Raw genomic sequence first — 56,778 nt, forward strand, 5'->3', positions numbered from 1 at the left:
ATCACCATGTACTTGAGTTTGGAGAAGGCCTCGGTCACCTTGGCGGCGTCGGGGAAGCTGGCCAGCGGGTTGAAGCCCTGCACGATGAAGCCGTTCATCTTGCCCTGATACATCAGCTCGGTCATGTGCAGCACGTCGTACATCTTGTCCCACTTGGGCAGCCAGTTGTAGCCCCAATCATTGTCCTTGCCGGCGTTGTCGCCCCACATCCATTTCATCAGGCTGACGAAGAACTTCGGCGTATTGCTCCAGTAGTTGAACTGATTGGGCTGCAGCGTTTTGGGCGTGGTCTTGGCCAGATACGTCGCCAGGTCGGGGTGGTCGGCTTCGCTGGGCAGCGTCAGGTAGCCGGGCAGGCTGGTGGACAAGAGGCCCAGGTCGGACAGGCCCTGGATATTGGAGTGGCCGCGCAAGGCGTTGACGCCGCCGCCTGGCATGCCGATATTGCCGAGCAAGAGCTGGATCATCGCCATGGTGCGGATGTTCTGCGCGCCGGTGGTGTGCTGGGTCCAGCCCAGCGCGTACAGAATGGTGCCGGCTTTGTCCGGGCGGGCGGTTTCGCCCAGTTCCTTGCAGACTTGCAGGAAGCCGTCCACCGGCGTGCCGCAGATATTGTTGACCACTTCCGGCGTGTAGCGCGCGTAGTGCTGCTTCATCAGCTGCCAGACGCAGCGCGGGTGTTGCAGCGTGGGGTCGGTCTTGGCGTAGCCGTCGTCGCCCAGCTCGTAGTTCCAGCTGCTCTTGTCGTACTTGCTCTTGGCGGCGTCGAAGCCGGAGAACAGGCCTTCGTCGAAGTGGTAATCCTCGCGCACGATCAGCGACGCGTTGGTGTAGGCCTTGACGTAGTCCCACTGTATCTTGTCGTTCTTGATCAACCAGTTGATGACGCCGCCCAGGAAGGCGATGTCGGTGCCGACGCGGATCGGCAGGTAGAGGTCGGACACCGAGGCGGTGCGGTTGTAGCGCGGATCGACCACGATCAGCCGCGTGCCGCGCGTCTTCTTGGCCTCGATCGCCCACTTGAAGCCCACCGGGTGCGCCTCGGCGGCGTTGCCGCCCATCACCAGGATGAAGTCGGCGTTCTTGATGTCCACCCAGCTGTTGGTCATCGCGCCGCGGCCAAAGGTGGATGCCAGCGCCGACACGGTCGGGCCGTGGCAGACGCGGGCCTGCGCGTCGGTGGCGACAATGCCCAGGCTGCGGATGAATTTCTGCGAGATGATGCCGGTTTCATTGGAGCCGGCCGACGCCGTCAGCATGGCGGTGGACAGCCAGCGGTTGACCGGCACGCCGGCGGCGTTTTTTTCCACGATGTGCGCGTCGCGGTCGTCCTTCATCAGCCGGGCGATGCGCTGGATGGCCTCGTCCCAGCTGATGCGTTTCCATTCATTGCTGCCGGGTTCGCGCACTTCCGGGTATTTCAGCCGCTTGGGGCTGTGGATGAAATCCAGCAGGCCGGCGCCCTTGGGGCAGAGCGAGCCGCGGCTGACCGGATGATCCGGATCGCCTTCGATGTGGTAGATCTCGCCGAAGGCGTTTTTGGCGCCGTCGCCCAGCCCGTACAAGATCAGGCCGCAGCCGACGGAACAGTAGGTACAGGTGTTGCGGGTTTCGCGCGCGCCCAGCAGTTTGAACTGGCGCACTTCCGCCAGCGCCTGCTGCGGCGCGAAACCCATGGCGACCAGGCTGGAGGCGCCCAGCTGCGCCGCGGTCAGCTTGAACAGCTGGCGTCGGGTGACTTCCATCGTCCATCTCCTCCGGGATATTCGTGCCAGCAAATCGCTGGGGAATATCCAAAACTGATAGCTTTGTCGATTGGCTTATTTTTTTATGCTACTCCGCGATGCCGATAATGACCACCTTATTGACAGGGATTTGCGAAGGCGGCGCCGCTGGCCGGTGCCGTACAGATTGGGGCGTTGACTGAAGAGAAGAGAAATGGCCAGGCCGCTACGGCAAACCGGCAGGCCTGGCATGGATGCCCCCAACCGGCCTGTCCAGTTATTTGTAGCAGTTTTATTACGATTTGCAGGGTATGGATTTTGACTATCAGCGGCGGATGTCGGCTTGCCAGCCGCCGCCTAGGGCCTTGAGCAGGCTGACATTGGCCAGCAATTGGCCGCCATGCAATTGCGCCAGGGTTCTGTGCGCCGCCAGTTGGCTTTGCCGGGCGGCGGCCAGCGTCAGCGCGCTGTCCAGGCCCTCGCGATGGCGCAGCTGGCTGATGGCGTAGGCTTGGTCCTGGTTGCGTACCGCCTCGGCCTGGAGCCGGCGCGCTTCATCCAGTCCATGCAACGTGCTCAGGGCATCCTGCGCTTCCTGCGCCGCCTGCAACACAGTTTGGCGGTAGCCAGCCAGGGCGGCGCGGTAGCCTGCCTGGGCATAGTCCACCGTGGCGGCAGTCTTGCCGTTGTCGAACAGCGTCTGCGTCGCCTGCAGGCCTATGCCCCAGATCAGCGCAGGGGTGGAGAACAGATGGGTGAGGCCGGTGGATTCGCTGCCCAGATAGGCCGGCGTCAGCATCAGCTGCGGAAAATAGGCGGCTTTGGCCACGCCGATCTGGGCATTGGCCGCGGCCATCGCCCGCTCGGCGGAGGCGATATCGGGGCGGCGCTGCAGCAGATCGCTGGGCGCGCCGCCTGGGACCGGCGGCAGCGCGGTGGGCAGGGCGCCGGCATCCAGGCGAAAGGCGGGGGCCGGCGTGCCGCTCAGCGTGGCCAGCAAGTCCTCGTTGCCGCGGCGCTGATTCAGCAGCAGTTCCCGCTGGGCGCGGCTGGCGGCCACGGACGCGGCCTGTTGTTCCTCGTCGGCGGCGGAAGCGAGGCCTGCCTGGTGACGGACTCGGGTCAGCTCCAGCACGCGTTGCTGGGCCTCCAGCATGCTGTCCAGCAGCCGGATTTCCTCGTCCTGCTGGCGCAATTGCAGATAGGCGGCGGCGAGTTGGGCGGTCAGCAGCAGTTCCACATTGGCGCGGTCGGCGGCGGCCTGCTCGGCGCTGGCGCGCGCGCTTTCGATGTCGCGGCGCACCCGGCCCAGCCAGTCCACTTCGTAACTGACGCTGAGCATGGGTTTCAGGTCGCTCTGCACCGTGCTGGCGTTGCTGGCCCCGTAGCTCGACAGCGGCCGATCGGCGGATAGGCGGCTGCGCGACGCGGCCACGCCCAGGCTGGCAGACGGCAGCGCGGCAGCGCCGTGGATGCGGCTTTGCGCCTCCGCCTGATCGAGTTTGGCCAGCGCCTGTTGCAGCGTCGGGCTATGGGCCAGCGCGTCCGCTTCCAGCCGGTCGAGGTTGGCATCGTGGAACAGCTTCCACCATTCGCGCTTGGGCAGCGCGTCGGCCGGGGCGGCGGGGCGCCAGTCGCCGTCGGCTTTCCATTGCGCTGGCAGCGCCGTCGCCGGACGCTGGTAGTCCGGGCCGACGGCGGCGCAGCCGGCCAGCGCGGCGGCGATCAGCAGGGGCAGCGCGCGCATGGCCTTATTCCTCCTTCATGGGGGCGACGATGGCCACCGGCTGGCCGTCATTGATCGAATCTGGCGGATTGATGATCACCTTGTCGTCGGGTTTCAGCCCGGCGCGGATTTCCACCTCATGGCCGAAGTCGGTGCCCACCGCCACCGGCTGCAGGTGGACCTTGTTGTCCGGCCCGACCAGCGCCACGCGGCTGCCCTTGGCGTTGAACTGCAGCGTATTGGTGGGCAGCGTCAGCGCGTCGCCCTTGGGCAGGCGGAAGGTGGCATCCACATATTGGCCCGGCAGCAGGCCGTGGTCGGCGTTGGGAATGGACACTTCCACCTGCAGGGTGCGGGTGGCGGGATCGATGGCGCCGGCGGTGCGCGCCACCTTGCCCTTGACCGGCTGGCCCGGCGCTTCCTGACGCGCGATGTCCACGGTCTGGCCGACGCGGATGGCGGCGGCATTGGCCTGCGGCACATAGGCGTACAGGTGCAGCTTGTCGATCTGGGCGACGGCGAACAGCGCCTGCGGCGTGCCGCCGTTGCCGGCATTGACCAGGCTGCCGGTATCGATGTTGCGGCGGGTGACGATGCCGTCGAACGGCGCGACGACGCGGGCGAAGTCCTGCAGATCGCGCAGCCGTTTCAGTTCGGCGTCGGCTTGCTTGTAGGCGCTTTCCTTCTCGTCGAATTCCTGCTGCGACACCGCGTCCTGGGCGCGCAGCGTCTTCCAGCGCAGGTAGGCGGTTTTCGCCAGCACGAAGTTGGCCTGGGCTTGCTGCGCCTGCTTGTCCACGTCCGGGATGTCCAGTTCTGCCAGCAGCTCGCCTTTTTTCACTGGCTGGCCGATGTCTTTGTGCCAGCGCTTGATGTAGCCGCTGGTGCGGGCGTAGATCTGCGCCTCGGCGATGCCTTGCAGCGTGGCGGGCAGCGTCAGCTTGGCATCGCCGCGGCCGCGGGTGGGGGTGACGACGCTGACGGTGAGCACCGCGTGGCGTTCGGCCTCCTTGGCCAGCGCTTCGGCATTGGCGTGGCGCACCAGCAGCGTGCGGCCCAGCCCCGCCAGCAGCAGGCCAATGGCGACGACAGCGGCGATGCGCGCCTTGCGCGCCACCGCGCCGCGGCGGGCGTGGTGCAGATGTAGTTCGGGCAGGCCCTGATGGCCGTGGCGTTGCTCTGTCATGTCATGCGTCCTGTGCGGAAGGGGCGGCGTTGTCGGCCGCGCCAGTCGCGCCTTGTTTGCGTTTTTCCAGATAGCGGTGGAAGGAGGCGAACACCACCGGCACGAACAGCAGCGTGGACACGGTGGCGAACATCAGGCCGCCGATCACGGCGCGGCCGAGCGGGGCGTTCTGCTCGGAGCCTTCGCCGATGCCGATGGCCATCGGAATCATGCCGATGATCATGGCCAGCGCCGTCATCAGCACCGGGCGCAGCCGGGTGGCGCCGGCTTCCAGCGCGGCGGACAGCGGTGGCAGTCCTTCCCGCATGCGCTGGCGCGCGAAGGCCACTACCAGAATACTGTTGGCGGTGGCCACCCCCATGGTCATGATGGCGCCGGTCAGCGCCGGCACGGAGAGGTTGGTGCCGGTGACGATCAGCATCCAGGCGATGCCGGCCAGCGCCGCGGGCAATGCGCTGATGATGATGAACGGGTCCAGCCAGGACTGGAAATTCACCACGATCAGCAGGTAGACCAGCACGATGGCGCCGAGAATGCCGATGCCCAGGCCCAGGTAGGAGGAGCGCATGGTCTCCACCTGGCCGCGCATGCCGACATGGCTGCCTTTGGGCAGCTGGGCCTGTTCTTCGTTGATGGCCTTCTGGATGTCCGCGGCCACCGAGCCCAGGTCGCGGCCGCGCGCGCTGGCGTAGACGTCGATCGACGGCAGGATGTTGTAGCGGGTGACGATGGCGGGGCTACGGCCCGGAGAGGCGCGCACCAGATTGGCCAGGGTCTGGGCGCCCATGCCATGGTTGCCCGGCGCGTTGACCGGCAGCTTGAGCAGCTGGTCTAGCGAGTCGATGCGGTATTGCGGGGTCTGCGCCTGCAGGTTATAGACGATGTGATTGTTCGGATTCAGCCAGAACGCCGGTTGCGTCTGCTGGCTGCCGGACAAGGGCAGCAGCAAGTTCTGGGCGACGTCCAGCGGGGCGATGCCCATGCCCTGCAGCCGCGGCCGGTCCATGGTCAACTGGATGGCTGGCGCGTCCAGCCGCTGGTGGATGTGGACGTCGGCGGCGCCGGGTATCGCCTGGATGCGGCGCAGCAGTCGGCCGGCGTAGGCGGCGTTTTGCTTCAGGTCCTTGCCGAAAATCTGCACATCGATGGGCGCGGGGGCGCCGAAGTTCAGGATCTGCGTGATGATGTCTGCCGGTTGGAAGAAGAACTCTACGCCGGGGAAGCGGCTTTCCAGCCGTTTGGGCAGGGCGGCGATGTAGTCCGCGCTGGGCTTGTGATCGGGCTTCAGCGAGATCAGCACATCGGAGTCCAGCGTGCCTATGGTGCCGGAATTGCTGTACGACAGGTTGATGCCGCTATACGGCAAACCGATGTTGTCGATGATGGAGTCCAGATCCTGCGGCGGGATGACCTTGCGGATTTCAGCGTCCACCTGATCTGCCAGCGCCGCGGTATCCTCGATGCGGATGCCGGTGGGCGCGCGCACGTGCAGCTTGATCTGGCCGGTATCCACTTCCGGGAACAGGTCGCGGCCCAGCAGCAAATACAGTCCGCAGGAGGCCAGGCAGAAGCCCAGGAAGACGGCGATGAAGGCCTTGCGGCGGGTCAGCAGGTGGCTGAGCAGATGCACATAGACTTCGCGCAGCCGCTCGAAGCGCGCGTTGAAGCGCTCATGCACGCGGTGAATGGCCGCCGCGATGCGGCCCTGGCGATGCTGGTGTCCCATCAGCAGCAGCGCCAGCGTCGGCACCAGCGTCCGCGACAGCACGTAGGAGGCCAGCATGGCGAACACCACCGCCTCGGCCATCGGCACGAACAGATAGCGCGCCACGCCTTCCAGGAAGAACATCGGCACGAACACGATGCAGATGCACAGCGTGGAGACGAAGGCCGGGATGGCGATTTCGCCGGCGCCGTCCAGGATGGCGGTGTAAAGCGGCGAGCCCATGTGCAGGTGGCGTTCGATGTTTTCTATCGTCACCGTGGCGTCGTCCACCAGGATGCCCACCGCCAGCGCCAAGCCGCCCAGCGTCATCACATTGATGGTCTCGCCTATCATGTGCAGCGCGACGATGGACGAGAAAATGGACAGCGGAATGGAGATGGCGATGATGGAGGTGGTGCGCCAGTTGCCGAGGAACAGCAGCAGCATCACCGCGGTCAGCAGCGCGGCGACCAGGGCTTCATGGATCACGCCCTGCACGGCTGTTTTCACGAAAATGGACTGGTCGGCCAGCAGGCCGACGTGCAGGTCCTTAGGCAGCAAGGGCAGCAGGCCCGGCAGCTTTTCCTTCAGGTGGTTCACCACGTCCAGGGTGGAGGCGCCGCCGTTCTTGTAGATCGACATCATCAGGCCGCGCTGGCCGTTTTGCTTGACGATATTGGTCTGCGGCGAGAAGCCGTCGCGCACGTGCGCCACCTCGCGCAGGAATACCGTCGCGCCGTCGGCGGTTTTCACCGGGATGTCGTTGAGGCCGGCGAGGGTGTCCGGCGAGCCGTTCAGCTCCACATCGTATTCGGTGCCGCCTATCTTGGCGGTGCCGGAAGGCAGCGCCAGGTTCTGCGCGTTGACCGCGTTGACCACGTCGGTCGGCGTCAGGCCATGGGCGGCGATGGCGCGGCTGTCCAGGTCCACCGACAGCAGGCGTATCTTGCCGCCGTAGGGGTAGGTGATGGCGATGCCTGGTATCGTCACCAGCTGCGGCCGCATGGTGTTGATGGCGGTGTCGAACACATCCTGTTCCGACAGCGTTTTGCTGGACAGGCCTACCTGGATCACCGGCACGCTGGACGCGGTGTACTTGATGATCAAGGGCGGCGTGGCGCCCGGCGGCATCTGCTTCACCACCGCCTGCGAAACCGACACCACCTGGGCGATGGCGGTCTGGATGTTGACGTTGGGCTGGAAGAAGATCTTGATGATGGCAATGCCGGCCAGCGACTGCGACTCGATGTGCTCGATGTCGTTGACCGTGGTGGTCAGCACGCGTTCGTGGGTCTGGGTGATGCGGTCTGCCATCTGTTGCGGCGCCAGGCCGCCATAGCCCCAGATCACGCTGATCACCGGGATGTCGATCTCCGGCAGCACGTCGACGGGCGTGCGCATGATGGCCAGCGGCGTGGCCAGCAGGATGACGATGGCCATCACGATGAAGGTATAGGGCCGTTTCAGGGCCGTTTCGACAATCCACATAGGGTACGGCTTGCCTCGCTAGGTTGGCGCGCGGTCGCGGCGGGCACGCCATGATGCGCGCCGTCTTTGCAGCTTATGCCAGGTTTGGGATGTTCTGTGGCAGGATTGCACGGCGATGCCGTGCGGTTTTTGTTAAGGATTGCTGCCAGCGAGGCCGGCGGAGCCAATCATCCAAACTGCATTAACTGGTCAAGGGGGCGTACCGTTGACGGAGAGTGACGCGAAGCGTGAAAAAAAGTTCTAGCGTGCATAAACGCAATGAAAACAGCCCTCCGGATGGGAGGGCTGTTTGAGGGCGGCGCGGCGCGTCAGGACTTTTTGCGGGCGTAGCGGTTGAGCGAAACGACGCGGGTTTTGCCGATGCGATGGCGGTAGATCTCGCGCAGGTAGCACACCGCTTTCTGCACATGCTCGCGGGTCAGGCGGATGTCGTTGATCGACACGAACTTCTTGTTGTCGCGGATCAGCTCGCGGTACTTCTTCTCGTACATCGGCTTGATGGCGAACCAGTTGGTGTCCAGGATCTTGGCCGGGTTCTCGTAGTCGTTCAGCAGCTTTTCCAGCAGCGTCTCGTCGAAGGTGTCCGAGGTGATCAGATCCAGAATGACATTGTCCAGGCTGTCGTCGAAGCGGTGGTTGCCATGGGCGAAGCAGCGCTTGATGTAGGCGACGATCAGCGTCAGGAAGTCATCGCTCAAGCACGGGCTCTTGGCCACCAGGGTGGTCAAGGACAGGTTGGTGGAGGCGCCGATCACCAGCGCGTAGCGCTTCAGCGTGGTGCTGGGGAACAGGTCGTTCAGGTGGCGCTTCAGCCGGTTCAAGTCCAGGTAGGACAGCTTGTAGCCCTTGGGCAGCGACAGGATGGCCACCACCGACGAGCAGTTCTGGAAGAAGAACAGCTGGTTCAGCTTTTCCGCCGCGTAGCCGGACTGCTTGTACTCTTCCAGCGCCGCTCGATAGCTTTCGCATTCGATCGGCAGCAGGCTGATGCCCTCGATCGCCTGCGTCTGCTGGTTGAAGTGGGGCAGGTCGATGGAGCGGAAGAACAGATCGTCGATGTCCAGCTTGTTGACGAAGCCGTCCGAGCCCAGCGGGTCGCTGACCACCGATTCGGCGTAGGCCACCGCTACCGGGCCGGCCAGGCTCATGAACAGGTCGTTGGCGTCCAGCCGTATCGTCTCGCCCATGTCGATGCCGGCGCGCAGAAAGTAGTTCTCGTCGTAATCGCTGGTGACGGCCTGCGCGGTCAAGATATTGAAGATCTGCTGCGAGATGTACTGGTTGGCGTGGCGCTCCATCGCGTTGACGTCGAGGTGCTCGATATTGCCGCCTTCGCTCTCTTCGGCGTAGCGCATGATGTCGTTGGAGATCAGCATCATCGCGTTCCACGGCCGGATGCGGCGCATCACGCTCTCGGCGCCGGCTTCCTCGTTGACGAAGTTGTAGGAGAAGTCCCACTCCTCAGCTAGGTATTTGCACAGCAGGCGGCCGGCGTTGATGTGCAGCGCCTCGGAGCCTTCGGCATGCTGGCCGGAGATATTCGGCAGAATGCAGATGCCGCTGGTGAAGATGGGCTCGAACACGAAGCCGTAATCGTCGACCTGGCCGGGCTTGTCGTCGTTGCGGGTCTCGAAGGTCTTGCTCATGTAGGCGTACTGCTGAGCCAGGCCGAATTCCGAGGCCATGCCGGAGCCGGTGCCGCCGCCGGCGCTGAAAATGTAGAAGTACAGCCGCGACTGGTTGGCCTTGATGCCGCAGGAGTCCATCAGGTAGGAGTGGATCAGCGCCCATTCCGGGTCGGAAAAGCTGACCGTGTCCTTGTTCAGGATGATCTTGGCCAGGTACTGGCCCAGGATGGGGGCGTTGCCGGCGCCGCCGGCATGGACCTCGGCCAGGTCCATGATCTTCATCTTGTTGTAATTGCTGAAGAAATCGCTCTGTTCGCCGCGGCGCGAGAAGCGGATGCGGCCCTTGATGTCCTTGTCCAGGTCGCCCAGCATCACCATGGGTTCGATCAGGAAGGCCGGCTTGGCGGTCTTGTGCTGCGACAGCAGATTGCGGCGTATCCACTTGCGCGGGCGCTGTTCCTGCTCCGGCGGGGTTTTTTCGTCGCCCGAGAATTCATTCATGTAGAAGCGGCGCGCGTTGTAGACCAGCGTCGCCACGTCCAGCGCGATATTGGAACCGCATCGGCCCAGGCCGATCAGGCAGACCGACGGGAACGGACGCTCCACATGGGCGCCTTCGTCGTCTTCGATCTCACGGGCGAAAGCCATGCCACGCAGCGTGTCCAGATGCTGCAGGATGCGATTGGTGTCGTGCTCGATGAAGTATTGGTACAGCCCCGACTGGACGCGCTCGTTCAGTTGCAGCAGCTGACGGGGGGACGACGGCTGCGGGATGGCGGCGACTTCGTCATCGCTTGCCGGGGGATTCGAGGATTGGTCGTACATTGATTGCATGATCATCCATTCTCATTCAAGGTTTACCCTTGTCCGGGCGGTCTCGCGGGAACAGAACCGCGTTTCCAGTTTGCAGCAGCTGATATTCTGGTCTTATTCACACTCCATTGTCGTGGGCAAACGGCTTTTTGACCACTAAATTCTGCTTGGTATGAGACAGCGGCATGGCTTTTGCGGCGAAGTTGCCGCAAATTTGGCGATAAAGATCGGGTGAAATGCAAAACGCCGCCCCTGGGGGCGGCGTGCAGGACGGATCAATCGGACGGATCAGACGCGGCGCGCCAGTTCCTCGGCCTTGCCCAGATAGTTGCCAGGCGTCAGTTCCAGCAGGCTGGCCTTGACCGCTTCCGGCAGTTCCAGGCTCTTGATGAAGGCATGCAGCGTTTCGCGGGTGATGCCGCCCTTGCCGCGGGTCAGCTCTTTGAGCTGCTCGTACGGATTGGCGATGCCATGGCGGCGCATGACGGTTTGCACCGGCTCGGCCAGCAGCTCCCAGGAAGCGTCCAGTTCGGCGGCGATCTGCGCAGGGTTGATCTCCAGCTTGTTCAGGCCCTTCAGGCAAGACTTCAGGCCGAGCAGGGTGTAGCCGAAGCCCACGCCCATATTGCGCAGCACGGTGGAGTCGGTCAGGTCGCGCTGCCAGCGGGATACCGGCAGCTTTTCCGCCAGATGGCCCATGATGGCGTTGGCCATGCCCAGGTTGCCTTCGGCGTTCTCGAAGTCGATCGGGTTGACCTTGTGCGGCATGGTGGAGCTGCCCACTTCGTCCTTCTTCACCTTCTGCTTGAAGTAGCCCAGCGAGATGTAGCCCCACACGTCGCGGTTCAGGTCGATCAGGATGGTGTTGATGCGGCTCATCACCTGGTACAGCTCGGCCATGTAATCGTGCGGCTCGATCTGGATGGTGTACGGGTTGAACGTCAGGCCCAGGCCCGTGACGAAGCGGCCGCACAGGCTTTCCCAATCGATGTCCGGGTAGGCCGCCAGGTGGGCGTTGTAGTTGCCGACCGCGCCATTGATCTTGCCCAGGACTTCCTGATGCACCAGTTGCTCGCGCTGGCGCTTCAGCCGGTACACCACATTGGCCAGTTCCTTGCCCATGGTGGACGGCGTGGCCGGCTGGCCGTGGGTGCGGCACATCATCGGCACGGCGGCCAGTTCGTGGGCCAGCTTCTGCAGCTTGTGGATGACCTCGTCCAGCGTCGGCAGCAGCACGGTGTTGCGCGCGGCCTTCAGCATCAGGGCGTGGCTGAGGTTGTTGATGTCCTCGGAGGTGCAGGCGAAGTGGATGAACTCGCTGGCGGCCATCACTTCCGGATTGCCTGACAGACGTTCCTTCAGCCAGTACTCGATGGCCTTGACGTCGTGATTGGTGCGGACCTCGATCGCCTTGACCTCTTCGCCGTGCTCGACGCTGAAGTTGGCGATCACGTCGTCGATCTCGCGAATGGTGGCGTCGGAGAACGGTTTGACTTCCTCGATGCCCGGCTCGGCGGCCAGCATCTTCAGCCATTCCAGTTCCACTTTGACGCGGCACTTCATCAAACCGAATTCGGAGAACAGGTTGCGCAGGGCCTCGACCTGGCCGGCGTAGCGGCCATCCAGCGGGCTCAGAGCGGTCAACGTAGTCAGATTCATGCGGGGTATTTCCAAACGTGGTTTGCCAAACAACGGCGGGTTGCGGTACTAACGGCTCCGGCGGCGACGCCGGTTCGATCCCTTGGCGCCGCTAACAAAACTCCCGATCCTGCCTTGCGCCCGCTGGCCGCGCGACGCGTGCTGTCTGCGTCGGCGCGCCTGGGCTGAGGTGGGCGATGAGATTTTGTTATCGGCTCTTAATCACTGTAGCGCTTCGACGCCGCCTTGCCGGCGGCTTGTCTTTATCTCAAAACAAACGGGCGACTGGCGCCCGTTGTTTTTGCTTACATGCCGGGCATCATGCCCTTCATGCCTCGCATTAGCTTCATCATCCCGCCCTTGGACGAGAACTGCTTCATCATCTTCTGCATCTGCTCGAATTGATTCAGCAGGCGGTTCACTTCCTGCACCGTCACGCCGGAACCAGCGGCGATGCGGCGCTTGCGGCTGGCCTTGATCAGCTCCGGCTTGCGGCGTTCGGTCGGCGTCATCGAGTTGATGATGCCCTCGATGCGGCGCATGGATTTCTCCGCCTCCGCACCCTGGATGCCTTGCGCCATCTGGCCCAGCTGGCCAGGCATCTTTTCCAGCAGATTGGCCATGCCGCCCATCTTCTTCATCTGCTGCATCTGGGCCTTGAAGTCCTCCAGGTCGAAACCCTTGCCGGACTTCAGCTTCTTGGCCATCACCTCGGCTTCCTTCTGATCGATGCCCTTCTGGACTTCTTCGATCAGGGACAGCACGTCGCCCATGCCCAAGATGCGGCTGGCGATGCGGTCCGGGTGGAACGGTTCGATGCCGGTGACTTTTTCGCCTACGCCGATGAACTTGATGGGCTTGCCGGTAACGTGGCGCACCGACAGCGCGGCGCCGCCGCGCGAATCGCCGTCCATCTTGGTCAGGATCACGCCGGTCAGCGGCAGCGCTTCATTGAAGGCCTTGGCGGTGTTCACCGCGTCCTGGCCCTGCATCGCGTCCACCACGAACAATGTTTCAATCGGGTTGATCGCGGCGTGCAGCGCCTTGATCTCGTCCATCATCGCTTCGTCGATGGCCAGGCGGCCGGCGGTATCCACCAGCAGCACGTCGAAGAAGTGGCGGCGCGCGTGGTCAATCGCCGCGCGGGCGATGTCCACCGGCTTTTGCGACACATCGGACGGGAACCATTCGACGCCGACTTGCGAGGCCAACAGCTTCAACTGCTCGATGGCGGCGGGACGGTAGACGTCGGCCGATACCACCAGCACCTTCTTCTTCTGGGTTTCCTTCAGCCTTTTGGCCAGTTTGCCGACGGTGGTGGTTTTACCCGCGCCTTGCAGGCCGGCCATCAGCACGATGGCCGGCGGCACGGCGGCCAGGTTCAGCTCGTCGTTCTTCTCGCCCATCAGCTTGATGAGCTCTTCGTTGACCACGCCCACCAGGGCTTGGCCCGGCGTCAGGCTGCCCATCACGTCCTGGCCCAGCGCGCGCTCCTTCACCTGGGCGATGAAGGTTTTGACGACGGGCAAGGCCACGTCGGCTTCCAGCAGCGCCATGCGCACTTCGCGCATCGCGTCCTGGATATTCGATTCGGTCAGCCGCGCGTTGCCGCGCAAGGTTTTCATCACGCCGGACAGGCGGCTGGTCAGGTTGTCTAGCATGGTGCTGTCCTTACTCTCTGCCAACGATTAGGCAGCTTGGTGTAGACTCTCAAACTGTCGATTTTATCACGAGCCGCCGGGTAAGCGCCCGGATTTGATCACACACCTTATATATGACCAGCCTCCTGCTCGTTTTGACCCTGTTTCTGATCCTGTCCTATGGCGCCTTCACCTGGCATTACCTGGCCAACTGGAAGGGCGTGGCCCGCTGGCCGCGCAATCCGCGCATGGAGCACAGCCTGCTGGGCGTGCTGCTGCTGGTGCAGGCCGTGGTGGTGGTGACGCCGCTCAGCGTCAGCGGCGGATTGTCGCTGGGCGTCGGCCACGCCTTGAGCGTGATGGTGTGGATCATGCTGCTGATCTATTGGACCTGCAGCTTCTTCTACAAGGTGGAAGGGCTGCAGCTGTTCATGATGCCGCTGGCGATGGGCGCGCTGGCTTTCGCCGTCGCCTTCCCGGGCCGCCACATGGTCAGCGATCTGTCCAATCCGGCCTTTGTGCTGCATATTCTGGTGTCCATGCTGGCCTACAGCCTGTTCGCCATCGGCGCGCTGATCGCGGTGTTGATGCTGCTGCTGGAGCGCGCGCTGCATCACCGCAGGGTGTCGCTGCTGGCCAAGCAGCTGCCGCCGTTGCTGACGCTGGAAACCATGATGTTCCAGGTCATCGCCGTCGGTTTTCTGCTGTTGACGGTGACCTTGCTGACCGGCGTGGTGTTCTCGGAGGAGGTTTTCGGCAAGGCCGCCGCGTTGACGCACAAGACGGTGTTCGGCGTGCTGTCGTGGCTGATCTTTGCCGGATTGCTGATAGGCCGGCGTCTGAAAGGCTGGCGCGGCCGAGTGGCGATACGCTGGGCCTTGGCCGGCTTCCTGTCCTTGATGCTGGCATACGTGGGCAGCAAAGTGGTCTTAGAATTGATCCTGCAGCGCGCATAGGCTGCATGTCATAAAACCGAGACCCATTTGCAAGACACCTTCCATCAAGGAGTTCGCCATGAAGAAGTGGTTTGCTGTGTTGGCCAGCCTGTTGCTGTCGTGCAATTTCGCCTGGGCGGCCGTCAATCTGAATACCGCCACGCCCCAGCAGCTGGAGGCTTTGAACGGCATCGGCCCGGCCAAAGCCAAGGCCATTGTCGATTACCGCACCAAGAACGGGCCGTTCAAGACGGTGGATGATCTGAAAAAAGTCTCCGGCATCGGCGACAAGACGCTGGACAAGCTGCGCAAGGATTTGGTGGTCGGCGGCGCCGCGCCTGCGGCCAAGCCGGCGGCGAAACCGGCCGCCAAGTAGCGCCAGTTTCCGCGCCTTGGGCGCGGCGGCTTGCATGGGAACCGCCATCCGGCAACGGTTGGCGGTTTTTGCATGTATGGTGCTGCGCCTGCTGGCTGAATTGTGTTGTAAAAAATTCACAACAGAGCAGGGATGTTGTTTCTTAACCGCACAACTTGATGCATTGCGCTTACGTGAATGGCTTTCCTATCAAGAGTTTGCGGATGATGATGTTGTTTTTTTGGTAATTTTGCAGGCCCTGAATCGGTTGATCTTTGTTTTTTCGCAACGCCAGTCTTATATTGGCAACAGCGACCGGCGGAATATACCGTCGGCACATAAATGTCCGGGGCAGCGGCCTAAGCCGATGAGTCAACAGGACAAAATCAACTGACTTGAAAGGATCTGCAATGAACAAGAAGCTCATCGCTTTGGCGCTGGCCGCCCTGCCAGCCGCCGCCATGGCGGATGTGACCATCTACGGTACCATCGCGGCCGGCGTCGAATCCCTGAAAACCTACAATGCCAATACTGCTTCATTTGGTGGCGCTCCTCAGGCTGGTAACCTGCAGTCGCGCACTGAGATCAACGACTGGGTGTCCAAGATCGGTTTCAAGGGCTCCGAAGATTTGGGCAATGGCCTGAAAGCAATCTGGCAGGTGGAAAGCCGCCTGAATATGGACGGCAGCAACAGCAGCAATACTTTGGCTACCCGTGACTCTTTCATTGGTTTTGCCGGAGATGGCTGGGGCAAGGTTCGCGTGGGTAAACTCTCCGACTATGCCAACTCCGACATGGAGCAGGTAGACCCGGGTCACTACAGCAATAACGGCGGTGCCAATTATGGTGGCGCTCCGAGTGTTGGTGGTCTGGCAATGTTCACCCGTATCGATGGCCGCCATAAGAATGCCATTCGTTATGACAGTCCGAACTGGTCCGGCTTCAGTTACACCGCGCTGTATGCCACCGACGAGGCCCGCGTCAAGGCTGCGGATGGCTCCACCACCAATAACCAATTTATCAACATTGGTCTGAGCTATGAGAATTCGGGCTTCTTTGGTAAGTATAACTTCGGCAGCTGGGGCGATCCGAGCAAGATCTCAGGCGGCTCCTTGAAGGATTGGCACCGTTTGGAGGCTGGCTATAACGCCAACAACATTTATGTGGCCTTTGGCTTCCAGCAGGCTCGCGGCTATGTTGGCACCACTGTGGATGGAACTGGCAAGATCAATGGCCTGGTCGATGGCGGCGGTCTGTTTTACAACAGCAATGCCATTGCTGGCAGCTTGACCGGTTTTGCTAGCGATAATCCTGGCGTGACCAGTTCGGGCGTATTGCAACTGGCTCGTACTCGAGAGATCGCCTTGACCGGCGGCTATACCTTCGGCGCATTTACTCCGTATTTGAGCTATGCCAAAGGCTATAACGTCAATCTGTCCGGTTTTGGCGATCTGAACAAAACTGGCTATGACCAGTGGGTGCTGGGCTTGGATTATGCTTTGTCCAAGCGTACTGACATCTACACCTCCTATGGCCATGTCAACTGGAAGCAGACTGGTTCTCAAAACGAAAGCTCCTTCGGCTTGGGCGTGATCCACAACTTCTAAGCCAGACGTTTTACACTCTGGATAAGGACTGCCACGGCAGTCCTTTTTTCATTGCGGGCTGTTTTCCAAGGGCATGGGATTTATGCGGGACGCGCGCCGATTATGCATATAATATCGTCACCACCCGCAGCGGATAGCGGCGCAAAAGTCAGAACTGGATCAATTTCTATATGGAAGCTACGGCAGGGATTTCCGGCCTCGGACGGGCCTTGGTTCAGCATAATATGCTGTTGCAGCAGGATGCGGAGGCGATTCAAAAGCACGCTGCCGCCTCGCATATCAGCTTTGTCGAACAGCTGATACTCAGCAAGAAGATGAGCGCCCGCGATGCGGCCGTTTTTGCTTCCCGCGTTTTTGGTTACCCGCTGCTGGACATGGCGGCGCTGGATACCGAGCAATTGCCCAAGGGGCTGGTGGACGATGAGCTGATAACCAGCCGGCGCCTGCTGCCTTTGCTGAAGCGCGGCAACAAATTGTATATCGGTACCTCCGATCCGACCCAGACCTCCGCCTATCATGCGATCACCTTCAAGACCGGCTTGACGGTGGAAATCGTGGTGGTAGAGGACGACAAGCTGTCCAAGCTGGTGGGGCGTTATCAGGACAGCCCGGCGGCGGCCTTGAAGGAACTGGAAGGCGAGGACTTCGGCGATTTGGAGTTTGGCGATCCGGACGCACCCTCCGAAGCCGGTCCGCAAATGGAGGTGGATGACGCGCCGGTGGTCAAGTTCATCCACAAGATGCTGCTGGACGGCATAGGTGTGGGCGCGTCGGACATCCACTTCGAGCCTTATGAAAAGTACTATCGCATCCGCTACCGGGTGGACGGGGTGCTGAAGGAGGTGGCGCAGCCGCCGCTGATCCTGAAGGAAAAGATCGCCTCGCGCATCAAGGTGATCTCCAAACTCGATATCTCCGAGAAGCGCGTGCCGCAGGACGGCCGGCTGAAACTGGTCATTTCCAAGACGCGCGCCATCGACTTCCGCGTCAGCACGCTGCCCACGCTGTATGGCGAAAAGATCGTGATGCGGATTCTGGATTCCTCGTCGGCATCATTGGACATTGAACAGTTAGGCTTCGAGCCGGAGCAGAAGCAACAACTGCTGGATACCATCGCGCGGCCCTATGGCATGGTGCTGGTGACCGGGCCGACCGGCAGCGGCAAGACCGTGTCGCTGTATACCTGTCTGAATATCCTGAACAAGCCGGATACCAATATTTCCACCGCGGAGGACCCGGTGGAAATCAACCTGCCGGGCATCAACCAGGTCAACGTCAACGAGAAGGCCGGGTTGACCTTCGCTTCCGCCTTGCGCGCCTTCCTGCGGCAGGACCCGGATGTACTGATGGTGGGCGAAATCCGCGATTTCGAAACCGCCGACATCGCCATCAAGGCCGCGCAGACCGGTCATATGGTATTTTCCACGCTGCACACCAATAACGCGCCCGCCACGCTGACCCGCCTGCTGAATATGGGGGTGGCGCCGTTCAATATCGCCAGCTCGGTGTTGCTCATCATGGCGCAGCGGCTGGCGCGTCGGCTATGCGCGCATTGCAAGAAACCGCTGGAAATTCCGGAAGAAGCGCTGCTGCGCGCGGGCTTTGCCAAGGCCGAGCTGGATGGCAGCTGGCAACCCTACGGTCCCGTCGGTTGCGAAGAGTGCCGTAACACCGGCTACAAGGGGCGGGTGGGGATTTATGAAGTGATGCCAATCAGCGATGCGATGACGCGCTTGATCATGAAAAACGGCACTGCGGTCGATATCGCCGATCTGGCGAAGAAAGAGGGCATGCTGAACCTGCGGCAGTCAGGCTTGCTGAAGGTGAAGCGCGGCGTCACTTCGCTGGCGGAAATCGAAGCGGTCACCAACGACTGAGCAGGCGAAAAGCGGCACGGCGCATGGCGTGGTCCCGAAGTGAACAAGGAAGGTTGGAGTGATGGCGACGACGGCAACAAAAAAAGCGAATCCGGGACATATCTGGGAGTGGGAGGGCAAGGACAAGACCGGCCGCGCCATCCGCGGCGAGGTGCGCGCCGAGTCGGAAAACGTCGCCAAGATGCAATTGCGCCGCCAGGGCATCAGCGTGGTGAAAATCCGCAAACGCCGCGCCGGTTTCGGCCGCAAGATCACGGAAAGAGACATTACCCTGTTCACCCGCCAGCTGTGCACCATGATGCGCGCCGGCGTGCCGCTGCTGCAGGCTTTCGACATTGCCGCCAAGGGGCACAGCAACCCTGCGGTGACGCGCATGCTGCTGGAGGTGCGGGCCGACGTGGAGACGGGGATCTCGCTGGCGGAGGCATTCCGCAAGCGGCCGCTGCATTTCGACAAGCTGTTCTGCAATATCATCGCCGCGGGCGAAGCCGGCGGCGTGCTGGATTCGCTGCTGGACAAACTGGCCACCTATAAGGAAAAGGTGATGGCCATCAAGTCCAAGATCAAATCGGCGCTGATTTATCCATCGGCCATCGTCGGCACCGCTTTCGTCATCACGGCGGTGATCATGATCTACGTGATTCCGGCGTTCAAGGACCTGTTTTCCAGTTTCGGCGCCAATCTGCCGGCGCCGACGCTGTTCGTGATCTGGCTGTCTGATTTGTTCGTCCGCTTCTGGTGGCTGATCTTCGGTTCCATTTTTGGCGGGCTGTTTGCTTTCTTCTATGCGTTCAAGCGCACGCCCAAACTGCAGGAGCAGATGGACCGCATCCTGCTGAAATTGCCAGTGATCGGCGACATCATCCGCAAAGCCACCATCGCGCGCTGGGCGCGCACGCTGTCGACGCTGTTCACCGCCGGGGTGCCGCTGGTCGAGGCGCTGGACTCCGTCGGCGGGGCCGCCGGCAACCAGGTATACGCGGAGGCGACGCGTCGCATCCAGGCCGACGTCAACACCGGCTCCAGCCTCAGCTTTTCCATGCAGCGAACCGATCTTTTCCCGAATATGGTGCTGCAGATGACCGCCATCGGCGAGGAGTCCGGCTCGCTGGACCAGATGCTCGATAAAGTGGCCGATTTCTATGAAGAAGAGGTCGACAACGCGGTGGCGGCATTGTCCAGCCTGCTTGAACCCGCCATCATGGTGATTCTGGGGGTATTGATCGGGGGCTTGGTGATCGCGATGTACATGCCGATTTTCAAAATGGGTCAGGTGGTGGGTTGATGTTGCAGGATATGGCGTGGTTGCTGGCGACCCACCCGGCTTATCTGCTGGGTGTGGCCGTAGTGTTTGGGCTGATGGTGGGCAGTTTTCTGAATGTGGTGATTCACCGCATGCCGCGGATGCTGGAGAACGAATTCCTGGCAGACAGCGTGGGCTATCTGGCCGAGTGCGACCGCTTTCCCGCATTGAAATTGGCGGCGCAAGGAACGATGGGGGAGCTGATGGAGGCTCAGGGCTATAATCTGTGGCGGCCCGCTTCGCATTGCCCATCGTGCGGCGCGGCAGTGCGGGCCTGGCAGAACATCCCGCTGTTGAGCTATGCGCTGCTGGGCGGCCGTTGCGCCGCTTGCCGCGCCGGCATCAGTTTGCGTTATCCCCTGGTGGAGTCGCTGTGCGGCGTCTTGTTTGGTTTTCTCGCCTGGAAACTGGGCTGGGGCTGGCCGCTGTTTGGCGCGATGGCGCTGACCGCCGCTTTGCTGGCTTTGACTTTCATCGATCTCGATACCCAGCTGCTGCCTGACAGCCTGACGCTGCCGCTGTTGTGGGCCGGCCTGTTGTTCAATCTGCATGGCGGCATGGCGCCGCTGGCCGACGCCGTGCTGGGTGCGGCTTGCGGCTACCTGGCGCTATGGCTGGTGTATCAGCTGTTCAAGCTGGCTACCGGCCGCGAGGGCATGGGGTATGGCGATTTCAAGCTGTTGGCGGCGCTGGGCGCCTGGCTAGGCTGGGGCATGCTGCCCTTGATTATTCTGTTGTCGTCGCTGGTCGGCGCGGTTTGCGGCCTGGCAATGATGGCTGCCTCGCGCGTCGGCCGCGGCCAGCCGATTCCGTTTGGGCCCTATCTTGCCGCAGCCGGCTGGATCGCGCTGGTGTGGGGGCCGCAGATCGTCGAGGGGTATCTGGCATGGCTATCCCGGTAGTGGGGCTGACTGGCGGCATCGGTTCCGGCAAGAGCGCGGCGGCGGACCGTTTTGCCGAGCTGGGCGTGCCGGTGATCGACACCGACCAGATCGCCCATCAGTTGACCGGCCCGGGCGGCGCGGCGATGGCGGCGATCGCGCAAGCGTTCGGCCCGCAGGCGCTGACAGCCGATGGCGCCTTGGATCGTGCGGCGATGCGACAAAAAGTCTTCTCGAATCCCGATAGCAAGCATCAATTGGAAGCGATTCTGCATCCGGCCATCTATGACGAAAGTGTGCGCAGGCTGCTGGCGGCGCAGGGTGAGTACGCGGTGCTGGTGGTGCCGCTGCTGTTTGAAAATGAGCGCTATCTGCCACTCTTGGCGCGCACGCTGGTGGTGGATTGCGACGAGCATACCCAGATTGAGCGGGTTATGCGGCGCAATGGTTTTGCCGAACCGGCGGTGCGGGCGATCATGGCGGCGCAGTTGCCGCGGGAGGAGAGGCTGCGCCGCGCGGACGATGTCATCGACAATAACAGCGGCTTGGCAGAATTGAGGCTTCAAGTTGATGCCAAACACGGTTATTATCTGGCAAATCTTGTCAATGCAATGTTTTGAGGCTTGATGCAAGCCGTGGAGAAGGGCAGATCTGCCGTGATCAGTTTTGAATTTCCTGTCACCGAGCGCACCCGTATTCTGCTGCGTCTGGAATATCTGTACGGGCGGCTGGCCTACTTCGTCGGCAAGGATCATCCCCATGACCATCATGCCGCACTGCTGGTTCTGTTTGAACTGATGGAAACCGCTTCGCGCGCAGACCTGAAGGCCGATCTCTTGCAGGAGCTGGAGCGGCAGAAGCAGATGCTGGAGGCCTTGCGCGAGAATCCGAATGTGGCCGAAGAGACGCTGGAAGGCGTGCTGGAGGAGATCGAGCGCGCGTCCGGCAAGTTGCTGGCCTTGACCGGCAAGTTTGGCCAGAACTTGCGCGAAAACGAGTGGCTGATGGCGATCAAGCAGCGCGCCGGCATCCCCGGCGGCACCTGCCAGTTCGATCTGCCTTCTTATCATTTGTGGCAGCAGAAGCCGGCCGAGGAGCGTCGCCATGACATGCTGCGCTGGTCCGCGCCGCTGATGCCGACGGCCGACGCGTCCGACATCCTGTTGCGGCTGCTGCGGGACAGCGGCAAGACGCATCATTATGTGGCGCGCCGCGGCGCGTTCCAGCAGATGTCAGGCGGCAAGGTGGTGCAGCTGATCCGCGTCGCCTACGACGACACGCTGGCGCTGCTGCCGGAATTGTCCGCCAATAAATACGCGCTCAACATCCGTTTCGTCGGCGCGGTGACCGGCGAGGCCCGGCCCCGCCAGACCGAGCAGGATGTCGAGTTTTATCTGACCAATTGCAAGTTCTGAGTTTCATGGCTGAATCCATCCGTATTGTCGCCTGCCCCACCTGCCGCGCCGAAGTGCGCTGGGAGGCGCAGAGCCGTTACCGCCCATTTTGCAGCGAGCGCTGCCGTTTGATCGACCTGGGGCAGTGGGCCAGCGAGAATTATCGCGTGCCGGCAGAAGAGGAGACGCCGCCGGGCGAGTTGCCGCCGGCCGCGCACTGAGCGCCGCCAGGCCTTACGCAAAAAAAACCGCCAGGACTCGACCTGGCGGTTTTGCTTTGGGGCAGGCGATCAGGCGCGGGCGGCCAGCGCGGCGCCGGAGGCGAAATAGTTTTTCACGCCGCTGAAGATGGCATTGGCCATCTGTTGCTGGAACTCGGCGGTGATCAGCCGCTGTTCCTCTTCCGGGTTGGAAATGAAAGCCGTTTCCACCAGGATGGACGGGATGTCCGGCGCCTTCAGCACGGCGAAGCCGGCTTGCTCCACCGCGTTCTTGTGCAGCTTGTTCAGGCCGCCGAGCTGGCCGAGCACCGTCTTGCCCAGTTTCAGACTGTCGTTGATGGTGGCGGTTTGGGTCAGGTCCAGCAGGGTATGCGCCAGATATTTGTCCTTGCTGCCGATCTTGACGCCGCCTATCAGGTCAGAGTCGTTCTGCGTCTGCGCCAGCGCCTTGGCGAAGGCGCTGGTGGCGCCTTTTTCCGACAGCGCGAACACCGAGGAGCCGCGTGCGGCGCGGTTGGGCGCGGCGTCGGCGTGGATGGAGACAAACAGGTCGGCATTCAGCTTCCTGGCCTTGGCCACGCGCACGCCCAGCGGGATGAACACGTCGTCGCTGCGCGTCATATAGGCCTTCATATTCGGCTCGGCGTCGATCAATTGCTTCAGCTGATGGCCGATCTTCAGCACCACGTCCTTCTCGCGGTTGCCCTGCAGGCCTATGGCGCCGGGGTCCTCGCCGCCGTGGCCCGGATCCAGCATCACGACGATGGGGCGGTCGCTGTTCTTGGACTTGGGCTTGATCTGCGTCGGCGGCTGCTCCAGTTTGCCCTTGTTGTAATCCTGCAAGAGCGCCAATAGCGGATCATCCTGCACGCCACTGGCCGGATACAGGTCCACCACCAGTCTATGCTTGTATTCCGCTACCGGGGCCAGCGTGAAAGCCTGCGGCTTGACGTCGGTCTTCAGTTCCAGCACCAGCCGCACCGTATCCGGGTCGAACTGGCCGGCGCGGGCGTTGGCGATGAATGGGTCGGCCTTGGTGATCTGGCCGCTGATGTCCTTCAGCACTCCGTTCAACTGCACGCCCTGCAGATCGATGACCAGCCGGCTTGGATTGGCCAGGGTGAACTGCTTGTACTGGATGGCGCTGCCGGATTCCAGCGTGATGCGGGTGTAAGTGCTCGAAGGCCAGATGCGCAGGGCGACGATCTGGTTGTCGGCTGCCAGCCCCGTACGGCTGACGGCAAGCAGAAAGGTAGCGGCCGCGGCGCCTAGCAATGCGCGGCGGTTTGGGTCGAAAGTCGAATCAGGCATGACTGTCCGGTTGGTGTCTGAGCTTGGAATTGGTAAGTGCGACCCTCGCCGGCGACGGCAAGTTCCAGCACGATGTCGGCTGCGGGCAACAGATCGTCGGCTTTGTCTGGCCACTCCACCAGGCATAGGCTATCGGGACCGAAATATTCGCTGAAGCCGGCGTCGTTCCACTCTTCCGGGTCAGCGAAGCGGTAAAGGTCAAAATGATGGACACTATATTCGGACAGCGGATAGCTTTCCACCAGCGTATAGGTGGGACTTTTCACCTTGCCCTGGTGCCCGAGCGCGGCCAGCAGGCCGCGGGTAAACGTGGTCTTGCCGGCGCCAAGGTCGCCCTGCAGGTGGACGGTGAGGCCGGGGCGGGCCGCGGCGGCGAAAGCGGCGCCCAGCATCAGCGTGGCGCGTTCGTCCGGCAGGCTGCCGGCCACAACGCTGGTATCATCCATCGCCATGACTGAGAATCCTCCTCAAAAACCGGATTATCCCGAATTGTCGCGCCAAATCAAAGCCTGGGCGCGCGAAGCCGGCTTTGCCGATGCCCGGATCACCCGCGCGGCGCTGCCGCCAGAGGCCGAGCGCGAACTAGAGGCCTGGCTGGCGGCCGGCTACCACGGCGAGATGGACTACATGGCCCGCCACGGCGCCTTGCGGGTTCGTCCCGCCGAGCTGGTGCCGGGCACCTTGTCCGTCATCTCGCTGCGCATGAACTACTGGCCGGAGGCGAAGCCGGCCGAACAGGTGCTGGCTGATCCATCGCTCGCCTATTTGTCGCGTTACGCGCTGGGCCGCGACTACCACAAGGTGCTGCGCAACCGCTTGCAAAAGCTTGCCGAGCGCATCGAAGGCGCTATCGGCGCCTTCGGCTACCGCGTATTCACCGACAGCGCGCCGCTGGCCGAAGTGGCGCTGGCGGCGCAGGCCGGCTTGGGTTGGCGCGGCAAGCACACATTATTATTGACCAAGAAGCAGGGGTCGCTGTTTTTCCTGGGCGAAATCCTGACCGATCTGCCGCTGCCGCCGGACGAGGCGGAGGATGGGCATTGCGGTCGTTGCACTCGTTGCCTGGATGTCTGTCCCACCGGCGCCATTGTCGAACCGTACAAGGTGGATGCGCGGCGCTGCATTTCCTACCTGACTATAGAACTGAAAGGCGCGATTCCGCATGAATTGCGTCCGCTGATCGGCAACCGGGTGTATGGCTGCGACGATTGCCAGCTGTTCTGTCCGTGGAATCGTTTCGGAGCTTTATCAGAAGAGTCTGATTTTGCGGTGCGTCATGGTTTGGATCGCGCCAGTCTGGTAGAACTGTTCGACTGGAGCGCGGAGGCGTTCCGCGAGCGGATGGCCGGCAGCCCGATCTACCGCATCGGTTATCACAAGTGGCTGTCGAATCTGGCGGTCGGGCTGGGCAATGCGCCCACCAGCCCCGAAATCATCGCCGCCTTGCAGCGGCGTCTGGATTTCCCCGACGAGTTGGTGGCCGAGCCGGTGCGCTGGGCCCTGGCTCGGCATGGTGTCAGTTCTGGCGATTAGCCGCGCGAAGGCGCAATCACCAAGGATTCGCCTTCCAGCACCACATGATCGCCAACGCGGCATTCGGTGGTCAGCCGCACCCGTTTCTTTTCCGGGATCAATTCCGCGACGGTGACGCGGGTGATCACGGTCTGTCCGATGCGGACCGGCGCCTTGAAACGGGTGGACTGCGACAGGTAGATGGTGCCGTAGCCGGGTAGGCGGGTGCCGATCACGCCGGAGATCAGGCTGGCGGTCAGCATGCCGTGGGCGATGCGGGTCTCGAACGGCGTGGACGCCGCGTAAATCTGATCCAGATGCACGGGATTGTTGTCGCCGCTGACGGCGGAGAACAACAGCACGTCGGCCTCGGTGACGGTTTTGCCGGATTCGGCGCTTTGTCCCACGACGAGGTCTTCGAAATAGACGGTCATGACAGCTCCACGGTTTATGACAAGGAAATGCTGCAATGCACAGCCGCATTGTGACAGCTTCGCCTTGAAATGCAAACCCGCGGGAAATGACGTACTATCGACGCCGAGTTGCATTTTCACCACGCTTGGGGTGTCGGCATACAAACCAAACGCTCGTTTGAAATTTGCTTGGGGCATAATCAGACTCAGCTGGCCGTTCGTTGCCTTCCGCGTTTTCGGGCCTGAACCGGTCCTAACCCAACAGATGTTTGCTGGAGGAATATGAAAGTTCTAGTCGCAGTGAAGCGCGTTGTTGATTACAACGTGAAAGTCCGCGTCAAAGCCGACGGCAGCGACGTTGATATCGCCAACGTCAAGATGTCGATGAACCCGTTCGACGAAATCGCCGTCGAAGAAGCCGTGCGTCTGAAAGAAGCCGGCAAGGCGACCGAAATCGTCGTCGTGTCCATGGGCGTGAAGCAGTGCGAGGAAACCCTGCGCACGGCGCTGGCGATGGGCGCCGACCGCGCCATCCTGGTGGAAAGCGAAGCCGAGCTGCAGCCCTTGGCCGTGGCCAAGCTGCTGAAGGCCGTGGTAGAGAAGGAACAGCCGCAGCTGGTGATCCTGGGCAAGCAGGCGATCGACGACGACGCCAATCAGGCTGGCCAGATGACCGCGGCGCTGCTGGGCTGGGCCCAAGGCACCTTCGCTTCCAAGGTTGACCTGTCCGCCGAGACCGCGGACGTGGTGCGCGAGATCGACGGCGGCCTGGAAACCGTCAAGCTGCGTCTGCCGGCCGTAGTGACCGCCGACCTGCGCCTGAACGAGCCGCGCTTCATCAAGCTGCCGAACATCATGGCCGCCAAGAAAAAGCCGCTGGACAAGACGACCCCTGCCGATCTGTCCGTCGACGTGGCTCCGCGCCTGAAGACGCTGAAAGTGGCCGAGCCGGCCAAGCGTTCCGCCGGCGTCAAGGTGGCCAGTGCCGCCGAGCTGGTCGCCAAACTCAAGAACGAAGCAAAGGTGCTGTAAGACATGGCTATTCTCGTTATCGCTGAACACGACAACCAGAGCCTGAAAGCAGGCACCCTGAATACCGTCACCGCCGCCGCCAAGTTGGGCGAAGTGCACGTGCTGGTGGCCGGCCACAACGCCGCCGGCGCCGCCGATGCCGCCAAGAGCCTGGCCGGCGTGTCCAAGGTGCTGTTGGCCGACGCCGCCCAATACGCCCATGGCCTGGCAGAAAACCTGTCCTCGCTGGTGGTGGGCCTGGCCAAGGCTTACAGCCACGTGCTGGCCCCGGCCTCGTCCTTCGGCAAGAACTTGCTGCCGCGCGTCGCCGCCTTGCTGGACGTGGCGCAGATTTCCGAAATCACCGCCATTGAATCGGCCGACACTTTTGTCCGTCCGATCTACGCCGGCAACGTGATGGCGACCGTGCAATCGATAGACCCGATCAAGGTGATCACCGTGCGTACCACCGCTTTCGACGCGGCGGGCCAGGGTGGCGCCGCTGTGGTGGAAAGCATCGCCGCCGGCGCAGAGAGCCAGGTGTCGGTGTTTGTCGGCCAGGAACTGACCAAGTCCGACCGTCCGGAACTGGGTTCGGCCAAGGTCATCGTATCCGGCGGCCGCGCCTTGGGTTCGGAAGAACAGTTCAAAGCGGTGATCGAGCCCTTGGCTGACAAGCTGGCCGCCGCTGTGGGCGCGTCCCGCGCCGCTGTGGACGCCGGCTACGCGCCGAACGACTACCAGGTTGGGCAGACCGGCAAGGTGGTGGCCCCGCAGCTGTACATCGCCGTCGGGATTTCCGGCGCGATCCAGCACCTGGCCGGCATGAAGGACTCCAAGGTCATCGTCGCCATCAACAAGGATGAAGAGGCGCCTATCTTCCAGGTGGCCGATTACGGCATCGTGGGCGATCTGTTCACCGTGGTGCCGGAACTGATGGCCGAACTGTCGAAATAAGCGGCAGCCGGGGGCGGTCGCACGCGCCCCCGACCGAGCAGGCAGCATAGCCGCCGGAACAAACAACAGCAGCCGGCGCCCAAGATTTGAGCGCCGGTTTTTTTACGGTCCGCCTTGGCGGCCCAACGCGAGAGAAACAGAGGAGAAGCGCGATGATTTATCACGCACCAGTCAAGGATATTCGTTTTGTCTTGAATGAACTGGCCGAATTGCCAGCCATCTGCGGCTTGCCCGGTTATGGCGAGTGTTCAGTCGAGTTGGTGGACGCCGTGCTGGAGGAGGGCGCCAAGTTCGCCGAAGGCGTGCTGGCGCCGATCAACAAGCAGGGCGATCAGGGCGCCAAGTGGCAGGATGGCGAAGTGACCGCCGCGCCGGGCTTCAAGGACGCCTGGCAGCAGTATGTCGAATCGGGCTGGGTAGGCCTGCGCGCGCCGGAGGAGTTTGGCGGCCAGGGCATGCCGGCGCTGGTGGCGGCGGCAGTCGAAGAGATGTGGTGCGCGTCCAACCTGGCATTCTCCTTGGCGCCGCTGTTGACGCTGGGCGCGGTGGAAGCCATCCATCATCACGCCTCGGACGAGTTGAAGCATATCTATCTGCCGATGATGTCCAGCGGCCAATGGACCGGCACCATGAACCTGACCGAGCCGCAGGCCGGCTCCGACCTGGCCCAGGTGCGTTCGCGCGCCGTGCCCGCCGCTGACGGCAGCTACCGCATCAGCGGCCAGAAAATCTTCATCACCTGGGGCGAGCACGACATGGCCGAGAATATCGTCCATTTGGTGCTGGCCCGTCTGCCGGACGCGCCGGCCGGCGTGAAGGGCATCTCGCTGTTCATCGTGCCCAAGTTCCTCGTCAATGCCGACGGTTCGCTCGGCGCGCGCAACGACGTGCGCTGCGTGTCGTTGGAGCACAAGCTGGGCATCCACGGCAGCCCGACGGCGGTGATGAGCTTCGGCGACAACGATGGCGCCGTGGGTTATCTGGTGGGCGAGCCCAACAAGGGTTTGAACTATATGTTCACCATGATGAACCACGCCCGCCTGGGGGTGGGCATCGAGGGCATGGCAGTGTCCGAGCGCGCCTATCAGAAAGCCGTGGAATACGCCCGCGAGCGCGTGCAGAGCCGCGCTGTCGGCTCGCCGGACCCTGCCGGCGTGCCCATCATCCAGCACCCGGACGTGCGCCGCATGCTGATGACCATGCGCGCCCAGATCGAAGCGCAGCGCGCGCTGACCTTCTACGCCGCCGCCGCGCTGGACCGGGCCGCCCGCCATCCGGTGCCGGCCGAGGCCGCGCGCAACCAGGCGCTGTTGAACTTCCTGATTCCCGTCGTCAAGGGCTGGAACACCGAGCAGGCCAACGAAATCACCAGCCTGGCCATCCAGGTGCATGGCGGCATGGGTTTCATCGAGGAAACCGGCGTTGCTCAGTATTATCGCGATGCCCGCATCACCGCCATTTACGAAGGCACTACCGGCATCCAGGCGCTGGACCTGATCGGCCGCAAGACTGCGGCCGAGCATGGCGTCACCGCCCGCGCGCTGCTGGCCGAGGCCCAGTCCACCGTGACCAAGCTGCAGGCCGCCGGCTTCGACAGCATCGCCGGCAATCTGGCGTCCGCCATCGCCGATGCCGAGCGCTGCGTCGCTTTCATCCTGGAAACTTTCGGCAGCCAGCCGCAGTTGGCCGCAGCCGGCTCGGTGCCGTTCTTGAAGCTGATGGGCATAGCTCTGGGTGGCTGGCAGCTCGGCCGCGCCGCGCTGATCGCCAAGGACAAGCTGCAGGAGGCTGACGCGGACGCCGATTTCCTGAACGCCAAGATCGTCACCGCCCGCTTCTTCGCCGAACATCTGCTGCCGCAGGCATCCGGTCTGGCCGCGGCCATCGTGCGCGGCGCGGATAGCGTGCTGGCGCTGGATGAAGCCCAGTTCTGAGCTCGCTTTGATTTATCATGACGCCACGGCATGCCGTGGCGTTTTTTATGCGAGAATGCAGAAAATTCCATGCCGCAAGGATTGAAATGCTTGCGGCATGAGGCTTGCAAGCCAGTCTCCTTATGGTTTGGTTGTAAATATTAACGATGACTGAAATTTGATCTGTCATCAAAACTACTTGCAAGCTATTGCAAAATCGCCGCCTTGCTGCTTAATCTAGCGTGCCAAGGCGGGATGTGTTCAGCATAATTTTTGATGGCGGGAAGTCGATGGGTCTCGGGGATCACAACAAGTTGGTCGGCAAGTTGAATTTCGACAAGCTGCGCTTGCCGGGCGCGCAATGGCACAAAGCCTTGCCTGCGTTGGCAGTGGGCATTGCCGTGTTCTGGCTCGGCCAGCAGTTGAGCGGCTGGCTATCCCCGTCGTCGCGCGCGTATCGGGCGCTGGCGCCGGCCCAGCCGCAGGCCGCTGCGGCGGCCGTGGCTCAGGGCCACTGGTTTGGCGAAGCGCCGCAGCAGCAAGCCGCCGCGCTGCCGCCGCTGCGCCTGCTGGGCGTATACGCGCCTTCGCTGCCCGGCATCCTCGGTTTCGCCATCGTGGACAACAACGGCCATGCCGAACCGCTGCTGCAGGGCAAACAAACCGCTGACGGCTGGGAGCTGGTGAAAGTCGCGCCGAATGGCGTGACCATCCGTTCCGGTGGCAGCGAGCAGTTCGTCCCGCTGCAGGCTCGCAATGGCGCAGCGGGCGGCGCGGACGCCGCGACGCAGCCGCCGCCCCAGGCGCCTGGCCAGATGCAGCCCCCGCCCATGCCTGGAGCCGTGCCAGTGCCGGTGCCCAGCCAGAATTCCGTACCCGATACTCCGCCCCAACCCGCGGTCGATCCTGCCGCGATGATTCGCCAATAAGAGAGTGCAATGCGAATTTCCAAACTCGTCGCCACCCTGGCCCTGGTCTACAGCTGTCAACTGCTGGCGGCGCCGCAGAACGACACGGTGATGCTCAACTTCGTCAACGCCGACATCGAGACCGTGGTCAAGGCGATAGGCGAAATCAGCGGCAAGAACTTCATCATCGATCCGCGCGTCAAGGGCACGGTCAATATCGTGTCCAGCCGGCCGGTGCCGCGCGCCTTGTCCTATCAGGTGCTGTTGTCCTCGCTGCGGCTGCAGGGCTTTTCCGCGGTGGAAGGCAACGGCGTGATCAAGATCGTGCCGGAGGCCGACGCCAAGCTGCATGCCCGGGCGGTCAAGCGCGTGCCGCGCGGCGATGGCGACCGGCTGATCACCAAGGTATTCGCGCTGCAGAACAGCAACGCCAATCAGCTGGTTCCGGTGATCCGGCCATTGGTGTCGCCCAACAACACGGTGGCGGCCTATCCGCAGTCCAACGCCCTGATCGTTACCGACTACGCCGAGAACATCCAGCGCATCGAGTCCATCATCGAGTCGGTGGAGTCGGCCTCTTCCGGCGACACCGCGGTGATTCCGGTGCTGTTCGGCTCGGCGGTGGAATTGGCCGGCACCTTGAACAAGCTGATGCAGGACGGTGGCGCAGAAGGCGGCAAGACCAGCATCCTGGCCGATCCGCGCGCCAATGTGCTGATGGTCAAGACAGATGCGCCAGGCAAGATAGGCAAGCTCAAGAGTCTGCTGAAAGTCCTGGATCAGCCGAGCCAGGCCGGCTCCAATGTGCGGGTGGTGTATCTGAAGAATGCCCAGGCGGCCGATCTGGCCAAGACCCTGCGCACATTGCTCGCCAGCGAAGGGAGTCCGGTTCAGTCCCGCAGCACCCTCGGCAGCAATACATCGGGCGGAAGCGCCAGTTTGATGAGCGGCGTGGGGGGCAGTCAGACCAATAGCAACGGGGGCAATGCCGCACCCAGCGCGGCGCCGGTTATGGACAATGCGGCGCCGACAGCGGCCCCGGCCTCCTCCGGCCCCTCGGGAACCGGCGTCAGCGCGATGATTCAGGCGGACAGCAATAGCAATGCGCTGATCCTGAACGTGCCGGACCAGATGTACCAGAATTTGCGCAATGTGATCGACTTGCTCGACAAGCGACGCGCCCAGGTTTACGTGGAAGCGCTGGTGATGGAGGTGTCGGCTAGCCGCGGCACTAAAATCGGCGTGCAGTGGTCCGCCAAGGTAGGCAATAACGGCATTGTCGGAGGGAGCTATCCCGGCGCACCCGGCATCGTCGGCCAGCCGACTTCGACCAATCCTTCCCCGTTCGCCAATTTGGTGAACAGCCTTACCGGCGGCGGTTTAACTGCCGGGATCATCAACAATATTACAGTCGGCGGCGTCCAGATTCCTACGCTAGGCTTGCTGGCCCAAGCTTTGGAGAACGAAGCGCAGGGCAATCTGGTGGCCAGCCCGCAGCTGGTGACCATGGACAATGAAAAGGCCAAGATCGTCATCGGCCAGGAAGTCGGCGTAAAGACGGCGGCTTATGCCGCAGGCTCGGGCGGCAGCGGTACGGCACCGTACAATACCTATGACCGGAAAACCGTGGGCTTCGGACTGGAGATCACGCCGCAAATTTCCGAGAGCGGCACCATACGCTTGAAAATCAGCCAGGCGGCCGACTCCATCGATACCCAGACCTTGAACAACGATGCCGGGCCTACGTTCAATCGCCGTACCTTGGATACCGTGGTGACGGTGAATGACGGCGGCCTGGTCGCCTTGGGCGGTTTGACTCAGCAGAACACCGGCAATACCGAGCAGAAAGTGCCGTTGCTAGGCGACATCCCCTTCCTGGGCAATTTTTTCAAGTATCAGGAAAAGTCCAACGACAAGAAAAATCTGATGATTTTCATCCGTCCCACCATCATTCGCGATGAAACAGGCAACCAGGCCGTAGCGGAGGAGCGTTACCGCTACCTGAAAGCCGACACGGTGGAGACGACAAAGCAGAAAATGACCTTGGATCCGAAGGAAATGCTGAAGCTGGTGCCTAAGGGCGGTATCAGTGATGCGCTGAATTCGATGACCCAGGCGGAAGACAAAGCCAAGGCAGCGCAATGATGTCGGCCAAGCTCTCCACCTTGCTGCCGTTCCCCTTCGCCCGCGCCAACGGGGTCATCCTGCTGGATGGCGAGAGCGGCCGCCAGTTGCTGCTGCGCGAGGACGCCAAGCCGGCCGCCTGGGCCGAGGCCCTGCGCCTGCATGGCGGGCCGCTGGTGGGCGCGGAAATGCTGACTGCCGCCCAGTTCGACAAGCGCTTGTCCGAGCACTACGCCAGCCGCGACGGCGCGGCGGCGGAAATGGTGGACGACATCGGCCAGGACATGGACCTGAACCAGATGGTCGAATCCTTGCCCACGGTGGAAGACCTGCTGGAGAGCGAGGGCGACGCGCCCATCATCCGCATGATCAACGCCTTGTTGACGCAGGCGCTGCGCGACGGGGCGTCCGACATCCACATCGAGGCGTTCGAAGACCGCTCCGTCGTGCGTTTCCGCCTGGACGGCACGCTGCGCGACGTGGTCAGCCCGCACCGCGCGCTGCACGCGGCCATGGTGTCGCGGATCAAGATCATGTCCGGCATGGACATCGCCGAAAAACGCATCCCGCAAGATGGCCGCATCTCGCTGCGCCTGGGCGGCCGGCCGGTGGACGTGCGCGTTTCCACGCTGCCCACCAGCCATGGCGAGCGCGTGGTGCTGCGTTTGCTGGACAAGGAAAACGCGCGGCTGGACCTGGCCACGCTGGGCATGGCCGCCGACACCCTGGCCTCGGTCGACAAGCTGATCAATCAGCCGCACGGCATCCTCTTGGTCACCGGTCCCACCGGCTCCGGCAAAACCACCACGCTGTACGCCGCGCTGTCCCGCCTGGACGCCAGCCACACCAATATCATGACGGTGGAAGACCCGGTGGAGTACCACCTGGACGGCGTGGGCCAGACCCAGGTCAATCCCAAGATCGACATGAGCTTCGCCAAGGCCTTGCGCGCCATCCTGCGCCAGGACCCGGACGTGGTGATGATAGGCGAGATCCGCGACCTGGAAACCGCGCAGATCGCCGTCCAGGCCTCGCTGACCGGCCACTTGGTGCTGGCGACGCTGCACACCAACGACGCCGCCAGCGCGGTGACGCGGCTCACCGACATGGGCGTCGAACCGTTCCTGCTTGCGTCCAGCTTGCTGGGGGTGATGGCGCAGCGTCTGGTGCGCCGCGTCTGCCCGCAGTGCAAGGCGCCGCATCCGGTGCCGCTGGAGGACGATCCGACGGCTGTGCACTATCGTCCTGTCGGTTGCCCGGCTTGCGGCGGCTCCGGCTACAAGGGGCGTTACGGCATTTACGAGCTGATGCTGGTGGACGACACCATGCAGAGGCTGATCCATGACCGCGCGTCCGAGCAGCGCCTGCGCGACCACGCCGCGCGCCACGGCATGCGCAGCCTGCGCGACGACGGCCTGCGCTGGGTCAAGGCCGGCGAGACCAGTCTGGAAGAAATCCTGCGGGTGACGAGGAGCTGATGGCAGCCTTCAAGTACACCGCCTACGACGCGGCGGGCAAGGAGCAAAGCGGCCTGCTGGAGGCCGACTCCGCCCGCGCCGCGCGCGTCCAGCTGCGCGAACGCGGCCTGTTGCCGGTGACGGTGGACAGCGTCAACGCCAAGACCGGCGGCGCCGCCAGCAATGTGTTGCGCCGCGGCTTGCCGCGCGCCGAATTGGTGATGATCACCGAGCAGCTGTCCACCTTGCTGAATGCCGGCTTGACGCTGGAAAAAGCGCTGACCGCGGTGACTGAGCAAGCGGAAAACCCGCGCAGCCGCACCGTGCTGGCCGCGCTGCGCAGCGACATCCTGGAAGGCAAGAGCTTTGCCCAGGCGCTGTCCGCCGCGCCCGGCGTGTTTTCTCCCTTGTACCGCTCGCTGGTGCAGGCGGGGGAGCAGTCCGGCCATCTGGACATGGTGATGGCGCGCTTGGCGGAATACCTGGACAAGCGGCAGAACACGCAGCAGAAAGTCACGCTGGCCTTGGCCTATCCGGCGGTCGTGACCCTGGTGGCCATCCTGGTGGTGGCCGGCCTGATGAGCTATGTCGTGCCGCAGGTGGTCAGCGTCTTCGCCCAGACCAAGCAGACGCTGCCGTTTCTGACCCGCGCCCTGATGGCCTGCAGCGATTTCCTGCGCCAGTGGGGCGTGATCTTGCTGATCGCCATCGTCGCCGCGGTGTTTTTGGCCGTGCGCGCCTTGCGCGCGCCGGCGCTGAAACGCCGCTTCCACGAGCGGGTGCTGAAGCTGCCGGTATTCGGCCGCCTGTTCCGCGCGCTGAATACCGCGCGCATGGCCAGCACGCTGTCCATTCTGGTCGGTTCCGGCGTGCCTCTGCTTACCGCGCTGGAAACCGCGCGCGGCCTGATGTCCATGCTGCCGATGCAGGACGCGGTGGCCGATGCGATGAACAAGGTGCGCGAGGGGATTTCGCTGTCGCGCGCGCTGAATGCCAGCAAGAAGTTTCCGCCGGTGCTGATCCACCTGATCTCCAGCGGCGAGGCCAGCGGCACGCTGTCCCACATGCTGGACCGCGCCGCGCAGCAGCAGGAGCAGGAGGTGGAGCGCAAGCTGGCCACCTTCACCACGCTGATGGAGCCGCTGCTGATTCTGGTGATGGGCGGCATGGTGCTGTTGATCGTGCTGGCCATCATGATGCCGATCATCGATATGAACCAGATGGTGCATTGACTTTAAAACCTGGCGGCTTGAGCCGCTGACGGTAGCAAGCCGCCGAATCCGTTCGCGCGGAGAAATCGAAACTCAGGAGTCATAATGAAACAGCTCAAACACGCCGCCCAGCGCGGCTTCACCCTGATCGAAATCATGGTGGTGATCGTCATCCTCGGCGTGCTGGCCGCGCTGGTGGTGCCCAAGGTGATGAGCCGGCCGGACGAGGCGCGCATCGTCGCTGCCAAGCAGGACATCGGCGCCATCAGCCAGGCGCTGAAGCTGTACCGCCTGGACAACGGCCGCTATCCGACCACCGACCAGGGCCTGCAGGCGCTGGTGCAGAAGCCGGCCGCCGCGCCGGAACCGAAGAACTGGAAGCCGGGCGGTTATCTGGAACGCCTGCCCAAGGATCCTTGGGGCAATCCCTACCAGTACGCCAATCCGGGCACGCACGGCGAAATCGACATCTGGAGCTTCGGCGCCGATGGCCAGCCGGGCGGCGAAGGCAACGACGCCGACATCGGCAACTGGGACAGCGGCAAGTAAGCCGGAGGGCTGGACTTGAGCCTGGCGGCGCGCGCGCGCGGCTTCACGCTGATCGAGGTGATGGTGGTGATGCTGATCATCGGCGTCCTTGCCACCACCGTGACGTTGAGCCTGAGGCCGGACACCCATCGTCTGTTGAGCGACGAGGGCTATCGCTTCGCGCGCGTGCTGGAGCAGGCCGGCGACGCCGCAGAGATGGGCGACATGCTGGCGTTGAGCTGGAATGGCAAAGGTTATGTGTTCAGCCGGCAGGACGATGATGGCAATTGGAGCCCCGTCGGCGATGAGCTGCTGGCCCCCCACGCGTGGCCGGACGGCATCGCCGGCGGCGGCCTGTTGCTGGATGGCCATCCGTGGCCGGCCGACAAGCCGCTGCTGTTGTGGCAGAACGGCCGAGCCGTGGCCCTGGCGCTGCAGCTGGACGGCGCGGGCCGCAAGCTGACGGTGCTGCAATCGCCGCTGGGGCGGGTGACCGTGACGGACGGCTCATGAAGCGGCAGGCCGGTTTCACCTTGTTTGAAGTGCTGGTTGCCTTGGCCATCATCGCGGTGGCGCTCGGCGCGTTGCTGCGCGCCACCGGCCTGGCGGCCGACAACGCCGAAGGCATGGAGCGGCGGATGCAGGCCAACTGGGAGGCGCAGAACCAGATCGCCGCCATGCAGGCGCTGCGCCAGTTTCCCGAGCCGGGCCAGCAAGCTGGCGAAAGCAAGTCAGATGGCGTGGAGTGGCGCTGGGAGCGAGAGGTGACCACCACGCCGAATCCGAATTTCCGCAAGGTGGTGGTGCGCATTCTGGCGCCGGGGGCCGGCCGCTATGTGCTGGCCGAGATCACCGGCTATCTCAGGCAGCAGCCGGGAGGCGGTGGTTGAGCGCGCGCAAGCAGGGCGGCATGACGCTGCTGGAAATCCTGGTGGCGATGAGCCTGTTGGCCATCCTGTCGGTGATGGGATACAAGGCCTTCGGCTCCTTGCTGATCGCCCGCGAGCGGCTGATGCAGACCGGCCAGCAGTGGGTGGATGCCGCGCGGGCCTTCCGCCGGCTGGAGAGCGACCTGACGGGCCTGCAGCCGCAGGCCAGCCAGGCCGATCCCATGCAAGGCCAGGCGTTGGGCGCCAGCACGCTGACCTTGCAGCAGGATGGCAATGGCCAGACGCTGGCGTTGGAGTCGGTGTCTTCCCGCTACGCCAGCGGAAAGGAGCGGGTGATCTACCATGCGGGGGCGGGCGGACTGTCGTGGTCGGCCGGCGATGCCGGCGGCGGCCAGCCGGTGGTCTATCCGCTATTGGGCGCGGAGATGAAGGTGAGCTGGCGGGTGCTGCTGAACGATGGCAGCTGGCAGGATGCCTGGCCCAGCGGCGGCCAGGGCCTGTCCGCGCGCGGGCTGGAGATGCGCATCGCGATGCCGGGCGCGCGCCAGGTGCATAGATTATGGGTGTTGCCATGAGGCGGCGGCAGTCCGGCATGGCCGTGATCATGGCGCTGCTGATCGTGGCGTTGGCCACCACGGCGGCCAGCCTGGTGCTGTGGCAGCAGGGCTTGTGGTGGCATCAGCTGGAAAACGACAAGAGCCGCGCCCAGCTGCGGCTGGTGGCCGAGGCGGGCCTGGGCTGGGCGATGGAAATCCTGCGCTTCAACAATGTCAGCGGCAACGGCGTGGTGGCGTTGTCCCAGCTTTGGGCGCAGCCCCTGCCGCAGACCGAGGCGCAGGGCGTGAAGGTCAGCGGCGCGCTGACCGATTTGCAGGGGCGCTTCAATATCAACTCGCTGGTCAATGACGGTGGGCAGGTGGATAAGGATCAGCTGATGTTCTACCGCGACCTGCTGAAGACGCTGGGTTTGCCCAGCACCTTGTCCGAGCCCTTGCTGCGCAAGCTGCGCGGCATGTCGGACAGCGAGGATCCGATGGCCCAGACCGATCAAAACTCGGCGCCGCGGCCCAGCCATCCGCTGGCGCGGGTGGAGATGCTGCGCTGGCTGCCGGGCTATACGCCAGAGGTGATGGACAAGCTGTTGCCGCACATTGCCGCCTTGCCGCCGATGGCGACGACGATCAACGTCAATACCGCCACCGACAAGGTGCTGAAGACGCTGATGCCGGGCATAGGCGACGGCAATCTGATGGTGATGATGAAGCAGCGGCAGACCGTTTACTACCGCGACAAGGCCGATTTTCTGGCCCGGCCGCCGGGCAATATGGTCAAGAGCAACTTTAGCAACATGATAGGCGCCGCCTCCAATTATTTTCTGCTCGACAGCCGCTCCAGCTATGGCAAGGCCAAGCTGCGGATGCGGGCGATGATTTACAGCAACCTCAATGTCGTCCGGCTGGTGTGGCGACAGGATGGCAATGACGACCGCGCCCTGGCGGCGCGGTCTGGTGGAGAAATCAATGACGACGCTGCGACTCTATCTGCGGGCCGGCTGGCCCGATAGCGAGCCGGGCCTGCCGTGGGCCTTGCTGGGCGCGCGCGGCGATCTGGCCGCGCAGGGCGACAGCGCGCCCGGAGGATGGCCCAAGGCCGACCATTGCGAACTGGTGCTGCCTGCCGGCCGCACGCTGTTCAGCGAGGTGAAACTGCCGGATGCGGTGAAGCAGCCGACGCCGGCGGTGATCGGCTTCGCGCTGGAAGAGGGCCTGGGCAATGACCCGGCGGCCAATCTGTACGCGCTGGGCGACGCGGCGGCCGACGGCCGGCGCGCGGTGGCGGTGACCGAGGCGGCGGCAGTGCGCCGCGCCGTGGCCATGTTGAAAAGCCTGGGCCGGCTGTGCGATCGCATCGTGCCGGAGGAATGCCTGCTGGCGCCGCCGCCGGCTGGCGGCTGGAGCGTGACTCGGCTGGCCGACCGCTGGCTGGTGCGCGCCGCTTCGCCTTTCGCCGCCAGCTTGCCGCGCGGCGGCGCGGCGCTGGAACAGGCGCTGTTCAGTTCGCTGCTGACCGCTGCCGTGCCGGCGCGCTTGCAGCTGAGCGGCGTGGACAGCGCGGACGAGCTGTTGTCGCGCCTGCCGGGATGGCAGGGCGAAACCGCGCGCGGCGAGGCTTACGATTGGCGCAGCGGCCGCCGTCATGGCCACTTCGACTTCGCCCAAGGCGAATTGGCCGCCAACCGGCGTTGGCGCGACTGGGCGCCGTCGCTGAAACGGGCGGGCTGGCTGCTGGGCGGCCTGCTCGCGGCGCAGCTGGCGCTGACGCTGAGCCAGTCCGCCTGGTATGCCTGGCAGAAGTACAGCCTGTCGCAGCAGATCAAGAGCGCCGCCACGCCGTGGATAGGCGGCCAGGCCTTGCCGGGCAGCAGCGCCTTGCCCATGCTGCGCGCGGTGGACAAGCTCAGGCTGAGCCATGGCTTGCCGGCGCGCGACGATATGGTGGAACTGATGGGCGCGCTGGCGGCGGTGGCCGGGCGCGACCTGCAGGTGCGCCAAATGGAATATGAGGCCGGCCGCCTGAAGCTGCAGGTTGCGGAGGTGCCGGCGGAAAGCCTGGCGCGCTGGCGCAAGCTGCTGGCGGCGCGGCAGATCATGCTGGATGCGACGAGCAGCCAGCCCGGCAGCAAGCAACTGGTGGTGGCGCGGGAGCCGTGACGATGAAAGCGTACAAGCAACAGTTTCTCGATTACTGGCAGCAGCGCACCGTGCGCGAGCAGCGGCTGCTGGCGGCCATGGCGGCGGTGCTGGGCGCGGCTTTCCTGTACCTGGGAGTATGGGAGCCGGCCAATGCCTCGCTGCAGCGCAACCGCGCGGCGGTGGCGCGCTTGCAGGCGGAGCAGGGCATGGTGCAGGCGCTGGCGGACGAAGCGGCCAAATTGAAGCGCCAGCCGGCGCAGGCTCCGCTGCCGGCCAAGGAGCTGATGCCGCTGCTGCAGCAAACGGCCAAGAGCCAGGGCTTGCCGGGCGGCATCCAGTTCAATCCCGAAGGCGATTCCGGCGTCAGCATGGAAGGCGTGATGGGGTTTGACGATTGGGTGCGCTTCGCCGGCGTATTGTCGGCGCAGCAGCAGGTGCGCGTGCTGAACGTCAAGGTGGAGGCGCAGCCGGTGCCGGGGCAGGTGAAGATCAAGGCGCTGCTGGCGCATGCGGGGGCGGAAGCATGAGGCGCAAGATAGGGAAGGGCTTGGCCCTGGCGCTGCTGTTCCTGGCGGGCGCGCTGTCGGCATTGCCGGCCAGCTGGCTGTCGTGGCCGGTGGCCAGGCTCAGTGATCGGCACTGGGATGTCAACGAGGCCAAGGGCACGCTGTGGAACGGCAGCGCGCAGCTGGTGTATCTGGGACCATCAGGCGAAGTGCAGACGATGAGTCCGCTGGCTTGGCAATGGCTGCCGCGCGCGCTGCTATCCGGCCTGCTGGTGTGGCATGTGGACAGCGCCGGCCAGCCAGGGCTGGTGCAGCTGGGATTCGGCAAGCAGGAGGCGAGAGGGTTGGCCGTCTCCTTGCCGGTGGCGGCGCTGGCCAATCTGTCCAAGACCTGGCAGGCGGCGCGGCTGGGCGGCGAGCTGCAATTGAACATTCCGCAGCTGGCTCGCCAGGGCAAGACAATCAGCGGCAACGCGCAAGTGCTATGGCGCGGCGCGTCTACCCCGCTGACGACGGCGCTGCCGTTCGGCAGCTATCAGCTGGACCTGTCCGGCACGCCGCAAGGGCTGAGCCTGAACCTGTCCACGCTGGAGGGCCCGCTGATGCTGAACGGCCAGGGCAGCTGGCCGGCCAACGGCGCTTTCAATATGGCCGGCACGGCGGATAGCCCGCCGGACAAGTACGACGCGCTGAAGCCCTTGATGCTGATGCTGGGGCAGCCGTCGGGGCCGACCAGCGTCAGTTGGCAATCCAAGACCGGCATGTAAGGATTTTTCAGCAAAACAGGCTGGATGGTATTGTGCAGTCGCAAAATGCGCGGTACTATAGAAAGGTTTAACCAAACGGGACAGGCGCAGGCGCCGAGTCCCGTTATTCACATAAGAATTTTGAAAATCCCAGGGTGTGAAACCAGAAACCGGCGCAGCCGGTTTTTGTGTAAGCGCCCAGGCAAAGCAACAGGAGCCAGCCAGTGTCAAACCTCCCCGCAATCCTTGTCTTGGCTGACGGCACGCTTTTCAAAGGTAGTGCTATCGGTGCCACCGGCCATACGGTGGGCGAGGTGGTATTCAATACCGCCATCACCGGTTACCAGGAGATCCTGACGGATCCCTCCTATACCAGGCAGATCGTCACTCTCACTTATCCCCACATTGGCAATGTCGGCGCGAATTCGGAAGACACCGAATCCCGCGCCGTTTTTGCATCCGGGCTGATCATCCGCGATCTGCCGCTGCTGCACAGCAACTTCCGCGCCGAAGATTCGCTGTCCGATTACCTGAAAAAGCACAATGTCGTCGCCATCGCCGACATCGACACCCGCAAGCTGACCCGCATCCTGCGCGAGAAGGGCGCCCAGGCCGGCTGCATCATGGCCGGCGACATCGACGAGGCCAAAGCCCTGGAGTTGGCGCGCGGCTTCGGCTCCATGGCCGGCCAGGACTTGGCCAAGGTGGTCAGCTGCCAGAAACCGTACGCCTGGACCGAGAAGGAATGGAAGCTGGGCGCGGGCTACCAGGTGCAGTCGTCCACCCGCTACCACGTGGTGGCCTATGACTTCGGCGTCAAGCACAACATTCTGCGCATGCTGGCCGAACGCGGCTGCCAGCTGACCATCGTGCCGGCCCAAACGCCGGCGGCCGATGTGCTGGCGATGAATCCGCATGGCGTGTTCCTGTCCAACGGCCCCGGCGACCCGGAGCCGTGCGACTACGCCATTTCCGCCATCCGCGAGATTCTGGAAACCAAGCTGCCGGTGTTCGGCATCTGCCTCGGCCACCAGCTCTTGGGCCTGGCCACCGGCGCCAACACCTCCAAGATGAAGTTCGGCCACCACGGCGCCAATCATCCGGTGCAGGACCTGGACAGCGGCCGCGTGATGATCACCAGCCAGAACCACGGCTTCCAGGTGGACGAAACCAGCCTGCCAGCCAATGTCCGCGTCACCCACCGTTCGCTGTTCGACGGCACGGTGCAGGGCATCGCGCTGACCGACCGCCCGGCCTTCTCCTTCCAGGGCCACCCGGAAGCCAGCCCGGGACCGGAGGACGTGGCTTATCTGTTCGACCGTTTCATCGACGCGATGGCCGCGCGGCAGTAAGGGCGGAGTCGAATCATGTTGGGCATTACCGACCTTACCACCTACCTGATCGGCACGCTGATCGTCATCCTGTTGCCGGGGCCGAACGCCATGTATGTGCTGTCGGTGGCGGCGCAGCGCGGCAAGCGCGCCGGTTTCGCCGCGGCGGGCGGCGTGGTCAGCGGCGACTTCATCCTGATGACGCTGGCGGCCACCGGCGCGGCCGGTCTGCTGCAGGCCAATCCGGCGCTGTTCGCGGTGGTCAAGTACATAGGCGGCGGCTATCTGGCCTGGCTGGGCATCAATATGCTGAAGTCCGGCCTCTTGGCCTGGCGCCGCGCGCGTCGCGGCGAAGAGTCCGCCTCGGCCGCGTCGCCGTTGTCCGGCGGCCACCCTTACCGCAAGGCGCTGCTGATCAGCCTGATGAACCCGAAGGCCATCCTGTTCTTCGTATCGTTCTTCGTGCAGTTCGTCGATCCGGCCTATCCGCACCCGGCGCTGACCTTCGCCGCGCTGGGCGCCATCGTGCAGTGCTGCAGCATCGCCAATCTGTCCATGCTGATCCTGCTGGGCAACAAGCTGGCCGCGGCCTTCCGCCGCCGCCGCAAGCTGACGGCGGCGCTCGGCGGCTCGGTGGGAGCCATCTTCGTCGGATTCGGCGCCAAGCTGGCGGCGGCCAGCCTGTAAGGTCAATAGTGAACATGCCGCGTCGCCGTGTGCGGCGCGGCCGGAAAATACAAGTCATCAAAGAGTAGAAGCCATGCCAAAGCGTACCGACATCAAAAGCATTCTGATCATTGGCGCCGGCCCGATCGTCATCGGCCAGGCCTGCGAGTTCGACTACTCCGGCGCCCAGGCCTGCAAGGCGCTGCGCGAGGAGGGTTACAAGGTCATCCTGGTGAACTCCAACCCGGCCACCATCATGACAGACCCGGACATGGCCGACGTCACCTACATCGAGCCCATTAGCTGGCCGGTGGTGGAAAAGATCATCGCCAAGGAGCGTCCGGACGCCATTCTGCCGACCATGGGCGGCCAGACCGCGCTGAACTGCGCGCTGGACCTGGCCAAGCACGGTGTCCTCGAAAAATATAAAGTGGAGCTGATCGGCGCCACCGAAGACGCCATCGACAAGGCCGAGGACCGCGGCCGCTTCAAGGAAGCCATGGCCAAGATCGGCCTGTCCTGCCCGCTGTCCTTCGTCTGCCACACCATGGAAGAGTCGCTGGAGGCGCAGGCCAAGGTGGGCTTCCCCACGCTGATCCGTCCGTCCTTCACCATGGGCGGCTCCGGCGGCGGCATCGCCTACAACAAGGAAGAGTTCGTCGCCATTTGCGAGCGCGGCTTCGAAGCGTCCCCCACCCACGAGCTGCTGATCGAACAGTCGGTGCTGGGCTGGAAAGAGTATGAGATGGAAGTCGTTCGCGACAAGAACGACAACTGCATCATCATCTGCTCCATCGAAAACTTCGACCCGATGGGCGTGCACACCGGCGACTCCATCACCGTGGCCCCGGCGCAAACGCTGACCGACAAGGAATACCAGATCATGCGCAACGCCTCGCTGGCGGTGCTGCGCGAGATCGGCGTCGATACCGGCGGCTCCAATGTGCAGTTCGCCACCAATCCGGCCACCGGCGAGATGATCGTCATCGAGATGAACCCGCGGGTCAGCCGTTCCTCGGCGCTGGCGTCCAAGGCCACCGGCTTCCCGATCGCCAAGATCGCCGCCAAGCTGGCCGTCGGCTTCACGCTGGACGAACTGAAGAACGACATCACCGGCGGCGCCACCCCGGCTTCGTTCGAGCCGTCCATCGACTACGTGGTCACCAAGATTCCGCGTTTCGCCTTTGAAAAATTCCCGCAGGCCGACGACCGCCTGACCACGCAGATGAAGTCGGTGGGCGAGGTGATGGCCATGGGCCGCACGCTGCAGGAATCGATGCAAAAAGCCCTGCGCGGCCTGGAGACCGGCCTGTCCGGCTTCGACTCGGTCACCACCGACGAAGCCGCCATCCGCCACGAGCTGGGCGCGCCGGGACCGGAACGCATCCTGTACGTGGCCGACGCCTTCCGCATCGGCATGAGCCGCGACGACATCCACGCCGTCAGCAAGATCGACCCGTGGTTCCTGGCCCAGATCGAAGACATCGTCGGCGAGGAACAGGCGCTGTCTGGCCGCAAGGTTGAGGACATGGACTACGCCGAGCTGCGCCGCCTGAAGCGCAAGGGGTTCTCCGACCGCCGCCTGGGCGAACTCTTGGGAACCGACCAGGCCGCCGTGCGCGCCAAGCGCTGGGCGCTGGGCCTGCACCCGGTGTACAAGCGCGTCGACACCTGCGCCGCCGAGTTCGCCACCAACACCGCTTACATGTACTCCACCTATGAGGAAGAGTGCGAATCCAAGCCGTCGGACCGCAAGAAGGTGATGGTGCTGGGCGGCGGGCCGAACCGCATCGGCCAGGGCATCGAGTTCGACTACTGCTGCGTGCACGCCGCGCTGAGCCTGCGCGAATCCGGCTTCGAGACCATCATGGTCAACTGCAACCCGGAAACCGTGTCCACTGACTACGACACCTCGGACCGCCTGTATTTCGAGCCGCTGACGCTGGAAGACGTGCTGGAAATCTGCCGCATCGAGAAACCGTTCGGCGTGATCGTCCAGTACGGCGGCCAGACCCCGCTGAAGCTGGCGCGCGCGCTGGAGGCCAACGGCGTGCCCATCATCGGCACCTCGCCGGACATGATCGACGCCGCCGAAGACCGCGAGCGCTTCCAGAAACTGCTGAACGAGCTGGGCCTGAAGCAGCCGCCGAACCGCACCGCCCGCGCGCCGGCTGAGGCGATGAAGCTGGCCGAGGAAATCGGCTATCCGCTGGTGGTGCGCCCGTCCTATGTGCTGGGCGGCCGCGCCATGGAAATCGTGCACGAGCCGGCCGATCTGGAGCGCTATATGCGCGAAGCGGTGAAGGTGTCGAACGACAGTCCGGTGCTGCTGGACCGCTTCCTCAACGATGCCATCGAAGTGGACGTGGATTGCGTGTCCGACGGCCAGAACGTGGTGATCGGCGGCATCATGCAGCACGTGGAGCAAGCCGGCGTCCACTCCGGCGACTCGGCCTGCTCGCTGCCGCCGTACAGCCTGTTCCCGGCGCTGCAGGACGAGATCCGCCGCCAGACCGAGGCCATGGCGCGCGCGCTGAACGTGGTGGGCCTGATGAACGTGCAGTTCGCCATCCAGGGCGACACCATCTACGTGCTGGAAGTGAACCCGCGCGCCTCGCGCACCGTGCCTTTCGTCTCAAAGGTGACCTCGGCGCCGCTGGCCAAGATCGCCGCCCGCGCCATGGCTGGCATCAGCCTGACCGAGCAGGGCTTCACCAAGGAGGTGATCCCGCCGTTCTACGCGGTGAAGGAAGCCGTGTTCCCCTTCATCAAGTTCCCGGGCGTCGATACCATCCTGGGGCCGGAAATGAAGTCCACCGGCGAGGTGATGGGCGTCGGCAAAACCTTCGCCGAAGCCTACGTCAAGGCGCAGCTGGGCGCCGGCGACCGCTTGCCCAAGACCGGCAAGGTGTTCCTGTCGGTGCGCGACGGCGACAAGAACGGCGCGGTGGATGTGGCGCGCGAGCTGCAGCGTCTGGGCTTCGGCATCTGCTGCACCCGCGGCACCGCCAAGCATCTGACCGAGGCCGGCCTGATCGTGCAGGTGGTCAACAAGGTGAACGAAGGCCGCCCGCACATCGTGGACATGATCAAGAACGGCGAAATCGATCTGGTGATCAACACGGTGGACGAGAAGCGCACCGCGATCCAGGACAGCCATTCGATCCGCCGCTCCGCCCTGCAGGCGCGCGTGCCGCAGTACACCACGCTGTCCGCCGCCAAGGCGGTGTGCGTGGGCATGAAGCATGCCGAGGCCTTCGATGTGTACAGCGTGCAGCAATTGCACGCGCAGATCGCGGGTTGAGGGGAGCAGTCCATCGGTAGGCTTTGATGCGGAGGCGATTTGCCGTTACAATTCCGCTCAAACCCGCTTGTGCAAGCCGCCGTCCTGTACGGCGGCTTGTGCTTTTGATAAAGGCGGACAACCGCCTGTGGAGAATACTGTAATGACCAAAGTCCCGTTGACTGTACGCGGCGCCGAGCTTCTGAAGGAAGAACTGCAACGCCTGAAGAGCGTGGAGCGTCCGGCGGTGATCGAGGCGATCGCCGAGGCCCGTTCTCATGGCGACCTGTCGGAAAACGCCGAATACGACGCGGCCAAAGAACGTCAGGCCTTTGTCGAAGGCCGCATCGCCGAGCTGGAAGCCAAGCTGTCCAACGCCGTGATCATCAATCCGGCCGAGCTGGACGCCGATGGCCGCGTGGTGTTCGGCGCCACCGTCGAACTGATGGATCTGGAAACCGAAGAGAACGTGACCTACCAGATCGTCGGCGACGACGAAGCCGACATCAAAGTCAGCAAGGTATCGGTGAACTCGCCGATCTCGCGCGCCCTGATCGGCAAGGAAGCCGGCGACGTGGCTGAAGTCGTGGCCCCGGGCGGCATCCGCGAGTACGAAGTGCTCGACGTCAAGTACATCTGACCTGAATCCGAACCGCGCGCGACGCCTGATCGCGCGTTTTTCATGAGCGGCTTTCTGTTGCTGGGGGAAAAATGGACGGCTTGCGTGCTTTCGCCAAAACTTTCTGGATTGGCGGTTTGTGGGTAATCGGCCTGATCGTGGCGCCGGTGCTGTTCAAAACGCTGGACGCGGTGACCGCCGGCATGGTGGCCGGGCGTCTGTTCGCCGTCATCGCCTGGGTTGGGCTGGTGTGCGGCGTGTTCCTGATGGTGGACCTGGTATGGCGCAACGGCGTGTCCGGCTTGAAGCAGGGCGCGTTCTGGCTCATCGTCGGCATGCTGGCGTGCACGCTGATCAACCAGTTTGGCGTGGCGCCGATCATTGTTACGCTGAAGCAACAGATGAACCATGCGGCCGAGGGCCTGTTCGGCGGCGGCTTCGCCACCTGGCATGCCATTTCCAGCCTGATCTACCTGGTGCAGAGCCTGCTCGGCCTGGCTTTTATCTGGCGCAGCGAGTAAGCGCCGCGCGCCCGGATGGCCGGCGCTGTGCCGCGCAGGCAACAAAAAAGCGGTGGCTGGGCCACCGCTTTTTGTTTACCGGCAAACGGACTCAGTCCTTCATCGCCTGCTTGTTTTTCGGCAGCGGGATGCGCTGCTTGTCGCTGGGGCGCCACAGCACCAACAGCTTGCCGATATGCTGAACCGGGGCGCAGCCCAACTCGTCGCAGATCTGCTCGAACATGGCGACGCGGGCTTCGCGATCGTCGCCGAGCACGCGAACCTTGATCAGTTCGTGGGCGTCCAGATTGATGGCGATTTCGCGCACTACGGACTCGGTCAGGCCGTTGTTGCCGATCATTACCACCGGGTCGATGCCGTGCGCCAGACCTTGCAGGTACTTGCGCTGAAACGGCTTGATTTCAATTTTCATGGAAATACGGAATTCAAAGCAAAACGCGATTCTACTAGAATTTGCCCCTCCGCCCCAAATTTGGGCCTGAATTAACCGAAAAACAACAGGATAGCGTCGTGCGCCGCGGGTCCATCGGCTATCCTGAGCATTGAGACCACAGAAAGCGCCGAGATGGCAAGAAGCAAGAGCAGCAACAGCTGGCTGCAGGAACACGTCAACGACCAATATGTGCAAATGGCGCAGAAAGATGGCTATCGCGCCCGCGCCGCCTACAAGCTCTTGGAGATCAACGACAAGGACAAACTGATCCGCCCCGGCACCGTGCTGGCGGATCTGGGCTCCACGCCGGGCAGCTGGTCGCAGGTGGCGGCGCGCATCGTCGGCGACAAGGGCAAGGTGTTCGCGCTCGATATCCTGCCGATGGACCCGGTGCCCGGCGTCGATTTCATCCAGGGCGACTTCCGCGAAGAAGCGGTTTTGCGCGAGTTCGAGCAATTATTGGGCGGCCGCGCGCTGGATCTTGTAATTTCCGACATGGCACCCAATATGTCAGGCATGAGCGCCATCGATCAGGCCCGTAGTTTCCTCCTGTGCGAGCTGGCGCTGGATTTTGCGCGCGATCATTTGAAACCCGGCGGCCACTTTCTCGTCAAAGTGTTCCAGGGCAGCGATTTTCAGGATTACCTCAAAGCCATGCGCGAGCTGTTCGGCGAGGTGGTCACCCGCAAACCCAAGGCGTCGCGCGATCGTTCCAGCGAAATCTATCTGCTGGGCAAGCATCGCCGCTGACACGAATGGGCGCGGAGCGTACAATCGTAGCCATTTAACGTACAAGCAACCAATAAAGTCAGGGCACAGAGGAGTCCGCTACTCGTGAACAATATCGGCAAAAACATCGCCATCTGGGTGATCATCGGCTTGGTGCTGATGACGGTGTTCAATCAGTTCAGCAAGCGCCAGGACACCCAGAACCAGCTCGAATACTCGCAGTTTGTCAGCGATGTCGAGTCCGGCAAGGTGCAGTCCCTGACCATAGAGGGTCATCCGCTGCGCGGCCAGTGGCTGAAAGGCAAGCTGACCGACGGCACCGCCTTCTCCACTTACGCTCCGTACGATCCACAACTGGTGGACGACCTGATCAAGAACAATGTGCGCTTCTCCGCCAAGCCGGAGGAGGAGCCGTCCATGCTGATGAGCATCTTCATCAGCTGGTTCCCGATGCTGCTGTTGATCGGCGTGTGGGTGTTCTTCATGCGCCAGATGCAAGGCGGCGGCAAGGGCGGCGCGTTCTCCTTCGGCAAGAGCAAGGCGCGCATGCTGGACCAGGACGCGAACACCGTGATGTTCGCCGACGTGGCCGGCTGCGACGAAGCCAAGGAAGAAGTGAAGGAAATCGTCGATTACCTGCGCGATCCTTCCCGCTACCAGAGCCTGGGCGGCCGCATTCCGCGCGGCATCCTGCTGGCCGGTTCGCCGGGCACGGGTAAAACCCTGCTGGCCAAGGCCATCGCCGGCGAAGCGAAGGTGCCGTTCTTCAGCATCTCCGGCTCCGACTTCGTCGAAATGTTCGTCGGCGTCGGCGCGGCGCGCGTGCGCGACATGTTCGAGCAGGCCAAGAAGAACTCGCCGTGCATCATCTTCATCGACGAAATCGACGCGGTCGGCCGCCAGCGCGGCGCCGGTCTCGGCGGCGGCAACGATGAGCGCGAACAGACGCTGAACCAGCTTTTGGTGGAAATGGACGGCTTCGACACCAACTCCACGGTGATCGTCATCGCCGCCACCAACCGTCCGGACGTGCTGGACCCGGCGCTGCAACGCCCGGGCCGCTTCGACCGCCAAGTGGTGGTGCCGCTGCCGGACATCCGCGGCCGCGAACAGATCCTGAACGTGCACATGCGCAAGGTGCCGATCGCCGCCGACGTCAACGCCGAAGTGATCGCCCGCGGCACGCCGGGCTTCTCCGGCGCCGACCTGGCCAACCTGATCAACGAGGCCGCCCTGTTCGCCGCCCGCCGCAACAAGCGTCTGGTGGACATGGAAGACCTGGAGTCCGCCAAGGACAAGATCATGATGGGCGCCGAGCGCCGCAGCATGGTGATGACCGAGGAGGAGAAGCGCAATACCGCTTACCACGAGTCCGGCCACGCCGTCGTCGCCAAGCTGCTGCCGAAGTCCGACCCGGTGCACAAGGTCACCATCATCCCGCGCGGCCGCGCGCTGGGCGTGACCATGCAGCTGCCGGAGCAGGACCGCTTCGCCTATGACCGCGGCTACCTGATGGACCGTTTGGCCATTCTGTTCGGCGGCCGCATCGCCGAAGAGCTGTTCATGAACCAGATGACCACCGGCGCTTCCAACGACTTCGAGCGCGCCACGCAAATGGCCCGCGACATGGTTACCCGCTACGGCATGAGCGACAAGCTGGGTCCGATGGTGTACGGCGAGAACGAGGGCGAGGTCTTCCTCGGCCGCTCCATCACCACCCACAAGAACCTGTCGGAAGCCACGCTGCAGCAGGTCGATCAGGAAATCCGCCGCATCATCGACGAGCAATACTCGCTGGCGCGTCGTCTGCTGGAAGAAAACCGCGACAAGGTGGAGGCCATGACCGCGGCGTTGCTGGAGTATGAAACCATAGACGCCGAGCAGATCAACGACATCATGGCCGGCAAGCCGCCGCGTCCGCCCAAGCCGGGTTCCGGTTTCGCCGCCAAGCCGGCGGAAACCAAGCCGGCCGAGCCAACCGAACCGGCGGCCTCGTCGGCGACGTCCGATCCGGCTCAGGAAGTCTGATCCTGCAACCGTCTCCAACCGGGCAAGCCTTAACGGGCTTGCCCGGTTTTGCATTACTGCCCGCTGTTTTGTCAGAGTATCTGGAACGCGAGATTAAGTTGAAAACCTTGTTGTGCGGGCGTTTCACGCTCGATCTGTCCCGTCCGCTGGTGATGGGCATACTCAATGTCACGCCGGATTCGTTCTCAGACGGCGGCCGTTTCAACCGCCTGGAAGACGCCTTGCGGCGCGCAGAGGCGATGCTGGCCGAAGGCGCGGATATTCTGGACATCGGCGGCGAATCGACGCGTCCTGGCGCGCCTTTCGTCAGCCCGCAAGAAGAAATGTCGCGCGTGCTGCCGGTGCTGGAGAAACTGCGCGATCTCGGCACGCCCTTGTCGCTGGACACCCGTCGTGCCGAAGTGATGCACGAGGCGCTGGCTCTTGACGCAGTGGACCTGATCAATGATGTGTCGGCGCTGGAGGACGAGGGCGCGCTGCAGGTGGCGGCGCAAAGCCAGGCTGCCATTTGCCTGATGCACAAGCAGGGCAATCCGGACACCATGCAGGACAAGCCGGCGTATCAGGACGTGGTGGCCGAAGTGGCCGATTACCTGCAGCGCCGGGTGGCGCTGTGCCTGCAGGCCGGCGTCGCGCGCGAGCGCTTGCTGGTGGACCCGGGCTTTGGCTTCGGCAAGACGCTGGCGCACAATCTGGCCCTGCTCCGGCGGCTGGACGAGATCGAACGCATCGCCGGCGTGCCGCAATTGGTGGGGCTGTCGCGCAAGTCCATGCTGGGCGCGATCACTGGCGAGGCCGAGCCGGCGGAACGCCTGGGCGCCAGCGTGGCGGCCGCGCTGGAGTCGGCGCGGCGCGGCGCGGCGGTGATCCGCGTGCACGACGTCAAGGCGACGCGCCAGGCCTTGCAGCTATGGCAGGCGCTGCAGGAATCTTGATTTGAAACTGGTTTTCCCTACCGGGATAATGGCAAAATGCCGGACTGATAGATCCCAAGACCGTTGTGTCCGGTATTCAACCGAAAAGAGATGAATGTAATGAGTCGCAAATATTTCGGCACCGATGGCGTGCGCGGCGAGGTCGGCAAGTTTCCGATCAATCCCGAATTCGTGATGAAACTCGGTTATGCCGCCGGCCGCGTGCTGGTCGATCATGACAAGGACAGCCGTCCCACCGTGCTGATCGGCAAAGACACCCGCATCTCCGGCTATATGCTGGAAGCCGCCTTGCAGGCTGGCTTCACCGCCGCAGGCGTGAATGTCTTGTTGACCGGCCCGCTGCCGACGCCGGGCATTGCCTACCTGACCCGCGCGCTGCGGCTGGAGGCCGGCGTGGTGATTTCGGCGTCGCACAATCCCTTCCACGATAACGGCATCAAGTTCTTCGCCGAGGGCGGCAACAAGCTGGACGACGCGCTGGAGCTGGAAATCGAGGCGATGCTGGATCAGCCGATGGCCACCAACGCCTCGCTGGAGCTGGGCCGCGCCCGCCGCATTGAAGGCGCCGCCGACCGTTACATCGAATTCTGCAAGAGCACCTTCCCCAACGAGATGAGCCTGAAAGGGCTGAAGCTGGTAGTCGATTGCGCGAACGGCGCCACCTACCACATCGCGCCCAAGGTGTTCCATGAGCTCGGCGCCGAGTTGGTGGAGATCGGTTGCGAGCCCAACGGCTACAACATCAACGAGCGCGTCGGCGCGACTTATCCCAAGACGCTGCAGATGGCGGTTCTGGAGCACCAGGCCGACTTCGGCGTCGCGCTGGACGGCGATGGCGACCGCCTGATCATGGTGGACGCGGCTGGCCGCGTCTATGACGGCGACCAGCTGATCTACGTGATCGCCAAGGCCCGCGCGGCCTGCGGCGCGCTGAAGGGCGGCGTCGTCGGCACGGTGATGACCAATATGGCGATGGAACTGGCGCTGCAGAAGCAAGGCGTGCCGTTCGGCCGCGCCAAGGTGGGCGACCGCTATGTGCTGGAAATGCTGCATGCCGACGGCTGGCAGGTCGGCGGCGAGGCCTCCGGCCACATCCTGTGCCTGGACAAGCACAGCACCGGCGACGGCATCATCTCCAGCCTGCAGGTGTTGGCCGCGGTGCAGCAACTGGGCATGAGCCTGGCCGAGATCTGCGCCGACTGGCAGCCCTTCCCGCAGACGCTGATCAATGTGCGCCATAACGGTTGCGACTGGAAGGCCGCCGCCGCCGCGCCGCTGGCTGAAGCCGAGGCCGCGCTGCATGGCCGCGGCCGCGTCGTCTTGCGTCCGTCCGGCACCGAGCCGGTGGTGCGCGTGATGGTGGAGGCCGACGACAAGACCCTGGCCGACACTTGGGCCAGCGCCATCGCCAAGGCGATCGAGGCGGTCGTGGTCTGATCGTTGTTCGTCTCATCAAAAAAAATGCCAAGCTGTGGAGCTTGGCATTTTTTTGATCTTGCGCCGGTTCAATCCTTCAACAGCCGAGGCACCCGCGGCATGACCGCGCTCATCAGCTCGTAGCTGATGGTGCCGGCGCAGGCGGCCACTTTTTCAATCGGCACCTGAGGGCCCCACAGTTCGACGCGGCTGCCGATGCCGGCTTGCGGCAGGCGGCTCAGGTCGACTGCCAGCATGTCCATCGATACCCGGCCGACGGTGGCGCTGGCCTGGCCATCCACGGCCACAGGCGTGCCGTTGGCGGCGATGCGCGGGTAGCCGTCGGCGTAGCCGCAGGCGGCGATACCGATGCGCATGGGGCGGTCGGCGATGAAGCGTCGGCCATAGCCGACGGCATCGCCGGCTTGCAGCTGCTGCACGCCTATGATGTCGGCGGACAACGTCATCGCCGGCTTCAGGCCAAGCTCGGCGCCGGTGGCGTCCTCGAACGGCGAGGCGCCGTACAGCACGATGCCGGGACGGCCGATGTCGCCGTGGGTGTGCGGATGGCGCAGCAGGGCGGCCGAGTTGGCGGCGCTGACCGGCAGGCCGCTCTGCGCGGCGACGGGCGCGAAGTTGGCCCATTGCTCGGCCACGCCGTAATCGTCGTCGGCCGTGGCGAAGTGGGTCATGATCGCCGAGGGGCGGACCATGGGCAGGGCGCGCAAGCTCGCCAGCGCGTCGTGGGCCTGTTGCGGACGGAAACCCAGCCGATTCATGCCGCTGTTGACCTTCAGCCACGCCTCGACCGGGCGTTCGGCGGAACCTTTGGCCAGCCAGGCTATCTGTTCTTGTGAATGGACGGCGCCGCCGATGCGGTAGCCGCCCATTGCCGCGGCTTCGGCCGCGTCGAACGGACCTTCCAGCAATACGATGGGCTTATCGATGCCGGCGTCGCGCAAGCGCGCCGCGTCTTCGAGATTGAGCAGGGCAAAACCGTCGGCCAGGTCGGCCAACGTCTTTGCTGTGTCCAATACACCATGGCCGTAGGCGTCGGCCTTGATCACGGCGAACAGGTGGCGGGCTTGGGCATGCTGGCGGGTAAACAGAAAATTGTGGCGAATGGCCGAGAGGGAGATTTCCAGCCGGATAGGACGAGTCATGTCAAGAAAGCGTGAAGGGGAGGTGTGCTATTATACACCCCCGTGCTTGGACTTTAGCCGACCTGCCGCCGCCATGTCGCCCTGACTTGATCGCCGACAGACGGAATAACGATGGATACTCTGCAGATACTTTTAGACTTCTTCACCGGCTACGGATATGTCGCCGTGTTCGCGGTGCTGCTGGTTTGCGGGTTTGGCGTGCCGATTCCGGAAGACATCACCCTGGTTGCCGGCGGCGTGATTTCCGGCCTGGGTTACACCAATGTGCACTATATGTTTGTGGTCGGCATGGCCGGCGTGCTGGTCGGCGACGGCTGCATGTTCATGGCCGGCCGCATCTTTGGGCAAAAAGTGCTGCGCTTCAAACCCATCGCCCGCATCCTGACGCAGGAGCGCTTCGAGGCGGTGCAGGAAAAATTCGAGAAATACGGCAACTGGGTGTTGTTTGTCGCCCGCTTCCTGCCGGGGCTGCGTTCCCCCATCTTCATCACGGCCGGCATGACCCGCCGCGTGCCTTATTGGCGCTTCCTGTTGATGGATGGCTTCGCCGCGCTGATTTCGGTGCCGGTATGGGTCTATCTGGGCTACTACGGCGCGGCCAACCGCGATTGGCTGATGATGATGGTGCATAGAGGCCAGGCCGGCATCCTGAGCGTAGTCGCCTTGCTGCTGCTGGGAGTGGGCTTCGTGTGGTACCGCCGCCGCCGCATGGCTTGCGTCAAAAAGTAAGCACATCTTCGCGCCAAAGAAAAAGGCCATCTCCTTGGAGATGGCCTTTTTGCCGGCTGCGCCGTGGCTCAGCCCACCTGCAGCAGCTCCACTTCGAATACCAGCGTGGCGTGCGGCGGGATCACGCCGCCGGCGCCGCGCGCGCCGTAACCGAGTTCGGACGGGATGGTCAGCTTGCGCTTGCCGCCGACTTTCATGCCCTGCACGCCCTGGTCCCAACCCTTGATCACGTAACCGGCGCCCAGCGGAAAGCTGAACGGCTGCATGCGATCCTTGCTGGAGTCGAACTTGGTGCCGTCGGTCAGCCAGCCGGTGTAATGCACGGTGACCTCCTGTCCGGCCACGGCTTCGGCGCCTTCGCCGAGGGCCAGTTCTTCGATGATCAATTCGCTCATGCTGATTCCTTCACGCAAATGGTTGCAACGCGGCGATTGTAGCAGCCGGCCGCCGGCTTTGTGTTTTCCCGTGCTTGGCATATAACGAAATTCAGGCCTCGTTGCCTGTAATCTTTATGCAACCCAAGGGGGTGTGCCATGGATGTGCTACATCATGATCATGATCACGAAACGCCACATGTGCGCCCGGTGCCGCGCAAGGTGGAGCCGGCGCAAACCCTGCAGTGGTTGCGCAAGGGTTTTCGCGACTTCCAGAAGGCCCCTGCCGATTGCCTGTTCTACGGCGCGATATTCGTGCTGATGGCGTATCTGCTGGGCGCTTATGTCGATCAGGCGCCGGAATTGGTCATCACTTTCGCCACCATTTTCCTGCTCGCCGGCCCGTTTCTGGCCATCGGCCTGTACGACATCGCCAAGCAGATGGAGGCGTTTGATGGCCACGGTAGGGTCAAGCTGCTGCACAGCGTGGCCTCCTGGCGCGTCAATATGCCCGGTTTCAGCCTGTACGCCGTGCTGCTGGCCGTGTTGGTGTTTGGTTGGTTTCGCGTGTCTTTATTGATGTTCGCGCTGTTCTACGACACCGCCGCGCTGCCGAATCTGAACGAGATCGTCGCCGACTCCTTCAACGCCGACAATCTGGAATTCCTGATCGCCTATTTCGCCGTCGGCTTCCTGTTCGCCCAACTGGTGTTCTCGGTCAGCGTGGTGTCGATACCGCTGTTGCTGGACAAGGATGTGGATACCGTCACCGCCATGATCGCCAGCGTGCGCACGGTGTATCGCAATGTGCTGACGATGGGCGTGTGGGCCGCTATCATTGTGGCGATGACGGTGGTGGGTTTCGCCACCTATTATCTGGGCCTGATCATCATCATGCCGGTGCTGGCGCTGGCCAGCTGGCATGCCTATCGGGATTTGATCACCTTCGAGCGATGACCGCCACGCAATGACCCATAACGTCGTGTTTCTTGACCGGGACAGCTTGCCTGTCCCGGTTCCCGTTTTCAGCTTTCCCGCCCATTGCCGAGACTATCCCGCCACTTCGCTTGAGCAGATCGTCGATCACGCGATCGAGGCCGATATCGTCATCAGCAACAAGGTGCCGCTGTCGCGCGAGACCATCGCCCGGCTGCCGCGTCTGAAGCTGATCGCCATCGCTGCCACCGGCTACAACCATGTCGATCTGGAAGCCTGCCGGGAGCGCGGCGTCGCGGTGTGCAATATCCGCCACTATGGCGACCATACCGTCGCCGAACACGCGCTGACGCTGATGCTGGCGCTGATGAAGAATCTGCCGGCCTACCAGCGCGATGTCGCCGCCGGCGTATGGAGCCAGACCAAGCAGTTCTGCCATTTCGGCGCGCCCATCCGCGAGATGCGCGGCGCGGTGCTGGGCATTGTCGGCTCCGGCGGCATCGGTAGCCAGCTGGCGGGCATGGCGCGCGCCTTCGGCATGGAGGTGCTGTTTGCCGAGCGCAAAGGCTTGGCGCAGGCGAGGGAGGGGCGGGTGCCGTTCGGCGAGGCGCTGGCGCGCTCTGACGTGATCTCGCTGCATTGCCCCTTGACCGACGAGACGCGCGGCATGATCGCCCAGCCGGAGCTGATGGCGATGAAGCCGGGCGCCATCCTGATCAATACCGCCCGAGGCGGCCTGGTGGACGAGGCCGATCTGGTGGCCGCACTGAAGTACGGCCAACTAGGGGGCGCCGGCTTCGACGTGCTGAGCGTGGAGCCGCCCGCGCCGGACAATCCGCTGTTGAAGGCCAGGTTGCCGAATCTGATCGTCACGCCGCACGTCGGCTGGGCCAGCGGCGAGGCGATGGGCCGGCTGGCGGCGCAGCTGGTGGACAACATCGAGGCCTTTGTCCGCGGCGAGCCGGCCAACCGTCTGGTGTGACGGCGGGGCTTTGAGCCTGTTGATGCGAGTTGGACGTTAAGCGGCGCGCAGGCTTTAATCCGGGATATCGTTGGGATTGACCCGCGGCTGCTCTTCTTCGCCCATGCCCAGCTTGCCGCGCGCGCAGGATATATAGCGATTGACATCCGGTCCGCCGCCATAGCGCTGGGCATGCCAGATCATCTCGCCCAGGCACTCCATCAACTCATGCTGGGCGCGGTGTTCGTCGCCATGGCGCAGCGCCAGCTGGGCATACAAGGCGCGGATGCCGAAGGGTTGATCGATGGAGCGCTGCTCAGCGATGGCCACATGCAGGCCCAGATGCAGGAAGG

Annotated in this window: 52 protein-coding genes (1 of these 52 only partly in view); 38 read left to right on the top strand and 14 right to left on the bottom strand. The window is 63.4% G+C overall.

Translation table 11 applies throughout. The annotated features are described in order from the left end of the window. The 7 genes from fdnG to ffh form a co-directional block, all read right to left on the bottom strand. On the bottom strand, positions 1-1,745 hold a 1,745-nt coding region (fdnG, locus tag C2134_RS00005; protein WP_103316469.1), incomplete at its 3' end, for a formate dehydrogenase-N subunit alpha. Between the two features lie 304 nt (positions 1,746-2,049). After that, positions 2,050-3,471, bottom strand: a complete 1,422-nt coding sequence (locus C2134_RS00010; protein ID WP_103316470.1) for an efflux transporter outer membrane subunit — start codon at positions 3,469-3,471, stop codon at positions 2,050-2,052. Between the two features lie 4 nt (positions 3,472-3,475). Next, a complete protein-coding gene (locus tag C2134_RS00015) occupies positions 3,476-4,636 on the bottom strand; it encodes an efflux RND transporter periplasmic adaptor subunit (RefSeq protein WP_103316472.1) in 1,161 nt (386 codons plus the stop codon). A gap of 1 nt (position 4,637) precedes the next feature. Continuing rightward, positions 4,638-7,829 (bottom strand): efflux RND transporter permease subunit, encoded by a 3,192-nt coding sequence (locus C2134_RS00020; protein WP_103316474.1) that lies wholly within the window; start codon positions 7,827-7,829, stop codon positions 4,638-4,640. Between the two features lie 308 nt (positions 7,830-8,137). After that, positions 8,138-10,297: a hypothetical protein gene (locus tag C2134_RS00025; protein ID WP_103316476.1), complete on the bottom strand. Its 2,160-nt coding sequence runs from the start codon at positions 10,295-10,297 to the stop codon at positions 8,138-8,140. Between the two features lie 261 nt (positions 10,298-10,558). Beyond that, positions 10,559-11,929, bottom strand: coding sequence for an adenylosuccinate lyase (gene purB / locus C2134_RS00030; protein WP_103316478.1), 1,371 nt, complete (start codon positions 11,927-11,929; stop codon positions 10,559-10,561). A gap of 284 nt (positions 11,930-12,213) precedes the next feature. After that, positions 12,214-13,569, bottom strand: a complete 1,356-nt coding sequence (gene ffh, locus C2134_RS00035; protein WP_103316479.1) for a signal recognition particle protein — start codon at positions 13,567-13,569, stop codon at positions 12,214-12,216. Positions 13,570-13,682: 113 nt separating this feature from the next. Between ffh and C2134_RS00040 the strand changes: the two genes are divergently transcribed. The 10 genes from C2134_RS00040 (at position 13,683) to yacG (ending at position 22,121) form a co-directional block, all read left to right on the top strand. After that, positions 13,683-14,504, top strand: a complete 822-nt coding sequence (locus tag C2134_RS00040) for a cytochrome C assembly family protein (protein ID WP_103316481.1) — start codon at positions 13,683-13,685, stop codon at positions 14,502-14,504. 58 nt (positions 14,505-14,562) lie between these two features. Continuing rightward, positions 14,563-14,859, top strand: a complete 297-nt coding sequence (locus C2134_RS00045) for a ComEA family DNA-binding protein (protein ID WP_103316483.1) — start codon at positions 14,563-14,565, stop codon at positions 14,857-14,859. A 34-nt stretch (positions 14,860-14,893) separates the two neighbouring features. Beyond that, positions 14,894-15,232: a hypothetical protein gene (locus C2134_RS21020; RefSeq protein ID WP_146042035.1), complete on the top strand. Its 339-nt coding sequence runs from the start codon at positions 14,894-14,896 to the stop codon at positions 15,230-15,232. Between the two features lie 16 nt (positions 15,233-15,248). Continuing rightward, the gene (locus tag C2134_RS00050; RefSeq protein ID WP_103316486.1) at positions 15,249-16,445 is read left to right on the top strand and encodes a porin; all 1,197 of its coding nucleotides are present in this window, start codon (positions 15,249-15,251) and stop codon (positions 16,443-16,445) included. Between the two features lie 170 nt (positions 16,446-16,615). Next, positions 16,616-18,322 (top strand): type IV-A pilus assembly ATPase PilB, encoded by a 1,707-nt coding sequence (gene pilB, locus C2134_RS00055; protein WP_103316488.1) that lies wholly within the window; start codon positions 16,616-16,618, stop codon positions 18,320-18,322. Positions 18,323-18,383: 61 nt separating this feature from the next. Beyond that, positions 18,384-19,607, top strand: coding sequence for a type II secretion system F family protein (locus C2134_RS00060; RefSeq protein WP_103316489.1), 1,224 nt, complete (start codon positions 18,384-18,386; stop codon positions 19,605-19,607). Continuing rightward, entirely contained in the window at positions 19,607-20,527 is a 921-nt protein-coding gene (locus C2134_RS00065) for a prepilin peptidase (RefSeq protein WP_103316491.1), read from the top strand. The genes C2134_RS00060 and C2134_RS00065 overlap by 1 nt, the downstream gene beginning before the upstream one ends. Further along, complete coding sequence (gene coaE, locus C2134_RS00070) at positions 20,527-21,126, top strand: dephospho-CoA kinase (RefSeq protein WP_233196322.1); 600 nt, start codon at positions 20,527-20,529, stop codon at positions 21,124-21,126. Before C2134_RS00065 ends, coaE begins: the two co-directional genes overlap by 1 nt. A 36-nt stretch (positions 21,127-21,162) precedes the next feature. Then, entirely contained in the window at positions 21,163-21,921 is a 759-nt protein-coding gene (gene zapD, locus C2134_RS00075; protein ID WP_043622060.1) for a cell division protein ZapD, read from the top strand. Between the two features lie 5 nt (positions 21,922-21,926). Next, complete coding sequence (gene yacG / locus C2134_RS00080) at positions 21,927-22,121, top strand: DNA gyrase inhibitor YacG (RefSeq protein ID WP_103316495.1); 195 nt, start codon at positions 21,927-21,929, stop codon at positions 22,119-22,121. A gap of 69 nt (positions 22,122-22,190) precedes the next feature. On the opposite strand, the gene C2134_RS00085 is transcribed toward yacG, so the two are convergent. Next, positions 22,191-23,432, bottom strand: coding sequence for an N-acetylmuramoyl-L-alanine amidase (locus tag C2134_RS00085; RefSeq protein WP_103316497.1), 1,242 nt, complete (start codon positions 23,430-23,432; stop codon positions 22,191-22,193). Continuing rightward, the gene (gene tsaE / locus C2134_RS00090) at positions 23,390-23,878 is read right to left on the bottom strand and encodes a tRNA (adenosine(37)-N6)-threonylcarbamoyltransferase complex ATPase subunit type 1 TsaE (RefSeq protein ID WP_439646991.1); all 489 of its coding nucleotides are present in this window, start codon (positions 23,876-23,878) and stop codon (positions 23,390-23,392) included. The genes C2134_RS00085 and tsaE overlap by 43 nt, the downstream gene beginning before the upstream one ends. Before the next feature lie 4 nt (positions 23,879-23,882). On the opposite strand from tsaE, the gene queG reads away from it, so the two are divergent. After that, a complete protein-coding gene (queG, locus tag C2134_RS00095) occupies positions 23,883-24,965 on the top strand; it encodes a tRNA epoxyqueuosine(34) reductase QueG (RefSeq protein WP_103316501.1) in 1,083 nt (360 codons plus the stop codon). On the opposite strand, the gene C2134_RS00100 is transcribed toward queG, so the two are convergent. After that, complete coding sequence (locus tag C2134_RS00100) at positions 24,962-25,378, bottom strand: MaoC family dehydratase (protein WP_043621896.1); 417 nt, start codon at positions 25,376-25,378, stop codon at positions 24,962-24,964. The two genes, queG and C2134_RS00100, sit on opposite strands and share 4 nt — an antisense overlap. Positions 25,379-25,639: 261 nt before the next feature. Here C2134_RS00100 and C2134_RS00105 point away from each other — a divergent pair, with 261 nt between their 5' ends. The 20 genes from C2134_RS00105 to C2134_RS00200 all read left to right on the top strand — a co-directional run bounded on the left by C2134_RS00105 (position 25,640) and on the right by C2134_RS00200 (position 46,721). Next, positions 25,640-26,389, top strand: a complete 750-nt coding sequence (locus tag C2134_RS00105) for an electron transfer flavoprotein subunit beta/FixA family protein (protein WP_103316503.1) — start codon at positions 25,640-25,642, stop codon at positions 26,387-26,389. Between the two features lie 3 nt (positions 26,390-26,392). Next, positions 26,393-27,325: an electron transfer flavoprotein subunit alpha/FixB family protein gene (locus C2134_RS00110; RefSeq protein WP_103316505.1), complete on the top strand. Its 933-nt coding sequence runs from the start codon at positions 26,393-26,395 to the stop codon at positions 27,323-27,325. Positions 27,326-27,477: 152 nt separating this feature from the next. Further along, positions 27,478-29,259, top strand: a complete 1,782-nt coding sequence (locus C2134_RS00115) for an acyl-CoA dehydrogenase (RefSeq protein WP_103316507.1) — start codon at positions 27,478-27,480, stop codon at positions 29,257-29,259. A 269-nt stretch (positions 29,260-29,528) separates the two neighbouring features. After that, positions 29,529-30,167: a type II secretion system protein N gene (locus C2134_RS00120; protein WP_103316508.1), complete on the top strand. Its 639-nt coding sequence runs from the start codon at positions 29,529-29,531 to the stop codon at positions 30,165-30,167. Between the two features lie 9 nt (positions 30,168-30,176). After that, positions 30,177-32,291: a type II secretion system secretin GspD gene (gspD, locus tag C2134_RS00125; protein WP_103316510.1), complete on the top strand. Its 2,115-nt coding sequence runs from the start codon at positions 30,177-30,179 to the stop codon at positions 32,289-32,291. Continuing rightward, complete coding sequence (gene gspE / locus C2134_RS00130; RefSeq protein WP_103316512.1) at positions 32,288-33,748, top strand: type II secretion system ATPase GspE; 1,461 nt, start codon at positions 32,288-32,290, stop codon at positions 33,746-33,748. Before gspD ends, gspE begins: the two co-directional genes overlap by 4 nt. Continuing rightward, positions 33,748-34,959, top strand: a complete 1,212-nt coding sequence (gene gspF / locus C2134_RS00135; RefSeq protein ID WP_103316514.1) for a type II secretion system inner membrane protein GspF — start codon at positions 33,748-33,750, stop codon at positions 34,957-34,959. The genes gspE and gspF overlap by 1 nt, the downstream gene beginning before the upstream one ends. Positions 34,960-35,043: 84 nt before the next feature. Further along, positions 35,044-35,487, top strand: coding sequence for a type II secretion system major pseudopilin GspG (gene gspG / locus C2134_RS00140; RefSeq protein WP_103316516.1), 444 nt, complete (start codon positions 35,044-35,046; stop codon positions 35,485-35,487). A gap of 15 nt (positions 35,488-35,502) precedes the next feature. Then, positions 35,503-35,979 (top strand): prepilin-type N-terminal cleavage/methylation domain-containing protein, encoded by a 477-nt coding sequence (locus C2134_RS00145; protein ID WP_103316519.1) that lies wholly within the window; start codon positions 35,503-35,505, stop codon positions 35,977-35,979. After that, positions 35,976-36,356 carry a type II secretion system minor pseudopilin GspI gene (gene gspI, locus C2134_RS00150; RefSeq protein ID WP_043621872.1) on the top strand — a complete coding sequence of 127 codons (381 nt, stop codon included), beginning with the start codon at positions 35,976-35,978 and terminating at the stop codon, positions 36,354-36,356. The genes C2134_RS00145 and gspI overlap by 4 nt, the downstream gene beginning before the upstream one ends. Then, positions 36,353-36,931: a type II secretion system protein GspJ gene (locus tag C2134_RS00155; protein WP_103316521.1), complete on the top strand. Its 579-nt coding sequence runs from the start codon at positions 36,353-36,355 to the stop codon at positions 36,929-36,931. The genes gspI and C2134_RS00155 overlap by 4 nt, the downstream gene beginning before the upstream one ends. A 17-nt stretch (positions 36,932-36,948) precedes the next feature. After that, positions 36,949-37,920: a type II secretion system minor pseudopilin GspK gene (gspK, locus tag C2134_RS00160; protein ID WP_158248646.1), complete on the top strand. Its 972-nt coding sequence runs from the start codon at positions 36,949-36,951 to the stop codon at positions 37,918-37,920. After that, a complete protein-coding gene (gspL, locus tag C2134_RS00165; RefSeq protein WP_158248647.1) occupies positions 37,877-39,067 on the top strand; it encodes a type II secretion system protein GspL in 1,191 nt (396 codons plus the stop codon). Before gspK ends, gspL begins: the two co-directional genes overlap by 44 nt. A 2-nt stretch (positions 39,068-39,069) precedes the next feature. Next, positions 39,070-39,576 (top strand): type II secretion system protein M, encoded by a 507-nt coding sequence (locus tag C2134_RS00170; RefSeq protein WP_103316527.1) that lies wholly within the window; start codon positions 39,070-39,072, stop codon positions 39,574-39,576. Continuing rightward, positions 39,573-40,322 (top strand): type II secretion system protein N, encoded by a 750-nt coding sequence (locus tag C2134_RS00175; protein ID WP_103316529.1) that lies wholly within the window; start codon positions 39,573-39,575, stop codon positions 40,320-40,322. Before C2134_RS00170 ends, C2134_RS00175 begins: the two co-directional genes overlap by 4 nt. 203 nt (positions 40,323-40,525) lie before the next feature. After that, entirely contained in the window at positions 40,526-41,653 is a 1,128-nt protein-coding gene (gene carA, locus C2134_RS00180) for a glutamine-hydrolyzing carbamoyl-phosphate synthase small subunit (RefSeq protein WP_103316531.1), read from the top strand. 15 nt (positions 41,654-41,668) lie between these two features. Next, the gene (gene leuE, locus C2134_RS00185) at positions 41,669-42,319 is read left to right on the top strand and encodes a leucine efflux protein LeuE (RefSeq protein WP_103316533.1); all 651 of its coding nucleotides are present in this window, start codon (positions 41,669-41,671) and stop codon (positions 42,317-42,319) included. 73 nt (positions 42,320-42,392) lie between these two features. Then, the gene (gene carB / locus C2134_RS00190) at positions 42,393-45,602 is read left to right on the top strand and encodes a carbamoyl-phosphate synthase large subunit (RefSeq protein ID WP_103316535.1); all 3,210 of its coding nucleotides are present in this window, start codon (positions 42,393-42,395) and stop codon (positions 45,600-45,602) included. A gap of 142 nt (positions 45,603-45,744) precedes the next feature. After that, positions 45,745-46,221, top strand: coding sequence for a transcription elongation factor GreA (greA, locus tag C2134_RS00195; RefSeq protein WP_043621847.1), 477 nt, complete (start codon positions 45,745-45,747; stop codon positions 46,219-46,221). Positions 46,222-46,292: 71 nt separating this feature from the next. Next, on the top strand, positions 46,293-46,721 hold the full coding sequence (locus C2134_RS00200) for a DUF4149 domain-containing protein (RefSeq protein WP_043621845.1): 429 nt from the start codon (positions 46,293-46,295) through the stop codon (positions 46,719-46,721). A gap of 91 nt (positions 46,722-46,812) precedes the next feature. On the opposite strand, the gene yhbY is transcribed toward C2134_RS00200, so the two are convergent. Then, entirely contained in the window at positions 46,813-47,133 is a 321-nt protein-coding gene (gene yhbY, locus C2134_RS00205; RefSeq protein ID WP_043621842.1) for a ribosome assembly RNA-binding protein YhbY, read from the bottom strand. Between the two features lie 153 nt (positions 47,134-47,286). Here yhbY and rlmE point away from each other — a divergent pair, with 153 nt between their 5' ends. The 4 genes from rlmE to glmM all read left to right on the top strand — a co-directional run bounded on the left by rlmE (position 47,287) and on the right by glmM (position 52,283). Next, on the top strand, positions 47,287-47,904 hold the full coding sequence (rlmE, locus tag C2134_RS00210) for a 23S rRNA (uridine(2552)-2'-O)-methyltransferase RlmE (protein WP_103316537.1): 618 nt from the start codon (positions 47,287-47,289) through the stop codon (positions 47,902-47,904). 84 nt (positions 47,905-47,988) lie between these two features. Next, positions 47,989-49,911 carry an ATP-dependent zinc metalloprotease FtsH gene (gene ftsH / locus C2134_RS00215; protein ID WP_103316540.1) on the top strand — a complete coding sequence of 641 codons (1,923 nt, stop codon included), beginning with the start codon at positions 47,989-47,991 and terminating at the stop codon, positions 49,909-49,911. A 152-nt stretch (positions 49,912-50,063) separates the two neighbouring features. Further along, the gene (folP, locus tag C2134_RS00220) at positions 50,064-50,846 is read left to right on the top strand and encodes a dihydropteroate synthase (RefSeq protein WP_103316584.1); all 783 of its coding nucleotides are present in this window, start codon (positions 50,064-50,066) and stop codon (positions 50,844-50,846) included. A 99-nt stretch (positions 50,847-50,945) separates the two neighbouring features. Next, on the top strand, positions 50,946-52,283 hold the full coding sequence (gene glmM, locus C2134_RS00225; protein WP_103316542.1) for a phosphoglucosamine mutase: 1,338 nt from the start codon (positions 50,946-50,948) through the stop codon (positions 52,281-52,283). A gap of 68 nt (positions 52,284-52,351) precedes the next feature. On the opposite strand, the gene alr is transcribed toward glmM, so the two are convergent. Beyond that, complete coding sequence (gene alr / locus C2134_RS00230; RefSeq protein ID WP_103316544.1) at positions 52,352-53,425, bottom strand: alanine racemase; 1,074 nt, start codon at positions 53,423-53,425, stop codon at positions 52,352-52,354. 111 nt (positions 53,426-53,536) lie between these two features. Here alr and C2134_RS00235 point away from each other — a divergent pair, with 111 nt between their 5' ends. Beyond that, positions 53,537-54,154 carry a DedA family protein gene (locus C2134_RS00235; RefSeq protein ID WP_103316547.1) on the top strand — a complete coding sequence of 206 codons (618 nt, stop codon included), beginning with the start codon at positions 53,537-53,539 and terminating at the stop codon, positions 54,152-54,154. A gap of 68 nt (positions 54,155-54,222) precedes the next feature. Here the strand turns inward: C2134_RS00235 and C2134_RS00240 are convergent, their stop codons facing one another. After that, a complete protein-coding gene (locus tag C2134_RS00240; protein ID WP_071109163.1) occupies positions 54,223-54,549 on the bottom strand; it encodes an FKBP-type peptidyl-prolyl cis-trans isomerase in 327 nt (108 codons plus the stop codon). A gap of 138 nt (positions 54,550-54,687) precedes the next feature. On the opposite strand from C2134_RS00240, the gene C2134_RS00245 reads away from it, so the two are divergent. Together C2134_RS00245 and C2134_RS00250 are read left to right on the top strand one after the other, a co-directional pair. Continuing rightward, positions 54,688-55,485: a DUF2189 domain-containing protein gene (locus C2134_RS00245; RefSeq protein ID WP_103316549.1), complete on the top strand. Its 798-nt coding sequence runs from the start codon at positions 54,688-54,690 to the stop codon at positions 55,483-55,485. A gap of 10 nt (positions 55,486-55,495) precedes the next feature. Next, positions 55,496-56,446, top strand: coding sequence for a D-2-hydroxyacid dehydrogenase (locus tag C2134_RS00250; RefSeq protein WP_103316552.1), 951 nt, complete (start codon positions 55,496-55,498; stop codon positions 56,444-56,446). Between the two features lie 54 nt (positions 56,447-56,500). On the opposite strand, the gene C2134_RS00255 is transcribed toward C2134_RS00250, so the two are convergent. After that, positions 56,501-56,778: the 3' portion of a DUF1841 family protein gene (locus C2134_RS00255; RefSeq protein WP_199179833.1), read on the bottom strand. Its footprint extends 202 nt past the window's final position; only the last 278 of its 480 coding nucleotides appear in the window; the start codon falls outside the window, past its right edge; its stop codon occupies positions 56,501-56,503.

This window comes from Chromobacterium sinusclupearum, assembly GCF_002902845.1.
Classification (GTDB): Bacteria; Pseudomonadota; Gammaproteobacteria; order Burkholderiales; family Chromobacteriaceae; genus Chromobacterium; species Chromobacterium sinusclupearum.

What these genes read in the sequence shown, in the direction of transcription:
- C2134_RS00025 (WP_103316476.1), bottom strand. Translation starts at nt 10,297, where the DNA reads ATGATCATGCAATCAATGTACGACCAATCCTCGAATCCCCCGGCAAGC.
- C2134_RS00120 (WP_103316508.1), top strand. Translation starts at nt 29,529, where the DNA reads ATGGGTCTCGGGGATCACAACAAGTTGGTCGGCAAGTTGAATTTCGAC.
- gspL (WP_158248647.1), top strand. Translation starts at nt 37,877, where the DNA reads ATGACGACGCTGCGACTCTATCTGCGGGCCGGCTGGCCCGATAGCGAG.
- C2134_RS00245 (WP_103316549.1), top strand. Translation starts at nt 54,688, where the DNA reads ATGGATGTGCTACATCATGATCATGATCACGAAACGCCACATGTGCGC.
- gspK (WP_158248646.1), top strand. Translation starts at nt 36,949, where the DNA reads ATGGCCGTGATCATGGCGCTGCTGATCGTGGCGTTGGCCACCACGGCG.
- C2134_RS00085 (WP_103316497.1), bottom strand. Translation starts at nt 23,432, where the DNA reads ATGCCTGATTCGACTTTCGACCCAAACCGCCGCGCATTGCTAGGCGCC.
- yacG (WP_103316495.1), top strand. Translation starts at nt 21,927, where the DNA reads ATGGCTGAATCCATCCGTATTGTCGCCTGCCCCACCTGCCGCGCCGAA.
- C2134_RS00020 (WP_103316474.1), bottom strand. Translation starts at nt 7,829, where the DNA reads ATGTGGATTGTCGAAACGGCCCTGAAACGGCCCTATACCTTCATCGTG.
- C2134_RS00065 (WP_103316491.1), top strand. Translation starts at nt 19,607, where the DNA reads ATGTTGCAGGATATGGCGTGGTTGCTGGCGACCCACCCGGCTTATCTG.
- purB (WP_103316478.1), bottom strand. Translation starts at nt 11,929, where the DNA reads ATGAATCTGACTACGTTGACCGCTCTGAGCCCGCTGGATGGCCGCTAC.
- C2134_RS00175 (WP_103316529.1), top strand. Translation starts at nt 39,573, where the DNA reads ATGAGGCGCAAGATAGGGAAGGGCTTGGCCCTGGCGCTGCTGTTCCTG.
- C2134_RS00050 (WP_103316486.1), top strand. Translation starts at nt 15,249, where the DNA reads ATGAACAAGAAGCTCATCGCTTTGGCGCTGGCCGCCCTGCCAGCCGCC.
- glmM (WP_103316542.1), top strand. Translation starts at nt 50,946, where the DNA reads ATGAGTCGCAAATATTTCGGCACCGATGGCGTGCGCGGCGAGGTCGGC.
- C2134_RS21020 (WP_146042035.1), top strand. Translation starts at nt 14,894, where the DNA reads ATGGGAACCGCCATCCGGCAACGGTTGGCGGTTTTTGCATGTATGGTG.
- leuE (WP_103316533.1), top strand. Translation starts at nt 41,669, where the DNA reads ATGTTGGGCATTACCGACCTTACCACCTACCTGATCGGCACGCTGATC.
- C2134_RS00045 (WP_103316483.1), top strand. Translation starts at nt 14,563, where the DNA reads ATGAAGAAGTGGTTTGCTGTGTTGGCCAGCCTGTTGCTGTCGTGCAAT.
- C2134_RS00235 (WP_103316547.1), top strand. Translation starts at nt 53,537, where the DNA reads ATGGATACTCTGCAGATACTTTTAGACTTCTTCACCGGCTACGGATAT.
- C2134_RS00250 (WP_103316552.1), top strand. Translation starts at nt 55,496, where the DNA reads ATGACCCATAACGTCGTGTTTCTTGACCGGGACAGCTTGCCTGTCCCG.
- gspG (WP_103316516.1), top strand. Translation starts at nt 35,044, where the DNA reads ATGAAACAGCTCAAACACGCCGCCCAGCGCGGCTTCACCCTGATCGAA.
- tsaE (WP_439646991.1), bottom strand. Translation starts at nt 23,878, where the DNA reads ATGGATGATACCAGCGTTGTGGCCGGCAGCCTGCCGGACGAACGCGCC.
- alr (WP_103316544.1), bottom strand. Translation starts at nt 53,425, where the DNA reads ATGACTCGTCCTATCCGGCTGGAAATCTCCCTCTCGGCCATTCGCCAC.
- C2134_RS00060 (WP_103316489.1), top strand. Translation starts at nt 18,384, where the DNA reads ATGGCGACGACGGCAACAAAAAAAGCGAATCCGGGACATATCTGGGAG.
- carB (WP_103316535.1), top strand. Translation starts at nt 42,393, where the DNA reads ATGCCAAAGCGTACCGACATCAAAAGCATTCTGATCATTGGCGCCGGC.
- C2134_RS00110 (WP_103316505.1), top strand. Translation starts at nt 26,393, where the DNA reads ATGGCTATTCTCGTTATCGCTGAACACGACAACCAGAGCCTGAAAGCA.
- folP (WP_103316584.1), top strand. Translation starts at nt 50,064, where the DNA reads ATGGGCATACTCAATGTCACGCCGGATTCGTTCTCAGACGGCGGCCGT.
- rlmE (WP_103316537.1), top strand. Translation starts at nt 47,287, where the DNA reads ATGGCAAGAAGCAAGAGCAGCAACAGCTGGCTGCAGGAACACGTCAAC.
- C2134_RS00105 (WP_103316503.1), top strand. Translation starts at nt 25,640, where the DNA reads ATGAAAGTTCTAGTCGCAGTGAAGCGCGTTGTTGATTACAACGTGAAA.
- yhbY (WP_043621842.1), bottom strand. Translation starts at nt 47,133, where the DNA reads ATGAAAATTGAAATCAAGCCGTTTCAGCGCAAGTACCTGCAAGGTCTG.
- C2134_RS00115 (WP_103316507.1), top strand. Translation starts at nt 27,478, where the DNA reads ATGATTTATCACGCACCAGTCAAGGATATTCGTTTTGTCTTGAATGAA.
- ffh (WP_103316479.1), bottom strand. Translation starts at nt 13,569, where the DNA reads ATGCTAGACAACCTGACCAGCCGCCTGTCCGGCGTGATGAAAACCTTG.
- gspF (WP_103316514.1), top strand. Translation starts at nt 33,748, where the DNA reads ATGGCAGCCTTCAAGTACACCGCCTACGACGCGGCGGGCAAGGAGCAA.
- C2134_RS00015 (WP_103316472.1), bottom strand. Translation starts at nt 4,636, where the DNA reads ATGACAGAGCAACGCCACGGCCATCAGGGCCTGCCCGAACTACATCTG.
- C2134_RS00040 (WP_103316481.1), top strand. Translation starts at nt 13,683, where the DNA reads ATGACCAGCCTCCTGCTCGTTTTGACCCTGTTTCTGATCCTGTCCTAT.
- gspI (WP_043621872.1), top strand. Translation starts at nt 35,976, where the DNA reads ATGAAGCGGCAGGCCGGTTTCACCTTGTTTGAAGTGCTGGTTGCCTTG.
- pilB (WP_103316488.1), top strand. Translation starts at nt 16,616, where the DNA reads ATGGAAGCTACGGCAGGGATTTCCGGCCTCGGACGGGCCTTGGTTCAG.
- C2134_RS00200 (WP_043621845.1), top strand. Translation starts at nt 46,293, where the DNA reads ATGGACGGCTTGCGTGCTTTCGCCAAAACTTTCTGGATTGGCGGTTTG.
- gspD (WP_103316510.1), top strand. Translation starts at nt 30,177, where the DNA reads ATGCGAATTTCCAAACTCGTCGCCACCCTGGCCCTGGTCTACAGCTGT.
- C2134_RS00100 (WP_043621896.1), bottom strand. Translation starts at nt 25,378, where the DNA reads ATGACCGTCTATTTCGAAGACCTCGTCGTGGGACAAAGCGCCGAATCC.
- queG (WP_103316501.1), top strand. Translation starts at nt 23,883, where the DNA reads ATGACTGAGAATCCTCCTCAAAAACCGGATTATCCCGAATTGTCGCGC.
- C2134_RS00010 (WP_103316470.1), bottom strand. Translation starts at nt 3,471, where the DNA reads ATGCGCGCGCTGCCCCTGCTGATCGCCGCCGCGCTGGCCGGCTGCGCC.
- C2134_RS00170 (WP_103316527.1), top strand. Translation starts at nt 39,070, where the DNA reads ATGAAAGCGTACAAGCAACAGTTTCTCGATTACTGGCAGCAGCGCACC.
- gspE (WP_103316512.1), top strand. Translation starts at nt 32,288, where the DNA reads ATGATGTCGGCCAAGCTCTCCACCTTGCTGCCGTTCCCCTTCGCCCGC.
- greA (WP_043621847.1), top strand. Translation starts at nt 45,745, where the DNA reads ATGACCAAAGTCCCGTTGACTGTACGCGGCGCCGAGCTTCTGAAGGAA.
- C2134_RS00240 (WP_071109163.1), bottom strand. Translation starts at nt 54,549, where the DNA reads ATGAGCGAATTGATCATCGAAGAACTGGCCCTCGGCGAAGGCGCCGAA.